Below are 42,037 nucleotides of genomic sequence, written 5' to 3'. Positions count from 1 at the left end.
GCTCGACTTGCATGTGTTAGGCCTGCCGCCAGCGTTCAATCTGAGCCATGATCAAACTCTTCAATTTAAGATTTTGTCGGCTCAATGAATACTGAACATTCCTTTCGCTAATAAATAGCAGAAGTAATGTTTGAATTGACTGTGCTCTTATTGGTTTTTACTTTTGAAAAAGTAAAACAAAACAGCTCAAGGCTGCTTCCCAATTCGAATGGTCACTTCGTTTCATTGAAACCTAATTTGATACCGAGGTATCTAATTGGATTATCATCAACGAGTGCCCACACAGATTGATAGGTCTATATTGTTAAAGAGCTTGCTTTGCGAGAAGTTTTTCTCTCAAAGCGGAGGTGCATTCTAGCGATTTAGTTGTTAGTGTCAAACACTTTTTTAAACTAATTTTTTGTAGAAGCTTTTTACCTCTTCGACCCTGCTAAAGCCTTGTGGCGTCTGCCGTGTCGATGGATGCGCATTATAGGGAGAAGATTTTCTTTGGCAATACTAAAAGTGCATTTTTTCTAAAAAAACATGCCAAATGGATACTTTCCATCCAACCCTAAAATTACCCAGAAATAACACTCAGGATTTATACAATTTACCCACAAAAAGCTGTGGATAACTACTCATCACTATCAAAGAAATAAGAAATACGCGAACGCGGATTTAGATACTCTTTTACTTTATCCGGTAATTTTGACGGATGAATCGCGTTAACTATCTTTATATCTTTTGAGGCAAGATCAATGATTGGCGCTTGCGTCCTTGGTACTGATGGATCGTAAACCAAGACATTCGGGAATAATAGATGCGATGCATTCACTGAGATAACCAGGCCGACCATATTATTAGAAAGCTGAACTACGGTACCCGGAGGAAACACGCCCATAAACTTAATTAGGATGTTCAGGTTCTCTTCTTTATATAGGTGTTTACAGTTCTTATATAAATGAGAGAGTGCGGTATAAGGAATCTTTTGATCTGAGACTATCGGTGTATGACACAAGTTATCAAACGCATTGGCTACAGCAATAATTTGAGCAAACTCGTTGATCTCATCTCCTTTCAAGCCTTTAGGATAACCAGACCCATCTCTTAGCTCATGGTGCTGCGCAATCACAATTCTCGCGACTTCGGGAAAAGCCTCGATTTGACTCGCAAGATCGACGCCATATTTAGTGTGCAACTTTAAGTAGTTGGTTTCTGGCTCTGTTAGAGGTAGTTGCTTTCTTAATATTGCAGTCGGGATTTTTATTTTCCCGATATCATGGAATAGTGCGGAGAAGGAAAGCTCTTTCAACTGTGCTGCTGAGTACCCTTTAGCACGGCCAATCATCATCGAGATAACAGCCACGTTCAATGAGTGGAAATAAATATCTTCAAACTCATTTTTTCCGTTCATCAGGTGTAACGTAACATTATCATCGCACATTAACTTCTCGACGATATCTTCAATAAGAAGCTTTGCTTCATCAACTGCTGCTGTCGGACGGTTACGGATTTTAGTCATGACTGAACGCATACGTGCCAGAGAGCGCTCAAACTCTTTTTCACACTGAATCACGCGTCGACGGTATGCACTTAACTTTTCTATGCGGTTCTGTTTTTCTTGCCACATTTTTTGAGTTTCATGATCTAACGACGCTTCATTTGTTACTCTGTCAGCTTGTCTTTGATCAACAGGGAGTGGAACGGCATCGCTTTGCTCTGGATTAAAGTAAACGAACTTTACGCCGAGGTGGCGGATCATCTCGACTTGCTCTTGGTCTTTAATCTTAAAGCTATTGAGTAGAAAGGGGTGATCGTTCCACTTTAGCGGAAGACGGATATGTAATCCGGGTTGAATACGATCGACCGTTAGTTTAATGGCTGCCACTTATTCACTACTGATTTATATTTCTTAAGAGAGTTAGAATACTAGTAAATTTTGTGAATAAATTCATCAGTAACTATCAAAACATCAAACCGTTATTTCTAAGCGACTCACTTAATTAGATAGAAGTAAGCTACTTTAAGGAGCGATCTGCTTTGCGTATTTTAAGCTTGGCCTCGAACACTGGCTTGTCTATTACTTCTTGATCTTTGACTAGCCCCATTAACGTTTGTACCGCTACACGGGCCATGTCACTGATAGGAAAGTGCACTGCTGATACTGTAGGGTAAAGACTTTCACAAAGATCAACACTGTCAAAGCTAGTTAATGAGATTTGCTCTGGTACAGAAATACTGTGCTCGTGTAAGTACTGCATTGCGCCAACCGTCATTTCTTCACTGCACGAAAAGACAGCCGTCACATCAGGGTGTCGTTGTAAAATTGCAGCCATTGCATCATAACCACTTTGCCGACCATAATTCCCTTCTTCACACCAGCTTTCATCAATATCTATACCAGCATCCTTCATTGCATCAATATACCCAAGCTTTCTCAATACACTGTTATGACGTTGGGATGGACCGGCAATACAAGCAATCTTTCGATGACCACCAGCTAAAAGGTGCTCAACGGCAATACGGCTTGCATGATGATGGTTAAAGGTAACACAACGCTCTTCTATTCCTTCCACGTAGCGATCCAGGAGAACGAAAGGTGTAGGCTGTTTAGCTAGTTCACGTAAGTCATCATCTGACAAATAACGACTATGAAGTACATAGCCGTCACAACGTAAATCATTAAAACGCTGAATTGCCTCTTTTTCACCTTGTGCAGAATGATGGCCTTGAGCTGTAATCAAAAACTTCTTATGAATATCCAGCTCGGTCTGAACCTGCTCCATCATCTCGCCAAAGAAGCCCCCCGTATAGTAAGTCACCAATAACCCAACCATATTACTGGATGAGGTTGCGAGTGAACGAGCAATTGCACTGGGACGATAATTCAATTGCGCCATAGCTTGCTCTACTTTTTTTCGAGTTTCCTCGCGAAATTTCCCCTCTCCATTAATAATTCGAGAAACGGTAGAGCGATTTACACCGGCGAGTTCGGCTACATCTTTAATCCTTGCCATAATGCTATTGGGTCCAACTGCAATTGTTATTAAATATTCGTTTGTGTAGAACGGCTGCCAGCAATTCGTAAGGTGCTATAGGGGGCGAAGCTGGCAGCCTTTAATCATACACCGACCATTTGATTGGTAGAAACAAGCTCAGAGTAATCCGTGACAGTTATACCATGATGAGCTAACTGTTCTTTTAAAATGGGAGAGGTAAGAACTTGTAACTCTAGCTCTCGCTGAAGCGCATAGCCACTCTTTAAGATAAGCGCCTGATCGGCCTCTGCCGGGTGGCACATCACCTCAACCAAGTCATAGTCAGCTTTTAAGCTCAATAGATGTGCCATTAAGCCATCCAAGCTCACTTTTTGATCATAAAACTCATCAGTAAAGATATACCTGATTGTCATCGATTCTTGACACAAGCCAGTGCCCCGCAGTGGCACTCTGTATTCATTCGCTACTTCTTTAATAACGGGCAAAATTTGAGGGTGAGTATGCGCGTGATGATGGCTATCTAAGTGGCTTAGCTCTAACCCAAGCGATAAAAAATGTTCCACCTGAGCTTTTGCTTCATCATAAATGACCTGAGTTTCGAAGTCCTGCTTACTCCAAAGTTCGTCATAGTTGATAAAGTGCGCTCGGCCGTTGGTCAAGTTAGGATGCTTCGTTATAGGCACACCTGCTGTAAACCTAAGATGAACGCCAATTTTCAAGTCTGGATTATGGCGAGCTAGTTCTAAGGCATGTTGCTCAGCATCCATACCCACCATCATGGTGGTTGAATGAACCACACCTTGCTGATGAGCTTTAACGATGCCGCTATTTACACCTCTCGTTAAACCAAAATCATCAGCATTAAAAATGACTTTCATCGGCGCCCTTCCTTAGTCTTACAACGTCGTTAGTTTAAATTGAGGTAAATACGGAGCGTTCACCGCTAGGATATCATCCAGGATTGACTTGGCGCGGCCAATGTCAGGCACCAATGGGTTATTGGTTAATGCCATAAGCGCCTTGTCATAATTACCTTCGACAGCAGCTTCTATTGTTAGCTGCTCATACGCTTTAACTTGATGGAGTAATCCTTTGATATTGTTTGACAACTCGCCAACCGCAAGAGGTTTCGCCCCCCAGCTACCAATCACGGCACTACATTCAATCACAGCATCGTCAGGTAGGCCGTTGATCGCTCCATTATTTAAAACGTTAACAACATGAATACTATTACGATTGTTATAAATTGAATCAACTAGGTTCAGTGATGCATCAGAATAATAAGCACCACCCCGCTCCTCTAACTCTTTCGGCTTATGATCGAGGGTAGGATCTTGATAGAGCTTAAATAGCGCATTTTCTGTTTCCATTACCTGCTCAGCACGAGTGCCTTTTTCATCGGCACTTTGTTTCTCTTCAGCAAGCATGGCATCAGTTTGGTAGAAGTAACGATGATAAGGACATGGTATCGCCCCCAGTGCTTTTAGAAATGCCGGATCCCACGGCTCTTCCCAGATATTCTTCATACTGAAGTTGGCACCATCACCAACTTTCTCTAATACCGTTTGAGTAATATCTTCCCCATTGAGCCATGCTTTGTGTACCCACACGAGATGGTTTAACCCAGCAAACTCAAGTTGTAGCTCTTTTGGCTCGCACTCCATCATTTCTGCAATCATCATTTCCATTGAAACGGGCACATTGCATAAACCAATACTTTTTACTTTGGTGTACTTACTGACCGCTTCGGAAACTAAACCCGCTGGGTTGGTGAAATTGAGCATCCATGCGTTTGGAGCCAACTCTTCAATGTCTTTACAGATATCAAGAATGACCGGAATGGTTCGCAGTGCTTTAGCAAAACCACCAGGGCCCGTTGTTTCTTGGCCGATGACGTCGTACTTGATTGGGATTCGCTCATCATTAGCGCGAGCAGCAAGGCCACCAACACGAAACTGCGTCATCACAAAATCCGCATCTTTTATCGCAGCACGGCGATCGAAACTGGCTTTTATCTCAATTTTTGCTCCGGCTTTATCGACCATTCGCTGAGCCAATCCTTTGATGATCTCAAGCTTCTCAGCTCCTGACTCAATGTCCACAAAATGAATCTTCCTAACGGGTAAATATTCTAAGCGCTTAATAACTCCTTCAACCAATTCCGGGGTATAGCTACTACCACCGCCAATAATGGCAAGTTTGATCGCCTCTCTAGACATTTTCATCCCCCTTTATTTGTTCGAGATTTTTTTGTTCAGTGCGACGATTTCTACAGCCATCTCTTGAGCCAAAATCGTAGTCATTAGGTGATCTTGAGCATGCACCATCACTAACGTCATCGGGACTTTCCCTTCTCCCTGATCTTCTTCAATAAGCTGAGTCTGTATTAAGTGGGCTTTATTAATGCACTCTCTTGCTTGAGAGAGCTTCTCATCAGCCGCTTCAAAATCTTGTTCTCGAGATAAACGCAATGCCTCGTAGCTTAAACTTCTGGCTTCACCAGCATTGCAAATGATCTCCATTACAACCAATTCTTGTTCCATCATTTTCTCTCCGAAAATCGGGCCGCGTAATTGCGGCCCATTAAGTACAGTTAAGCAGTAACGCCTTCGCCTGACGGCTGCGTGTCACCTTTAGTTTCCTTCGTCGTTGGTAGTTCTTGCTCCAACATTTGCTTCTCAAACATTTTGAAGAATGGGAAGTAGATGATTAGATCAAGAATTAATAAACCAATGACGAGCAATACTGGCGCAAAGGTCCAACCGCTACCCCACGAAGCACCTATCAGTGCCGGTGTTGTCCAAGGTGTTGTAGCGACACCCATACCCACAAAGCCGACATGCACAGCAAAATACGCAATCGTAGCGTTGATGACTGGAGCGAAGACGAACGGGATAAACAAGGTCGGGTTCATCACAACTGGGCTACCGAAGATCACAGGTTCGTTGATTTGGAAAAAGCCAGGCACCGCACTCATTCGACCAATGCTCTTAAGGTGAACAGAACGGCTAAACGACATCAGCATAACAAGAGCAAGTGTTGCACCAGAGCCGCCAATAAAGATGTAAAAATCCCAGAACGGTTGAGTAAATACGTTTGGAATCGGTTCACCTGCAACAAAGGCTTCAATGTTGGCACCAATGTTGGTCAAAAAGATTGGAGAAAGCAGTCCAACAACAATTGCAGCACCATGAATACCCGCAAACCAAAGTAGCTGGCAAAGCAATAAAGCGCCAATAATGGCAGGCAATGAGTTAGACGCACTAATTAGCGGTTTAAAGATAGCCATAACAGCATCTGGAATCAGCATGTCGTACTGGGTTTGTACGAAAAGGCTAAGTGGATATAAGGTAATGAATATCGCTAAGACTGGTAGCAATACTTCAAATGATCGCGCAATCGCCGGTGGCACCTGCTCTGGCATGCGAATCGTAATATTGTGCTTTTTCATAAAACGGTAGAGCTCCACCGAGAAAAATGCACACATCACTGCGGTGAAGATCCCGGTTCCGCCCATGTGAGACATAGACAACGCGCCATCTTTAGCTGGGGCCGCAATGAGTAAAAAAGACATTAGTGACAATACAGCACTCGTGATCCCATCCATCTTGTAAGCCTTCGCTAAACTATAAGCAACGCCCAGCGAAACAAAAATGGTCATGATCCCCATCGACATGTTGTAGGGCATCATTATGGTATCAAAATGTGTAGTGGCGAAATCGAGCCAAATTCGACCAAAAGTAAAGGTTGTATCTTCGGCAAATGGGGGGAATGCAAAAATCAAAATGAAACTACCGACAATAATAAACGGCATTGCGACAATAAAACCGTCTCTCATTGCGCGAACATGGGGCTGATTCCCCACTTTAGCTGCTATAGGTGCTATATGCTTTTCGACTGCGCCTATAATTGCGTCATAAAGCTTCATAGAATCCATCCTTATTTTAGGCAAAAGAATCCCGCATCAAATATTTATATTTGATGTACAGTTATCTTTTTAATTTAAAACTATAGTTTAGTTAATTAATTCTAATGCTTGCTCTAGTACTTCTTCTCCCTTCATCATTCCATAATGCTGAGGAGAAATAGCATCAATGTTTTTACCATGCTCTTGCGCCGTTTTTCTTAGCTCTTCTAGCTGAAAACGTACTTGAGGCCCGAGAAGACAAACATCGTACTCTTTAATTACATCTTCAAACGCATTCACTGACATTGCATCAATTTTGCACTCAATTCCTTTATTTTCAGCAGCTTGCTCCATTTTCTTAACAAGCATACTGGTTGACATCCCTGCGCTACAGCATAAAAGGATCTTTTTCATAGCCTTACTCCCGTTGTGTAAATTTCAACCTGTAAAAACTGTAGCAAAAATAACCAAGACAAAAAAGCGCAACCGGTTGCATTATTCGTGAACACAATCCCAATTTAGAAAATACCACCTATTTTTTTGTAATTATTTAGGTCTAGGATAAAAGTCATAAAATAATTTAAGACATCACATTAAGTTTCAAGTTATCAATATTTTACTACTGACAACGTCGTTATTAATTTCTTAAAAGGAATAGAGAATGAAATTTAATAAATTGGCTATTGCAGCGCTTGTAAGTGCCGCACTATCACAGCACTCACTTGCTCAAACCGACTCTAAAGGCACCATTTATCTAACGTTTGATGATGGACCAATCAATGCATCTATTGACGTTATTCAAGTACTTAACCAGGAAGATATCAAAGCGACGTTTTACTTTAATGCTTGGCATTTAGATGGAATTGGTGATGAGAATGAAGACCGTTCGCTAGAAGCCTTAAAGCTCGCATTAGACACTGGTCATATTGTCGCGAACCATAGTTACGATCATATGGTTCATAATTGCGTTGATGAGTTTGGACCGAACAGTGCTGCGGAGTGTAATGCGACCGGGGACCACCAGCTTAACTCGTATCAAGACCCTGTTTACGATGCCTCAATGTTTACGGAAAACTTATCTGTGTTAGCAAAGTATTTGCCGAACATTACAAGCTACCCGAACTACAAGGCAACAGAGTTTGCTAGACTGCCCTACACCAACGGTTGGCGCGTGACGAAAGACTTCAAAGCAGATGGGTTATGCGCCACGTCTGATGACCTGAAACCTTGGGAACCAGGATATGTATGCGATACATCCAACCCATCCAACAGTGTAAAAGCAGCTATCGAGGTTCAAAATATCCTAGCGAATAACGGCTATCAAACTCACGGTTGGGATGTGGACTGGGCACCTGAAAATTGGGGCATTGAAATGCCAGCAAACAGCCTTACAGAAGCAGAAGCATTTCTTGGATATGTGGATTCCGCGTTAAACACTTGTGCACCAACAACGATTAACCCGATCAACTCCAAAGCTCAAGAGTTCCCATGTGGTACACCTTTACACGCCGATAAAGTTATCGTATTAACTCACGAGTTCCTATTTGAAGATGGTAAGCGTGGCATGGGTGCAACGCAAAACCTACCTAAGCTCGCTAAGTTTATACAGTTAGCAAAACAAGCGGGTTATGACTTCGACACAATGGATAACTACACACCGAACTGGCAAGTTGGTCATAACTACGACGCTGGCGATTACGTCTTACACCTAGGTACTGTATACCAGGCTGTAACAAACCATACTGCACAACAAGATTGGGTACCGTCTCCAACCTCTAGCCTCTGGACAAATGCGGACCCAGCCACTAACTGGACTCAGAATGTTTCCTATAAACAAGGTGATGTGGTCACTTATCAAGGTTTGCGTTATCTAGTTGATGTACCGCACGTGTCCCAAGCAGACTGGACTCCGAACACTCAAAATACCTTGTTCACAGCTCTATAGGCTGTTCTTACTATCACCATGTAGTAGTTTGCGCGAGGCATACCCCTCGCGCTTTTTTTGTTTTGAAGATCCAGATACAACAAAGCCCCGACTTCCATCGAGGCTCTGTCTTAAAATATGGTACCGGTGGACGGAGTTGATTGGACTGGCATTCCTGCCGCCACCGCGAAGGCAACGCTAACTTCCTTTTGATATTTACGAGCACCTAAAACGACGAAAGGCCGCTATAAAAGCGACCTTTCTAATATGGTACCGGTGGGCGGACTTGAACCGCCACGCCCGAAGGCAACGGATTTTGAATCCGTCGTGTATACCAATTTCACCACACCGGCATCTTTGGGCTATTGCCCTTTGATGGTTGGCATTATACGTAAGCTTTTGACCTGCGCAAGCAGAAATACCTTAAATAACTATCGTTTGCTGATAATTTCGCCACAAAGTGTGACAAAGCTGTACTCATAAGAAACGTACGCTCCATGTTCTACTACTCTTCCAGATGAAAATGAGTATACGAAACTCTTTTTAAGTTCTATTCACTGTAATATCAGAAACATAACCATTCCCAATGCTCGACAACGCATTATGGAGCATCTCTGCGGCATCTTCTGCTTGCATGAAGTGACTCGTGTCCATCGTATTGCCGCTTGTTTTCCAGAATTCCGTATCCATTCCACCAGGATAAACCGCGATGATTTTCATAGGTTTTCCTTTTAGCTCCAAACGAACCGACTCAATTAATCCTTTGACGGCCCATTTCACTGCACAATACGTAGACTCTTGCGCTTTAGGTTGTTGCGCGGCTGTGGACATGATCATGACCACTTTTATTGGATGATCTTTGTAACGCTTTACTAACTCTCTTAACACATGAATCGCAGAATTCAGGTTGTTATCAATCAACTTTTGAATCTCTTCCGGCTCCTGCTCTTCCAGTAAGCCAAAATAACCACTTCCCGCACTATGAATGACCATTTCAGGGGACTGTTTCACCCCATCAAAGAGCTGTTTCACATTTTGGTGCGATGAGAGGTTGCAAGCTTGATAACCAACGTTATGAGAGAGTTGTTTTGCTAGTGCGAATAGTTTTTCTGTATTTCTTCCTATTACATACGTCTCTTTGCCTTCCGCATCATAACGCTTTGCTAGTTCCGCCCCTAAGCCGCTACTTGCACCTGTAATTACAATCATGCGCTACCTCTTTTCAATCACATACTTTTAATTCATCTATCAATTAAGGTAACAGAATCGTTGTAATTCACACCTCAAGAACACCATTCTTTGAGGCAAGCAGCTTTCTTACTTTCGTGATGCATGAAATATCAAGCAGAACGACGGGCATTTAACCTATGCTTAAGCAAGAATAACTTTCTGAATTTTCTATCGACTTTCTAGTGAGAACTGAATAGGAGCAAAGAATGACTGGGTCAAAATGGCAGTGGTTACTGAAACAGATGACACGAAAACTGTGGGTCCGGACGTCACTCTACGCATTACTAGCTGTTGCTACCGCCTTAATGTCGATTGTTTTAAACCAGTTCATTACTCTGCCCCCTGCCATCAACGTCAGCAAGGATTTGTTGAACAACATATTAAATATCCTCGCAACCTCCATGCTTGCAGTGACTACATTCTCTCTCAATATTATGGTCTCAGCGTACAGTGCCGCTAGTGCAGGGGTAACGCCGCGAGCGACAAAACTGTTGATGGAAGACAGCACAACACAAAATGCCTTAGCAACCTTTCTTGGCTCTTTTCTATTTAGTTTGGTAGGAATTATCGCGCTAGGTATTGGGGCCTATCATCAACAAGCACAAATTTATCTATTCATCGTGACTATCGCCGTAATCGTGATGATCATACTCACTCTGCTACGTTGGATTCAGCACCTTTCCGTACTAGGAAGGGTCAGTGAAACCACTTCATACGTAGAGCAAGCCTTGTTAGATGCGATAAGAAAACGGGGCAAAGAGCGCTGGCTAGGTGCTCACCCATGGAGCCACCCAGAGCATAAGCCCAGAGGAAGTAAACCTATTTTGAGCCAAGAAATTGGCTACTTACAGCATGTTGATATGCATCACCTCGATAGTATTGCTGAAGCAAACCAATGCACCATCTACCTTGAGCGACAACCGGGAAGTTTTGTGTACGTAGGTCAACCATTGGCTTGGGTTTGTGGTGAATTGCCAGACGAAAGCGAAGTAACGGCAGCCTTCACGATTCGAACGGAGCGTTCATATGATCAGGACCCTCGCTTTGGTTTAGTCGTTATGGCGGAAATCGCCTCACGAGCACTATCTCCGGCTGTAAATGATAATGGCACCGCAATTGACGTTCTTGGGCGTTCTGTACGAGCACTTTCATTATGGGGAGACCTACTCAGTGAGCCGCCTACCAAAACTCGATATCCTAGACTATTTGTGCCCGCATTGAGCTGCCAGGATTTGTTTGATGATGTCTTTTTGCCGATAGCACACGATGGTGCAGCGCAACTCCAAATACAGATTCGCCTACAAAAGGCCTTGCTAGCTCTCTCTAGTATGCACCCTAAGTTATTTTTGTCACCAGCAATCAAGCTGTCAGAAAAAGCTTTAGAACTTTCATTAAGCCAACATTATACCGAAGATGAGAAACACCAACTCTCTCAGCTATCTAATCTGGTCACAGACCAAAAAGCCAATGGTTAAGAGAGTCGAATTCAGTTGAAACATATTGCTGCACGGCCTCGTGTATCATGACATGTGCTGATAACGTAGGGCAGAAAAGTCTCTTCGTTTATACACAATTAAAGACTCTGTGCGTTAGGTCTCTTTTCTCTTGGTGAGGGAATCTATATTCTGACGCACAATTTTTAAGGTAAGTGATGGAATAATGACAACGTCTACAACTCTTCCACCTGCAGGTCTCTTTCGTCGACTTGCAGCGTTGATTTACGACACATTGATTATTATCGCAATTGAAATGATGGCCGCTGGTATTGTTATGGCCGTTGTGTTTGCACTAAATGCAGCAGGATTGTTGAGCTATGGCGAGTACGCTGATGCCGCAGATATGCTCGGAAAGCACCCTGTATTGAGCCCTCTATTTACACTTTATCTTGCGGGTGTGTGGATATATTTCTTTGTGTTCTTCTGGACGCGAGCAGGACAAACTCTTGGGATGCGCGCTTGGAAACTTCGAGTTCGCAATGCCAAAGACGGAGCACCAATTACGGTAACTCAAGCTCTGATTCGTATTTCGACATCTGGCTTTGGCTTGGCAAATTTGACTGTACCGATTGATCCGAAGAAACGTGGTTTCCACGACATTTGGGCCAAAACAGAGGTTGTTGTATTACCCAAGGCAAACTAACTTGTCTAGGAACACAAAAAAGGAAGGCGTAATGCCTTCCTTTTACATTTGGTTCGGTAAAACTTGGTTTATTCGATGATGCTTCAGTTATAGCTTTCTTCGTAGTAGTGCAATCGCAATAGCTAAGAACACCAAACTCGGGGCCAAAGCACCAAACACTGGGGATATGCCATACACCAAGCTTAATGGGCCAAAGAACTCACTGGATATGTAAAAAGTAAACCCGGCAACCACGCCCGACAATACCCTTGCCCCCATGGTCACGCTTCTGAGTGGACCGAAAACAAAAGATAGCGCCATTAACATCATCACAGCAATTGAAAGCGGCTGAGTCAACTTACGCCAAAACGCCAACTCATAGCGAGATGCATCTTGTTCCGATGCTTTTAGGTAAGTCACATAATCATACAAACCGCTCAGTGACAGTTCTTCTGGCTTCACGGTCACCACAGCTAGCTTATCCGGTGCCAAAGAGGTGTGCCACTCCATCTGTTCGATGTCTTGCTTTGAAATTACGTTTTCATTTTCCATGTCCGTAATTTGTACGTAGCGCATCAGCCAGTTGTTATCTTGTTGGTAGTCGACTTCTTCGGCGAAAATAACTTTTTGTAGATTCTTATCATCATCAAAACGCCACATATTTAAAGCATAAAGTTTGTCGTCTTCGACTTTACCTATAAAGATAAAGTCGTTTGCGTCACGAGCCCACACACCTGAGCGCACAGACACAATGCTACCACCTGATATCGCAAACGCACGTAAGTCACGGGCCATCTTCTGGGCCTCAGGAGCGCCCCATTGACCTAACGCCATAACGACAATCATGAGCGGGACGGCCGTTTTTAGTACCGATAACCCGATATCCAGCTTAGAGAAACCAGCAGCTTGCATCACCACCAGCTCAGAGCTTGAAGCCAACATACCTAAGCCGATCAGGGCACCGAGTAATGCCGCCATTGGAAAGAACATTTCGATATCACGCGGCACACTGAGTAACACAAAGTACAACGCATGAGTGAGGTCGTACACACCTCGCCCTACTTTACGTAGCTGTTCTACATATTTGATGATGCCCGATAAGCCAACAAACGTCGCTAAAACCAAGGCAGTGGTAGAGATGATGGTTCTACCGATGTAAAGGTCTAAGATTTTGAACACAGCTTACGCGAGCCTCTTCTTGCGGAATTTGTCTTTTATTCGTCTAGCAGCAACGCTGTCCATCATATTCGCCATGATAGCAACAATCAGCAACATCGCATTGATTGGCCACATACCAATAGCAGCCGGGATGTCACCATCTTCTAATGCAGATTTGGTTGCACTGATCGCCAAGAAATACGCTAGATAGATCAGAATCGCAGGCCCCATTTTGGCAAACCGTCCCTGACGCGGATTCACCGCAGACAAAGGAATAACGAGCATTGTTAAGAGTGGAATACACACAAATAACGAAATTCGCCATTGTAGCTCCGCTTGCGCCTCTGGATCTGGGTGACCTATCAAGTCAACCGTTGGGTATGCTTCCCAGTCTCGCCCTTTCTTTTTGACCTCACGTTGGCCGATAACACCTTCGTATTCATCGAATTTCGTGATCATATATTCAACGCGAGTAGGCACACCTTCATAACGCGTACCTTCTTTCATAGTGATGATCTGACGACCGTCCGAAAGCTCTTTTACTTCACCAGAAGATGAGAACATCACACTCGGTAACACTGAATCTCGAGGGCGCATCTGCGCAACAAAAACGTTGCTCAAGGTATTGTCTTTAATGTCATCGATGAACACAACCGATGAACCGTCTGGTGTACCTTGGAACTGACCTTTTTTAAGTAGGTCAACGCTGTTTTCTGACGCTACCTGCTCATAAAGCTGCTCAACGCGGTCTTGAGACCACGGCGATAGCCACAACGCATTGAAAGCCGCCACCGCTGAAGTAATCAACGCTAGGTATAAGGCTGCTTGAACCAAGAATTTATTACCAATACCTGTCGCGTTCATTACGACAATTTCGCTCTCTGCATACAGACGACCAAATGTGATCAATATGCCGATATACAGACTTAAAGGCAGCATTAACAGACCCATTGCTGGCATGTTCAAACCAACAATAGAGAAAATCAATCCAGCAGGAATATCCCCATCAGAAGCATCAGCAAGAACACTTATGAATTTCTGGCTTACAAACACCAAAAAAAGTACGAAAAAAATCGCAAATTGGCTCTTGAGTGTTTCGCGGATCAAATATCTAACAATAATCACGCTGAAATTACCTATACAAAACTTGTTTTTTTGGTCGAATCACTATAGTTTCCCGTTGAACCATTTATTTTTTTAAAAATTATAAACTAGATGTTAGTCGCTTAATCAGCTCTGCATGTAAGCCTGGAGCTAAAATTCAACAAGTAAGCGATCATTATCTAACATTTAGAGCAATTTGTCTTCAGGATGTAGGAGTACGCATGGAGTTCAGTGTAAAAAGTGGCAGTCCAGAGAAACAACGTAGCGCATGTATCGTTGTTGGTGTGTTTGAACCACGTCGCCTTTCTCCAGTAGCCGAACAACTTGATAAAATCAGTGACGGTTACATCAGTTCACTACTTCGCCGTGGTGATCTAGAGGGTAAACCTGGTCAGATGCTGCTACTGCATCAAGTACCAGGTGTTTTGTCAGAGCGCGTTTTACTTGTCGGTTGCGGCAAAGAGCGTGAACTTGGCGAGCGCCAGTACAAGGAAATCATTCAAAAGACGATCAGCACACTTAACGAGACAGGCTCAATGGAAGCGGTATGTTTCCTAACTGAACTGCATGTTAAGGGTCGTGATACATACTGGAAAGTGCGCCAGGCTGTAGAAGCGACTAAAGATGGTCTATACACATTTAATCAATTCAAGAGCGTGAAACCTGAGACTCGCCGCCCACTGCGCAAGCTTGTTTTCAACGTACCAACGCGTCGTGAATTGAACTTGGGTGAAAAAGCAATCACTCATGGTCTTGCTATTGCATCAGGTGTCAAAGCCTCAAAAGACCTTGGCAACATGCCGCCAAACGTAGCTAATCCAGCTTACCTTGCTTCTCAAGCTCGTCGTCTAGCGGACGATTACGAAACCGTAACCACCAAAATCATTGGTGAGCAAGAGATGGAAAAACTGGGTATGACCTCTTACCTAGCAGTAGGCCGTGGTTCTAAAAACGAATCTATGATGTCTATCATCGAGTACAAAGGTAACCCTGACTCAGATGCAAAACCGATTGTGCTCGTAGGTAAAGGTCTAACCTTCGACTCAGGCGGTATCTCTCTAAAGCCGGGCGAAGGTATGGATGAGATGAAGTACGACATGTGTGGTGCGGCATCGGTATTCGGTACAATGAAAGCGCTAGCGAAGCTGAACCTACCAATCAACGTTATTGGTGTTCTAGCTGGCTGTGAAAACATGCCTGGCAGCAACGCGTACCGTCCAGGTGACATCCTAACGACCATGTCTGGTCAAACTGTAGAAGTTCTGAACACGGATGCGGAAGGTCGTCTTGTTCTTTGTGACGCACTGACTTATGTAGAGCGTTTCGAACCAGACTGTGTTGTTGATGTTGCAACGCTAACCGGCGCTTGTGTTATCGCACTAGGTCACCACATCAGTGGCGTTATCTCTAACCACAACCCTCTTTCTCATGAGCTAGTAAATGCTTCTGAGCAAGCGAGTGACCGTGCATGGCGTCTACCAATGGCAGACGAGTACCACGAACAGTTGAAGAGCCCGTTTGCGGATATGGCAAACATTGGTGGTCGCCCTGGTGGCACAATTACTGCGGGTTGCTTCTTATCTAAGTTCGCGAAGAAGTACAACTGGGCACACGTCGATATCGCAGGTACCGCGTGGAAATCAGGCGCAGCGAAAGGCTCAACGGGCCGTCCTGTCTCAATGCTTGTCCAATTCCTTTTGAACCGCAGCGGCCAAGAGACAGAAGAGTAATTTCTGAACAGAATCTAAAAGGGCCGCAAGGCCCTTTTTTATTACCTCGATTTTCTTGATTGAAAATCGGATTTAATATGGTTTCAGGAAGAGACCATCGGCAAGTGAGAGAATGATGCAAACAGCAACCTTCTACATCATTAATGAAGAGAGCCCGCAAGCAACGGTGACTGGCTTTGAAGAATACATCGTGTTTTTGGCTCAGCACTTTGCTCGTCAAGGCGCAAAAGTGTATCTGAACTGCCAAGACAAACCGCATGCCGAGCAGCTCGCTGAAGCCTTTTGGCAAATTGATGCAGACAAGTTCATGGCACATAATCTTGTAGGCGAAGGACCGAAATACGCCACCAATATTGAAATCGGCCATGAAGGTGTAAAACCTAATTGGAACCGCCAGCTGGTAATTAATTTGGCGGAAAATGAGACAACCTTTGCGAACAAGTTTGCTCAAGTGGTAGACTTCGTGCCCTGCGAAGAAAAAGCTAAACAACTCGCAAGAGAAAGATATAAAATTTACCGTCAAGCAGGTTACCAGCTGCAAACGATCGAAATTCAATATCCTTAACGGTCAATCCTTATAGTTAAGGCGATCTTGTTAAGATCCCTCACTTATAAAGATTGACTAAGATTCAACCATCAACGTATCCATTAAAAGAGCGCTATGGAAAAGACATACAACCCAACTTCAATCGAACAAGCTCTGTATCAGACTTGGGAAGAGAAAGGCTACTTTAAGCCACACGGTGACACTACTAAAGAATCATACAGCATCATGATCCCGCCACCGAACGTCACTGGTAGCCTACACATGGGCCACGCGTTCCAAGATACGATCATGGATACGCTTATCCGTTGTGAACGTATGAAGGGTAAAAACACCCTTTGGCAAGTAGGTACTGACCACGCTGGTATCGCAACTCAGATGGTTGTTGAGCGTAAGATCGCTGCAGAAGAAGGCAAAACAAAACACGATTACGGTCGTGAAGCTTTCATCGACAAAATCTGGGAATGGAAAGGCGAATCTGGCGGCACTATCACTAAGCAGCTTCGTCGTCTTGGCGCATCTGTAGACTGGGATCGTGAACGCTTCACGATGGACGATGGTCTATCTAACGCCGTCCAAGAAGTGTTCGTACGTCTGTACGAAGACGATCTAATCTACCGCGGTAAGCGTCTAGTTAACTGGGATCCAAAGCTACACACAGCGATTTCAGATCTAGAAGTAGAGAACAAAGACACTAAAGGCCACATGTGGCACTTCCGCTACCCACTAGCAGATGGCGCTAAAACAGCGGATGGCAAAGACTACATCGTTGTTGCAACGACTCGTCCAGAGACCGTGCTAGGCGATACGGGTGTTGCAGTTAACCCAGAAGATCCACGTTACAAAGATCTTATCGGTAAAGAAATCATCCTTCCTATCGTTGATCGTCGCATCCCAATCGTGGGCGATGAGCACGCAGATATGGAAAAAGGTACTGGCTGTGTGAAAATCACACCTGCGCACGACTTCAACGACTACGAAGTAGGTAAGCGCCACCAGCTACCAATGATCAACATTCTGACTTTCGACGCGAACATCCGCGACTCAGCAGAAGTATTCAACACTAACGGCGAAGCAAGCGACGCTTACAGCACTGAGCTACCAGCTAAATACCACGGTATGGAGCGTTTTGCCGCTCGTAAAGCTATCGTTGCTGAATTCGACGAGCTAGGCCTACTTGAAGAAGTGAAAGATCACGATCTACAAGTTCCTTACGGCGACCGTGGTGGCGTGGTTATCGAACCAATGCTAACTGACCAATGGTACGTACGTACTGCGCCTCTAGCGAAAACCGCAGTTGAAGCAGTAGAAAACGGCGACATCCAATTCGTTCCTAAGCAATACGAAAACATGTACTTCTCTTGGATGCGTGACGTTCAAGACTGGTGTATCTCTCGTCAGCTATGGTGGGGTCACCGCATCCCAGCTTGGTACGACAACCAAGGTAATGTTTACGTAGGTCGCACTGAAGAAGAAGTTCGTAAGAACAACAACCTAGAGTCTGTCATTGAACTTCACCAAGACGAAGACGTACTGGATACGTGGTTCTCTTCTGCACTATGGACGTTCGGTACTCAAGGTTGGCCAGAGCAAACTGACGATCTGAAAGTATTCCACCCTTCAGACGTTCTAGTAACTGGTTTCGACATCATCTTCTTCTGGGTTGCGCGCATGATCATGATGACCATGCACTTCGTGAAAGACGAAAACGGCAAGCCGCAAGTACCATTTAAAACGGTTTACGTTACTGGTCTAATCCGTGACGAAAACGGCGACAAGATGTCTAAGTCGAAAGGTAACGTACTTGACCCAATCGACATGATCGATGGTATCGACCTAGAGTCTCTCGTAGAGAAGCGTTGTGGCAACATGATGCAGCCTCAACTAGCGAAGAAGATCGAGAAGAACACTCGTAAGACGTTTGAAAACGGTATCGAAGCATACGGTACAGACGCACTGCGTTTCACTCTTGCAGCAATGGCATCAACAGGTCGTGATATCAACTGGGATATGAAGCGTCTTGAGGGTTACCGTAACTTCTGTAACAAACTATGGAACGCAAGCCGTTACGTAATGATGAACACAGAAGAGCAAGATTGTGGCTTCAACGGTGGTGAGATTGAATACTCACTAGCAGACAAATGGATCGAGTCTCAGTTTGAACTTGCAGCGAAAGCGTTCAACAACCATATCGACAACTTCCGTCTAGATATGGCTGCGAACACGCTTTACGAATTCATCTGGAACCAATTCTGTGACTGGTACCTAGAGCTAACTAAACCCGTTCTATGGAAAGGTACTGAAGCGCAACAGCGTGGTACTCGCCGTACACTAATCACGGTACTTGAGAAGACTCTACGTCTGGCTCATCCTGTGATTCCTTACATCACTGAAACTATCTGGCAAAGCATCAAGCCACTAGTTGAAGGTGTAGAAGGTGAGACAATCATGCTTCAAGCACTGCCTCAATTCGACGAAGCAAACTTCAACCAAGAAGCGCTAGATGATATCGAATGGGTGAAGGCGTTCATTACCAGCATCCGTAACCTACGTGCTGAATACGACATCAACCCTGGTAAGCCGCTTGACGTTATGCTGAAAGCAGCAAATGCAGAAGATGCCTCTCGTCTAGAAGCAAGCAAGCAAGTACTGATGTCACTAGCAAAGCTAGAAGCAGTACGCGTGCTTGAAGCTGGCGAACAAACTCCAGCGTGTGCAACGGCACTGGTTGGCAAGTCTGAGCTGATGATCCCAATGGCGGGTTTGATCGACAAAGATGCAGAGCTTGCTCGTCTAGATGGCGAAATCAAGAAGACGCACGGCGAAATCAAGCGTATCGAAGGCAAACTTGGCAACGAAGGCTTTGTAGCGAAAGCACCTGAAGCTGTTGTTGCTAAAGAGCGTGAGAAGCTTGAAGGCTACAAAGAGACACTAGCTAAGCTAGAAGAGCAGAAGACAACGATCGCTGCACTTTAAGCCTCAGTGAAAGAGAAGAACTAACACTTCTCACTTTGAATCCAAAGGTTGGCCATCATGGTCAACCTTTTTTGTATATCTTTCACCAAAAACCATCATCAATAGCTTTCCCCTATCGCAACAATACTCATCATCCATTAGCATTAATGAGAATTATTATCGATAATGAACTCATCGAAACAAACACGATTGAGTAATTATCATGAAAAAGACACTAACTTTCGCAGCACTGCATTTTACTATCGCATTTAGTGTCGCTTACGTACTCACAGGCGACATTCTAATTGGTAGTTTAATTGCCATGATTGAGCCTTCAGTGAACACCGTAGCCTTCTACTTTCATGAAAAGGCATGGGCAAAAGTCCCAGCACTTAAAGCTCGTCAGTGGATGACCAAATTAAAAACCGCAAGCTTTGCGACCGTGCACTTCAGCGTCGCTTTTACCGTGGTTTACTTACTAACAGGTGATGCATTTGTCGGCGGCGTAATGGCGATGCTAGAGCCGAGTTTGAACACGGTGGCTTACTACTTCCACGAGAAAGTATGGATGCGTAAATCATCAGAAAAAGCTCCAGCACCGCAGTTTTGTTTACATCACCATGCTTAAACATGGAGGCTCACTACGTCTCCTAACGAGAAAAATGACATTTACCATTGACAAGGTTGCGCACCGCAATTAATTTAATTGCGGTGCGCAACTTTATTTTTAGAGGTAAGTGATAATGAACGCTCGTCAACTTCGACACTACTCCCGTCAAGCCGTCCGATTGCTTGGTATGCTTGATAAACAATGCGGCGATGTCGCTCTCACTCCAGTGCAAGCGCACGCATTGGGTGAAATCCAATTGCAGCCATTGACCATCAATCAGCTGGCACAGCAGCTTAATGTCGACAAGTCCAACGCGAGCCGAACCGTTACTGGTTTGATTAAATTAGGTTTGGTCGAGAGCATCGAAAACCCAAAAGACAAACGTAGTCAACTCGTAGCGATTACAGAGCAAGGCCAACAGGCGTTATCGCAACTGGACCAACAGCAAAACCACTTCTTTGAACAGCTGCTTACCCAACTCGATGACAGCGAGCAAGAGCAACTCAAACTTGGTCTAGAGACTTACCTAAAAGGGCTAACAAAAGTGTGTCAGGCTGAGGAATACGTTCTTCGACCTCTTACTAAAGCAGACAACCCGCAAGTCGCAGATGTGATTCGTAAAGTCTCTGCAGAATACGGCTTAACCGCAGACAAAGGCTATGGTGTGGCCGATCCAACGCTTGATGATATGTATTCGGTTTACAATCAAAACAGGGCCGCCTACTGGGTCATTGAACATCGCGGAGAGATCGTTGGTGGCGGTGGCTTTGCCCCTTTAGCTGGCGAGCCAAATGTGTGTGAACTACAAAAGATGTACTTCTTACCTCAAATACGAGGGCACGGTTTAGCCAAACGCATCGTCGCATTGAGCTTACAATTGGCGAAACAATTTGGGTATCAGCAGTGCTATTTAGAGACAACTGAATGTCTGAGAGAAGCGGTAAGCTTGTATGAAAAGCTAGGCTTTGAGCATCTCGATACCCCGCTTGGACAAACAGGGCATGATGCATGTGAAGTAGTGATGCTTAAAACACTGTAATAAAGAGCATTACTAAGAGTTAAAGCACAACATGGGTAACACAAAGCTCCTGGCTCAAGGCAACAGTGAAGTTTTGGTGCTGCCCATCCAACTCAACAGACAACTGGTAGAGATCACTTGGATCAGGATCAGTAAGATCGGCATACTTTGGCGCTTCGATCTGGAATAAAGCGCTCGCATGCTCCGCTCGGACATCAATAGGAATATGGTAAGTCATACCATTAAACTTAACCGATGCAGAGACCAGACCCGGCGCAAAAGTTTGATAGTACAAGTCTACTTTAAACTCGCAACCACCACCGTGGTGCCAAATCTGCTCGGTTGCCACGCGGTCTAAACGTACATTGCGAATGAACTGCAGATACGGTTCTTGCCATACCCCTAAGCGCTCGTCACTCTTTTGGTATTCATGATCTGCAAGTGAACACAACTCCGGTTTATCCTCATCCAACAGAAGATCTTCTTCTTCCTCAAGGAATAGGATCTCAAAACGGTTGCGCCCCATCTGCATGAACGGGCGAATGTCTTTCTTGTAGACATTTTGAGAACCGTCACAGTCAAACAATGCTACTCCGTTCAAACGCACTTCTGCATGGTAATCCACACCACCCAGCACCATTTCTACCGCTGGGAATGCCATCATGGATTCGTCCACTTCAATGTCATGCATCAGGTGCCACTCTTGCTGACGAATTGCTTCTTCTGTCAGTTCAGCTGGCAATACCTGACTCAAAGGAGCAGGGAAAGTAATGTCATCCTGTGGGATAGAAAGGTCCGTCAGTGGAGAGACTTGCCATAAACCGGCGAGTGAGAGTTGCATATACACCTTGAGCTAGATCAATTTTCACGCATTATAGGGAGAAATACCCTATAAACTCAATGTGAATTATTTATCGCCTCCACATTCGTCAGTTTTTCAAGGTATAAAAAAACCAGCGTTAAACGCTGGTTTTTCCAAAAGTAGTGAGCTTTGATTACTCGTCGTCTTCATCTTCTTCAGGGTAAAGCGCATCTTCGCCTTCGTAGTACGTACCCCAACCGTCATAGATGATGTCGTATTTTTCTGCCAAGTGAATCAATTTTTCAACTTGCGCATCAATCGCTTCTGCGTCTAGTGCGGACTCCATCGTCGCATCACAGCAAAGCAACTTGTTACCATCTTCATCTTCAGTTTCTTCTGCTTCAAGAACTTCAAAGCCCATCTTGAATGCTTCAACTACCGCTTTTTCTAGCGTGTCAAAATCTTCGGCAAACAGGTGGTGCTCAATTTCGTATAGCGAATCTGGATCGCTGCCATCTTCTAGCAATGCTGCAATGATATCGCGAGTCTCTTCCTTTTGAATCTCAATTAATTCTTCTACTGATAGATATTCATCTTCGTGAGACATGTTTTGGCTCCAGATTAGTTACTTGATGGAAACACAATACCCGATACTGAGTATGCTGATCCGGTGAAATATGGCATGGATTGCGATGAAAAGCCACAAACAAACATCATACCACTGCGATTCTTATCGGTTATTTGAATCTAAATATTAAACCGACCACACAAAGAAACAAAAAATTAACAAAGAATGGCGTTTTTTAATATTCAGAACATCCTAATTGACACTTAATGTGGTTATTTTCTCTTTCTATGCGTGTTTATGATGCTTTCTTGAATACACTCACGTATAAAACGAAGATGCATAACGAATAAATTCACTTTAATAATGCATAATTTAGAATAAAAATGCACATTTTATGCACTGTGCATGTATTCTTTCTCAACGGGAAAATTAGAATAAAAACGCACGCACTCTAATTTTAGTAAAATAGCATTTATATCTAATAATGAATTTCATAAGAATAAAAATAAAAATAAAAAACTCACAAAACCATAAACACCAGAATATAAACAAAGCTTGATAACTTGCATCTTTCTAGGAAGCTTGTCATAACTAATGGCTGGAAAATTTGTAAGGATACAAAATGAGCAAGCTGTACGTTGGATCAGAAGTTGGTCAACTTCGACGAGTTCTATTAAATCGCCCTGAACGCGCCCTAACCCACTTAACTCCGTCAAACTGTCATGAGTTGCTATTTGATGACGTTCTTGCTGTAGAAGCGGCAGGTGAAGAGCACGATGCATTCGCACGTACGCTGCGCGAGCAAGACGTTGAAGTGCTTCTCCTCCACGATTTACTGGTCGAAACCCTCGCCGTTCCAGAAGCAAAACAATGGCTGCTGAACACTCAGATTTCTGACTTTCGCTACGGGCCAACATTTGCGCGAGACCTACGCCAATACTTTTCAGAAATGGATGATGAACATCTTGCCTGCATCTTTTTAGGTGGCTTAGCTTACTCAGAGCTACCGATCTCCTCATCTTCTATGCTGCCAAAAATGAAGCGTCCTCTCGACTTTGTTATTGAGCCACTGCCTAATCACCTCTTTACTCGTGATACCTCATGTTGGGTTTATGGTGGTGTATCGCTCAACCCAATGATGATGCCTGCACGCCAACGTGAAACAAACCACTTACGTGCGATTTATCGTTGGCACCCAATTTTTGCTGGCCAAGATTTTATTAAATACTTCGGTGACGATGATCTGCATTATGATAATGCGAATGTCGAAGGCGGTGATGTGTTGGTTATTGGTAAAGGTGCAGTTCTTATCGGTATGTCTGAGCGTACGACTGCACAAGGTGTAGAGAACCTTGCAGCAAGCCTATTTAAAGCAGGCCAAGCGACCGAGGTGATTGCAATTGATCTGCCTAAACACCGCTCATGTATGCATTTAGACACCGTGATGACCCATATGGATGTAGATACTTTCTCTGTCTACCCAGAGATCATGCGCAAAGATCTCGACACATGGCGCTTAACACCAAAAGGCAACGGTGAAATGCATGTTGAAGCCTCACATAACTATCTGCACGCGATTGAGTCCGCCCTTGGCTTAGATCAGTTGAAAATCATCACCACTGGTGGCGACAGCTATGAAGCGGAACGCGAACAATGGAATGACGCCAATAACGTTCTAACTGTAAAACCGGGCGTAGTAATTGGTTACGAACGCAATGTATACACCAACGAAAAATACGATAAAGCTGGCATCAAAGTACTGACAGTACCTGGTAACGAGCTTGGTCGTGGTCGCGGTGGCGCTCGCTGTATGAGCTGTCCAATAGAACGAGACGATATATAACTTACTCGTCCCTTTACATTAGGTGAATCAAAACTAAGGTTGATGTGAATACATCAACCTTTTTTAGCTTTATTTAAAAATAATTATTCACAATAAAAGCATTTATATGTTTTAATAAATTCTATTAATCTAATCACATGTACTAAGGGACGAGCTATGGCTTTCAATTTACGTAACCGCAACTTTTTGAAGCTATTGGACTTCTCAACCAAAGAAATCCAGTTTTTGCTCGAACTGTCTGCAGAGCTGAAAAAAGCTAAATATGCAGGAACAGAGCAGAAGACACTTCAAGGTAAAAACATCGCACTAATCTTTGAGAAATCTTCGACTCGTACCCGATGTGCGTTTGAAGTCGCTGCCTTTGACCAAGGTGCTCAAGTCTCTTACATCGGCCCTTCTGGCTCGCAGATCGGTCATAAGGAATCGATGAAAGACACCGCTCGCGTTCTTGGTCGTATGTACGACGGGATTGAATACCGAGGCTTTGGCCAATCCATTGTTGAAGAGCTTGGTACTTATGCTGGTGTTCCAGTTTGGAATGGTTTAACGGATGAGTTCCACCCGACCCAGATCCTTGCTGACTTCCTGACTATGCAAGAGCACGGCCGTGGTAAACAGCTACATGAAGTAACCTTCGCTTACCTAGGTGATGCGCGCAACAACATGGGTAACTCACTTATGGTGGGCGCAGCGAAAATGGGCATGGATATTCGCCTTGTCGCGCCAAAAGCGTTCTGGCCTGAAGAAGAGCTCGTGGCAACTTGTCAAACTATCGCGCAACAAACCGGTGCAAAAATCACGTTAACAGAAAGCGTTGAGGAAGGTGTGAAAGGTTGTGACTTCCTATACACCGACGTTTGGGTGTCTATGGGTGAGTCTGCCGAGGCATGGGATGAGCGTGTAGCGTTAATGACACCTTATCAAATCAATATGAACGTGATTAAGCAAACGGGCAATCCACATGTGAAATTCATGCACTGCCTTCCAGCTTTCCACAATGATGAAACCACCGTCGGCAAAGAAGTCGCTGAAAAATACGGTATGAAAGGCCTTGAAGTAACAGAAGAGGTATTTGAATCGGAATACTCCATCGTATTCGACGAAGCTGAAAACCGTATGCATACCATCAAAGCCGTGATGGTTGCGACGCTAGGAAGCTAAACCAGCGCGCAAAAACAGCCGATAAAAACCATGATGTAATCGCTTGCGCTCACGAAAGTTAAGCGTATAATGCTCGGCAATTTGTCTGAGGATTAAGAAATGACCACGCTGATTGCTGACGTAAAAACGCGATTTGCTCTCGCTAAGCGACTACGCTTACGTGGTGTTATTTTCGTTAATTCTATTGAATTTTAAAACCTCCCCATTGGGGAGGTTTTTTTATGTCCAAAATTCCTTTCGGTTATTTGGATGTAGTCATCAATGTTATAGGGAAGAAGATCATGGCGAACTCGCTTTACCAGAAGCACATCATCTCTATTCCAGAGCTTTCACGCGAAGAACTGGAACTTATCGTAGAAACAGCAGGTAGCCTTAAAAAAGCACCTCGACCAGAACTGATTAAAAACAAAGTCGTTGCAAGTTGTTTCTTTGAACCATCAACACGTACACGTTTATCGTTTGAAACAGCGATTCAGCGCATTGGTGGTGACGTGATTGGCTTTGATAATGATGGTAATACCTCTCTGGCGAAAAAAGGCGAAACACTCGCAGATTCAGTACAAGTCATCTCTTCTTACGTCGATGCCTTTGTGATGCGTCATCCACAAGAAGGCGCCGCTCGCTTGGCCTCTGAATTTTCAAATGGCGTGCCAGTGATCAACGCGGGCGACGGTGCAAACCAACACCCAACTCAAACGCTACTCGACCTATACACCATCGCGGAAACACAAGGGCGTCTAGACAACCTGAACGTCGCATTCGTAGGTGATCTAAAATATGGCCGCACAGTGCACTCACTGACTCAAGCCTTAGCAAAGTTTAACAACATCCGCTTCTTCTTTGTTGCACCAGATGCGCTGGCAATGCCAGATTACATCTGCGAAGAACTAGATGAAGCTGGCATTCAATATAGCCTACACACAGACATGGAAAGTGTGATTCCTGAACTGGATATTCTGTACATGACACGCGTACAGAAAGAACGTTTTGACGAATCGGAATACGCACATATTAAGTCGGCTTACATCCTAACAGCGGCACTACTAGAAGGCGCGCGTGAGAACTTGAAAGTGCTGCACCCACTACCACGTGTGGATGAAATCACAACTGATGTTGATAAAACGCCTCATGCTTACTTCTTCCAGCAAGCTCAAAATGGCGTGTATGCTCGCCAAGCACTGCTGGCGCTTGTTCTAAACGAAACACTGTAATCGAGGGGAAAAATCATGGCTAAAGAAACTCAATTGCAGGTAGAAGCAATCAAAAATGGTACGGTCATCGACCACATCCCTGCGCAAATCGGCATCAAAGTATTAAGACTGTTCGATATGCACAATTCATCACAACGCGTAACGATTGGACTGAACTTGCCATCATCAGCACTCGGTCATAAAGATCTACTCAAAATCGAAAATGTGTTTATCAATGAAGAGCAAGCTAGCAAGCTAGCGTTGTATGCTCCTCACGCGACCGTGAATCAAATCGAGAATTATGAAGTGGTGAAAAAGCTCGCGTTAGAGCTTCCTGAGCGCATCAATGATGTATTTGAATGCCCGAATTCAAACTGTATTTCTCATAATGAACCAGTAGAAAGCAGCTTTAGCGTGTTCGAGAAAAAACAAGAAATCCGCCTAAAGTGTAAATACTGCGAGAAAGTGTTCTCACGCGAGATCGTAACCGAGCGATAAACACGCCGCACGACTAGGCTGTGATACGTTTAAAATACCCTGCAATGCCAGGGTATTTTGCTCTTTACCTACCGAGGGTTTAGAGGCAAACTGAGAATCTTTATTCCCTACAACTGATGGAAAAAATCAAATGACGAAAGTACTTCACACTGAGTCTGCACCAGCAGCAATCGGTCCTTACGTTCAAGGCGTAGATCTAGGTAACATGGTTCTTACTTCAGGCCAAATCCCAGTAAACCCAGCGACAGGTGAAGTGTCTGCTGATATCGCAGAACAAGCTCGTCAGTCTCTAGAAAACGTAAAGGCTGTAGTTGAATCTTCAGGTCTTAAAGTATCTGATATTGTAAAGCTAACGGTTTTTGTTAAAGACCTAAATGACTTTGGCACAGTGAACGAAGTTTACGGCAAGTTCTTTGATGAGCACGGCGTAGCAAACTACCCTGCACGCTCTTGTGTAGAAGTGGCTCGCCTACCAAAAGATGTTGGCATCGAGATTGAAGCAATCGCTGTTCGCAAATAATTGCACTTGCTGACAAACAATAAAAAACGGGTAGCTCAGGCTACCCGTTTTTTATTGTCTTTTCGTGATGATATCGCAGTAAAACTTAAGCAGCGTTGCGCTGTTTGACTTCTTCATCTAACGATTCAAGCTTCTCTTTCATCTGTTCACGACAGATATTCGCTAACTCGCGAATGCCCTCTTTACCATAGCCTTCAGTGCTGATTGGAGGTAGCATTTCAACAATCACATGACCATTGTTCCAACGGTTCAGCTTAATTTTATTCGTCGAGCTACATACGATAGGAATGATTGGCACACCTGCACCAATTGCCGCATGAAAAGCACCTGTTTTGAATGGCAGCAAACCACGTCCACGAGAACGCGTGCCTTCTGGGAACATCCACACCGAAACATCACTTTCTTTCATGCTGCTCACGACCTGATCGATAGTACCTTTTGCTTTAGAACGATTCGCTCGGTCAATCAGAATGTTACCCGTAAGCCAGTAAAGCTGACCAAACAGTGGCATCCAAGCCAAGCTCTTTTTACCTACTGTCACAACTTTCGGAGTCACAGCCGCAGAAACAGTAAACATGTCCCAGTTGTTCTGGTGGTTAGCAATGTAAACATGTTGGCCGCGTGAATACGCATCTTCAGGGATACGCAACTCTAACTTAATCCCAAACACACGAGACATCTTGGCAAACAAACGGCCAAAAGTGAAAACGTGCTTAGGGTTTCTAGGGCTTAATAGGCAGTAACCACAACCACCAATAAACATAACAATCGCAAAGATAGCGACAGCAAATACACGTAACAGTGCAATCATTCTTGTTCTCCAGGAACCGGCTTTTGCCAGATACAGCTATTAATATCTCTCTTTCCATAAAGGGAAAATATGGTCATGAGAGTGATATAAAAAAGCCGAAACTCAGGTTTCGGCTCTCTTGATATCCAAGTTACCTGCGGTGCAGTTTAACTTGCCTAGCTCACTCGCTCAATATTTGCGCCAAGTGCAGCCAGTTTATTTTCGATTTTGTCGTAACCACGGTCGATATGGTAAATACGATCAACGACGGTTTCGCCTTTAGCAATGCAACCTGCAATAACCAAACTAGCCGAAGCTCGTAGATCGGTTGCCATCACTTGCGCACCGCTAAGTGACTCAACATCACCACAGATAACCGTATTGCCTTCGATCTCAGCTTTAGCGCCCATACGCATGAGTTCTGGTACGTGCATAAAGCGGTTTTCAAAGATAGTCTCAGTGATTACGCCGCCACCTTTCGCCATCATGTTCAGTAGCGTAAATTGAGCTTGCATATCCGTCGGGAAACCAGGATGTGGCGCAGTACGTACACTTACCGCTTTTAGCTCGCGGTCGGTCATATCAACGGAGATCCAATCTTCACCCGTTTCGACAAGCGCGCCAGCTTCTTCCAGCTTGGCGAGAACCGCTTCAAGCAAATGAGCATTAGTGTTGCGACATACCACTTTACCGCCAGATACCGCTGCTGCGACAAGGAATGTTCCCGTCTCAATACGGTCAGCAACCACGTTGTGTTTACAACCGCCTAGGCGCTCAACACCTTCAATCGTAATGGTATCTGTGCCAGCGCCAGAGATTTTTGCGCCAAGCTTATTTAGGAAATCAGCGGTATCGACGATTTCAGGCTCACGCGCAGCGTTATCTAGTGTTGTTGTGCCTTCCGCCAGCGCTGCGGCACACATGATGGTGATCGTCGCGCCTACGCTGACTTTATCCATCACGATGTGCGCGCCTTTTAGACGACCATCCACTTCTGCTTTCACATAACCATCTTCTAATGTAATGGTTGCGCCAAGCTGCTCTAAACCAGAAATATGCAGATCCACAGGACGAGCGCCAATAGCACAACCGCCTGGTAAAGAAACCTGACCTTGACCAAAGCGCGCCACCAAAGGACCCAAAGCCCAAATAGAAGCACGCATGGTTTTCACCAAGTCATAAGGCGCACAGTATTCTGTAATACTGCTTGGATCAACATGAACAGAGCCATTGCGGCTTACTTTCGCGCCTAAACGCTTAAGCAATTCCATGGTTGTATCGATATCACGAAGGTGTGGTACGTTTGCCACTTCTACTGGCTCTTCCGCCAAGATAGACGCAAATAAAATCGGCAGTGCTGCGTTTTTTGCACCTGAAATGGTCACTTCACCAACTAGTGGTTTATCTGACCCAATAACTCGAAACTTTTCCATCAATAAACCTTAAAGCGACATCAATTTCTTATCACGAGCCCACTCTTCTGGTGTGAACGCTTTGATTGATAATGCGTGAATGTCGTTACGCTGGATGTATTCCATCAGAGGAGCATAAATTAGCTGCTGCTTCTTAACGCGGCTCATTCCATCGAAACAAGCATCAACAGCAACCACTTCATAGTGGCTACCTTCACCTTTCACATGCACTTCTTGAAGGTTTAGTGCTTCTTCTAATAACTGTTGTACTTTTGCGCTATCCACAATTTACCCCTGATAATTCTGTATGTGTTTGGCCACTAAAGATTCAACATTGCTCAGTTGAAACAAAGTGCGCAGTTGCGCCGGCACGAAACTGAGCATTATATGACAGTTTTGCTTTTTTGCATGCTCTAATAAGTGGATTAACATCACCATTCCTGCAGAGTCGACGCGCTCTATCTCTTTTAGCGAGCATTCCAGCTCCGATTGAGCAGGTTGCCATTGCTGTGCATACGCCCACAATGAAGGCACTGTATCTCTATCAAGTGCCCCTGTTAGCTTAAGAATGTTTTGATCCAATTGCCACTGAGCGGGAGTCTGGGCCATTATTTCTTAGCCTCGAAGCGGATCGGTTCTGCGGCCAATTTTTCTAGGTCTTTAGCAACAGATAGAATACCTTCTTGACGAATTTTACTGTTCCATTCGGATTGTTTACTAGAAAGCAAACTAATGCCCTCTGCAATCATATCGAATGCTTCCCACTCACCAGACTGGTTGTCTTTACGCAGTTTAAACTCAAGTTTGATGTTTGGACGCGGAGTATCGATGATATCAACTTTAATGCTTGTAATACGCTTAGAGTCATCAATGCTAGGCTCAGGACCAAACTCAATTTTTTGGTCAGAGTATTGCGTCAACACTTGTGCATAAGACGCAATCAGGTACGCACGAAATGCATCGATAAACTCAAGTACATCTTCACGCTTAGCACCTTTTAAGTTTGGACCAAGAAGTTTTAACCCTGCATAGCGGTAGTTGACGTAAGGCATTAGCTCTTCTTCAACGATCACTTTAAGTAAATTTGGATCTTGTTTGATTTTCGGCTGTTCGGCTTTCAATCTTTCGAACGTGACTTCAGCTACCTGCTTCATCATCTTATAAGGTTCAGTTTTATCCACCTCTGCTGCTGTTGCTCCAAATACGCTAAACACAGCACAAACTGAAAGTAGTAATCTCGCTAACATAGTTATTCCTTACTTGAGTCGTCTGAACCACCTACGCTGTATAGTACTTGACCAATTAAGTCTTCAAGCACAAGCGCCGATTTGGTGTCTTCGATGGTATCACCATCCACCAGCATGACTTCATCATCAAAAACGAAGCCAGGTACTAAACCAATGTATTGCTCACCAATCAGGCCAGATGTCAAAATTTGTACGCTCGACGTTTCTGGGAACTGATTGTATTTACTATTGATAGATAGTGTTACAACTGGCAATAAGTTGTCTGGGTTAAGCGAAATACTACTTACTCGACCAATCACAACGCCCCCCACTTTTACGGGCGAACGAACTTTTAAACTGCCAATATTATCGAACTCGGCTTTGAGGGTATAAGTATCACCAGAGCCAATGCTTTTTACGTCAGCAACTTGAAAAATCATCACAAGAATCGCGCAAATTCCCGCTAATACAAAGCTGCCAACCCATAATTCAGTTTTACGTGTTTGTTGCATGATTAATTCCCAAACATCAATGCGGTCAGTACAAAGTCTAATCCTAGTACTGCTAAAGAAGAATGCACAACAGTGCGCGTAGTTGCTCGGCTGATCCCTTCCGATGTTGGAATAGCATCATAACCGTTAAATAGAGCGACCCAAGTAACCGTAATTGCAAACGCAAAACATTTGATCATACTGTTACCAATGTCTTGCCCTAGCTCAACAGAGGACTGCATCGCTGACCAAAAACTGCCGTGATCAACGCCTTTCCAGTCAACACCAACAAGCTGAGCGCCCCAAATTCCCACAGCCATGAAAATCATAGCCAGTAAAGGCATTGAGATAACCCCAGCCCAAAACCGTGGTGCAATCACTCGTTTCAATGGGTCTACCGCCATCATTTCAAGGCTAGACAGTTGTTCCGTTGCTTTCATTAGACCTATCTCTGCGGTTAACGCAGAACCGGCACGACCAGCAAACAAAAGTGCAGTAACAACGGGTCCTAATTCACGGAGTAACGAAAGCGCTACCATTTGCCCCAAACTGCCTTCTGCGCCGTAATCCACCAACACAACATAGCCTTGTAGACTCAAAACCATTCCAATGAACAGACCAGATACGACGATGATCGCCAGCGACTGAACACCAACAGAATAAAGTTGCTTAACAAGCAGAGGAAAGCTTCTGATCGGTTGTGGCTTAGAAAATAGCGCCCCAATCAACATGAAAGTCGCACGACCAAATGCTCCGCAAATAGAAAGCGTGCGTCGACCCAGCGAGGCGACAAAGTGAATGAAGTTATCGACCATCAAATAAGTCCTTTTCGATACTTTGAGAAGGGAAACGAAACGGTACAGGACCGTCGGCATCACCTTGTAAGAACTGCTGGACACGAGGATCAGAGTTTTGAGTCAGCTCTTCTGGCGTACCATAGGCGATGATTTTTCCATCGGCCATCAGGTATACCCAGTCAGCAATACTCATGACTTCAGGTACGTCGTGAGAAACCACAATAGAGGTCAAACCTAACGCTTGGTTTAGATTGCTAATTAGCTCAACCAAAACGCCCATAGTGATTGGGTCTTGCCCCACAAACGGCTCATCGTACATGATCAGGTCAGGATCAAGTGCGATTGCACGAGCCAAAGCAGCGCGTCTTGCCATACCACCTGAAAGCTCACTCGGCATTAATTGCGCCGCGCCGCGCAGACCGACAGCTTCGAGCTTGAGTAACACCATGGTGCGAATCAAATCTTCCGATAAATCGGTATGCTCTCTCAATGGAAAGGCGACATTATCAAAAACATTCAAATCAGTGAATAAAGCCCCTGACTGGAACAACATGCTCATTTTCTTTCGAGCATGGTAGAGTTTTTTACGCGAGAGAGAGGGAATATTGTCGCCATCAAACCAGATCTCTCCTTGCTCGGGATACAACTGACCACCAATCAAACGCAGCAGTGTTGTTTTACCAATTCCCGATGGTCCCATAATGGCCGTCACTTTGCCCTCAGGAACATGCAGATCAATATCATCAAAGATCATGCGTTCTCCCCGTGAAAAAGTGAGGTTGTTCACGGTGACTAAATCGTTGTTCGACATATCATCTCTTCTACTGTAGGAGCGTTGCAACTCACGGAATCATCAAGCAGATACTCATCGGAGTTGAATTCTACGTTTAATAAAGTAACGTCGGTACATTTATTAGGCTGCAATCATAAGCACATTGGCGTTGAATTTAAAGCACTGTTCAATTAAATAAAGTCGACTATATCCCTGCAATTTCTCATGGTTTATGACCTAATTAGCACGAAGTGTTTAAATCCTAGACCAGAATTGCTCATTTAAATGAGTGAGATTTACATACATTTTCGTTACTAACCTTTAATTTATTCTTCGTTTATCTTCCATTTTAGGCCGCAAAAGGTCAAAATTAGCGGTTATTCATTTTACTTATTTAATACTTAGGAATTCTCATGCTCGAAGCCGTTGCGTTGCTTATAGTCGGTCTTGTTTTGCTTGTTTGGAGTGCAGATAAACTTGTTTTTGGCTCTGCAGCGATAGCCCGCAACGTCGGTATTTCCCCGCTTGTCATCGGCATGACAATCCTTGCGATGGGCTCATCTGCCCCTGAGATGATGGTATCTGCAACCGCTGCTTGGGATGGTAAAACAGATACAGCGGTGGGTAACGTATTAGGCTCAAACATAGCGAACATTGCGTTAATCCTAGGTATTACAGCGCTGATCAAGCCTTTGTCGATTAGCTCCGCCGTCATCCGCCGAGAACTTCCACTCATGATAGCCGTAACCGTACTCGCTGGTATTCTGCTTTGGAATAGCCATCTCGGTTTTTATGAGGGTGTCTTATTGTTTGTACTCTTTGGGGCATTTTTATTTGCTATGTTGCAAATCAGCCGCAAAGAGCAAAAATCAGGTGATGTTTTTCTTGATGACCAAGAGTCAGAGATCCCTGAAGGCGTCAGTAACCCTAAAGCAATCATGTGGGTGGTTATTGGCTTGATACTGCTTCCTTTGGCAGCCAGCATGCTGGTTGATAACGCGGTAATTATTGCTAAACACTTTGGTATGAGCGACCTTGTTATCGGTCTAACTATTATCGCCATTGGCACTAGCCTGCCTGAACTGGCCGCATCACTTGCGGGAGTTTTAAAGGGTGAAGACGACATGGCTGTCGGTAACATTATCGGTTCGAATGTGTTTAACATTCTGGCGGTAATGGGGATTCCTGGCATCATTAATCCATCGGTGCTCAGTGAGTACGCGATGGGACGTGACTTCTGGGTCATGTTAGGCGTTTCATTGTTACTTGTCGCGATGTGTTTGGGTAAATCACGCAGTATTAACCGTATTGAAGGTGCCATCTTGTTTGTGTGCTTCTTAGGTTACCAAGTGTACTTATTCGCAAACATGACCGCTTAATTACCACGATCAATAAGTAGAGATCTGATATGTCCAATCAATTTGATTTTCGCGCTGCTGCTAAACAAGTTCTTGATATCGAAGTTGCTGCTCTGCAAGAGCTAGATACCTACTTTGATGATCAATTTGAAAAAGCGTGTGAACTTATCCTTTCCAACAACGGCAAAGTTGTCGTTATGGGTATTGGCAAGTCAGGCCATATTGGTAACAAGATTGCCGCCACTCTGGCAAGCACTGGGACTTCGGCGTTTTTCGTTCATCCAGGCGAAGCCGCACATGGTGACTTGGGTATGATTAGCCCTGGTGACATTGTGCTGGCAATTTCTAACTCTGGTGAATCAAACGAAATTCTGTCTCTATTTCCAGTATTAAAGCGCCTGAATATTAAGATCATCAGCATGACAGGTAAGCCAGAATCAAATATGGCCAAGCTGTCTGACTTACACCTGCAAATTACGGTACCTCAAGAAGCTTGTCCGTTAGGCCTGGCGCCAACTAGCAGTACGACTGCCACATTAGTGATGGGAGATGCATTAGCCGTAGCTCTGCTTCAAGCTCGTGGTTTTTCTGCCGAAGATTTTGCCCTATCTCACCCAGGTGGTGCACTGGGGAGAAAACTGCTACTTAAGTTGTCTGATATTATGCACTTTGGAGAAGCGTTACCTAAAGTTTCTCCTGACGCATTAATTCGCGATGCCCTGCTTGAAATTTCAGAAAAGGGGTTAGGCATGACAGCCATCGTCGATGAGCACGATGCTATGCTTGGTATATTCACCGATGGTGATTTACGTCGTACCTTAGACAAGCGTATCGATATTCATACGACGGCAATTGGCGAGGTCATGACGACAAACCCAACCACAGCACACCCTGATATGCTGGCGGTTGAAGGTTTGAACTTGATGCAGAATAAAAACATTAACGCTCTGATTTTATGTAAAGACGAAAAAATTGTGGGTGCACTGAACATGCACGATTTACTAAAAGCTGGCGTGATGTAATATCAGCACAAACATTTAAATCATTTATTAGACGAATAAAGGCAATGGTCAGGGAAGTACTGAGCTAAACGATAGGCCTTCATTATATGAGTTTTACTCGCCTTATTTATTTGCTCTTGATCTTCGTTGTAGCGTGGTGCGGTTATTACCTACTAACCCCTAAAGGCAACGACGCAATTCAAGTAGCACCAGATTCTGAACTGCCCATGTTCAGTGGTTCTGGATTAGAAAACATCACCTACGGTGAAGATGGTGTCCGCAGTTACATCATTCGCTCCACTAACTTAGACCATTATGCTAAGAGTGGAGATACTATTTTTAATAACCCGACTTTGATGGTTTACCGTGAAGGAAGCGTCATTGAATGGAAGGTGACTGCCACAAGAGCAGTGTTAGATGAAGACCAAGTTTTGACTTTATATGACAAAGTCTTAATGCAAAATCTTCTGCCTGGTGCGAGTTTTGATACCATGGCAACAGACAAATTGGTCATTAATCTAACCAATCGTGATTTTAAAGCTGACCAACAAGTAATGTTGGTTGGACCACAATTTGAAACTACTGGAGGCGCAATGCAAGGTAACCTAAAACAGCATACTGCGACTCTGACAGATGAAGTTCAAGGTCGATATGAAACCGTTACACCTTAGCCTACTGGCACTGGTATTGGCGGCGCCTCAAGCGCTGGCACTCAAGTCGGATACTCAACAGCCGGTTTACATAAACTCTGACACCCAACAGGTTGATATGAAGAGTAACCAGGTTGTTTTTGAAGGCGATGTATCTCTTAAGCAAGGGAGCATCAATATCGATGCTGATAGAATCGTGGTAACTCGCGATCCTAAAACCGAAGCAATTAAACAGATTCAAGCATTTGGTAAACCTGCGAAGTTTTCTCAGCTGATGGACGATGGTAAAACACTTAGTGGTCAAGCTACGGAGTTGGATTACCGTATTTCTACAGACGAACTGACCATGAAAGGTCAAGCGCAGCTGGCACAAGACAACAACACCATCAAAGGTTCTTCGATTCGTTACCAAATTGGTAAACAAAAGCTAGTCGCAGATAGCTCTAAGGAAGAGCGCGTTACGACCATTTTGCAACCCAATCAGATAGAGAACTAATATGGCAGTACTGAGTGCGAAAAACTTGGCGAAAAGCTACAAAAAACGCAAAGTCGTCACTGATGTTAGCTTAGAAGTTGAATCTGGTCAGATTGTTGGGCTACTCGGTCCAAACGGTGCGGGTAAAACCACCTCGTTTTACATGATTGTCGGCTTAGTACCTCGTGATGAGGGCACCATTACCATTGACGACAATGACATCAGTATTTTACCGATGCATAGCCGTTCACGCCTTGGCATTGGCTATCTTCCGCAAGAAGCGTCGATTTTCCGTAAGCTTTCAGTAGAAGATAACATCATGGCCGTACTTGAAACTCGTCAAGAAATGACGAGGGAAGAGCGCCAAGATAAACTGGAAGATTTGTTGGAAGAATTCCACATCCAGCACATCAGAACCAGTGCTGGTATGGCACTATCAGGGGGTGAACGACGCAGGGTGGAAATCGCTCGAGCTTTAGCGGCTAACCCTCAGTTCATTTTATTGGATGAACCTTTCGCTGGTGTTGACCCAATTTCGGTTAATGACATCAAGAAAATCATTGAGCATCTGCGCGATCGTGGTCTCGGAGTGTTAATCACTGACCATAATGTACGTGAAACACTGGACGTATGTGAAAAAGCCTATATCGTGAGCCAAGGGCACCTAATTGCATCGGGAACTCCGGCAGAAGTTCTCAATAATGAACAGGTGAAACAAGTTTATCTCGGCGAACAATTCCGTCTATGATTATATTAGGAACGGTAAGATTCTGAGCATTACAAGGTAAGTAACACTGAATGAAACCTTCATTACAACTCAAGCTAGGTCAGCAGTTAGCCATGACGCCACAGTTGCAGCAAGCGATTCGCTTATTGCAATTGTCGACACTCGATCTTCAACAAGAAATCCAAGAAGCGTTGGACTCAAACCCATTATTGGAAGTTGAAGAAGGCCAAGACGAGCCTCTAGCAAACGGTGAAGATAAGTCAGCGGTCGAGGCTGCTGATAGCAACAGTGCTAGCGAACCAACAGAAATTGACGTTCCAGATAGCTCCGATGTGATAGAGAAATCAGAAATTAGCTCTGAACTTGAAATCGACACGACTTGGGATGACGTCTACAGCGCGAATACTGGTAGCACTGGCTTAGCTCTTGATGATGATATGCCCGTCTACCAGGGCGAAACCACTGAATCATTACATGATTACCTCATGTGGCAGCTTGACCTAACACCATTCAGTGAAACCGACCGCACGATTGCATTAGCGATTATTGACGCTGTTGACGACTACGGCTATTTAACTTTGTCGCCTGAAGAGATTCATGAGAGCTTCGATAATGAAGAGATAGAGTTAGACGAAGTAGAAGCTGTTCGTAAACGCATTCAACAATTCGATCCTCTTGGCGTTGCATCGCGTAACTTACAAGAATGTTTGTTACTGCAACTGACGACCTTCCCAGAAGACACGCCGTGGCTTGCTGAAGCCAAAATGATACTTGCGGATCATATTGATCACCTAGGCAACCGAGACTACAAGCTCGTCATCAAAGAGACTAAGCTGAAAGAAGCCGATCTTCGTGAAGTCTTAAAGCTTATCCAACAGTTAGATCCTCGTCCAGGTAGTCGCATCACTCCTGATGATACCGAGTACGTAATTCCAGACGTATCCGTTTTTAAAGACAATGGCAAATGGACCGTTTCTATAAACCCGGATAGCGTGCCAAAATTAAAAGTAAATCAACAATATGCTCAATTAGGCAAAGGTAATAGCGCGGATAGCCAGTACATCCGCAGCAATTTGCAAGAGGCCAAATGGTTAATTAAGAGCTTAGAGAGTAGAAACGAGACGCTACTCAAAGTTGCAAGATGTATTGTTGAACATCAACAAGATTTCTTCGAGTATGGTGAGGAAGCCATGAAGCCAATGGTGCTCAATGATGTCGCTTTGGCTGTGGACATGCATGAATCCACGATTTCTCGTGTAACAACGCAAAAATTTATGCATACACCACGTGGTATTTTTGAATTGAAGTACTTCTTCTCTAGCCATGTTAGTACTGACAACGGCGGAGAATGTTCGTCAACAGCAATTCGTGCACTCATTAAAAAACTGGTCGCAGCAGAGAATACTGCCAAACCACTGAGTGATAGCAAGATTGCTGCTCTTCTGGCTGACCAAGGGATTCAGGTCGCAAGACGTACGATAGCCAAATATCGCGAATCCTTGGGAATTGCCCCTTCAAGTCAGCGTAAACGCCTATTATAAGGCACTAACTGAAAAGGAAAGTCTATGCAAATCAATATTCAAGGCCATCACGTTGATCTTACCGATTCAATGCAAGACTATGTAAATTCTAAGTTTCAGAAGCTCGAAAGGTTCTTCGACCACATCAATCAAGTGCATGTTGTACTAAAAGTTGAAAAAATTACTCAAATCGCGGAAGCTACGCTTCACATAAATCAAGGCGAAATCCACGCATCAGCCGATGACGAAAATATGTATGCCGCGATCGATTCGCTGGTAGATAAATTGGTTCGCCAACTTAATAAGCACAAAGAAAAACTAAACAGTCATTAATCATGCAACTGAGCGAAATACTGTCATTGGACTGCACCAAAAGTGCGGTCCACTGCACGAGTAAAAAACGCGCCCTTGAAATGATCAGCCGTATCGTGGCTGATCAAACGGGCCAAGATTCTACCGAGCTGTTCGAATGCATGCTCAATAGAGAAAAAATGGGCAGTACCGGTATCGGAAACGGTATTGCGATCCCTCACGCGAGAATGCAATCAAGCGACAAGGCCATTGCTGTCTTACTGCAATGTGATGAAGCAATCGAATTTGATGCGATTGACAATCGACCTGTCGATCTTCTTTTTGCGCTCCTTGTACCAGAAGAACAGTGCAAAGAGCACCTCAAGACTCTATCCTCTATGGCAGAACGTCTGAGCGATAAGCAAGTATTAAAACTACTGCGTAATGCTCAGAGTGATGAAGAACTTTACGACATCATGATTCACCAATAAGCAGGACTAACTCCATGCGACTAATCGTTGTTAGCGGGCACTCAGGTGCCGGTAAAAGTATTGCGCTTCGTGTACTGGAAGACTTAGGTTACTACTGTGTTGATAACCTACCAGTTAACTTGCTGGACGCATTTGTTCATTCTGTTGCTGACAGCAAACAGAATGTTGCAGTCAGCATTGATATTCGCAATATTCCTAAAAAGCTAAAAGAACTGACGAGTACACTAGAACAGTTAAAAACTGAGCTTGATGTGACCGTGCTTTTCTTGGACGCCAATAAAGAAACGCTACTCAAACGCTACAGCGAAACACGCCGAATTCACCCGTTATCTTTAGGTGGCACCTCCCTCTCGCTCGATCAAGCCATCGAGCGTGAGAAACAAATTTTGACGCCACTCAAAGCGCATGCAGATCTGGTCCTAAATAGTAGTGGGCAGTCTTTGCATGAATTGAGTGAAACCGTGCGTATGCGCGTTGAAGGCAGAGATCGCAAAGGGCTCGTTATGGTATTTGAGTCTTTTGGTTTTAAATACGGCCTGCCTTCCGATGCCGATTACGTATTCGACGTTCGCTTCTTACCTAACCCACATTGGGAACCAGCACTACGCCCGCTTACAGGTCTGGATGCTCCTATCGCCGCATTTTTAGAGCAACACCAATCGGTGTTAAGTTTGAAATATCAAATTGAAAGCTTTATAGAGAATTGGTTACCTCTGCTTGAGAAAAACAACCGCAGCTACCTGACCGTTGCAATCGGTTGTACTGGTGGTAAGCACCGCTCGGTGTACTTAACTCAGCAAATCGGTGAATACTTCGCCAACAAAGGACACCAAGTACAAATTCGCCATACCTCACTAGAGAAAAACGCTAAGGAATAGCCGTGGAGTTAAGTCGTAAAGTATTGATTCAAAACCGCCTTGGCTTACATGCTCGTGCAGCAGTCAAACTGGTCGAACTGGCACAGAGCTTTGAAGCGGTCATCACCATCGACAATGAAGAAGACAAAACCGCCACAGCAGACAGCGTAATGGGCCTGTTAATGCTAGAGTCCGCTCAAGGACAATACGTCACGATCCACGCAACGGGTGGGCAAGCGGAAGAAGCACTGGATGCCGTTTGCCACTTGATCGAAGATAAATTTGATGAAGGCGAGTAGTTTACTCGCTTTTTTCTTACCTCCCATTATCTTTCTCTTCCCTGACCTAATAAATAAATTTGCTTAGTATCATAAGTTGTTATTAAAAGGCGCCTAGAATTAAGTTATTATTCAACGCATTGTAAATATCAGGAATTGGGAGGAATGAATGGCAGAGCAAATTGAATTCGACCAAGCTCACCAAGCCCTCCAAGAAGTCACAGAAGCGCTAGAAAATGGCCGCTTCGTCCATGTTCGTCGTCAATTACAGGACATGGAACCTGAGGATATCGCTCACCTTTTAGAAGCCTCCCCACGGAAGAGCCGTGAAGTTCTTTGGCAACTCACCGACCCTGAAGATTATGGTGAAATCCTTGACGAGCTGAACGAAGACGTCAAAGACAGCCTCGTATCCAAAATGGCACCAGAAGCGCTTGCAGAAGCGACAGAAGGCATGGATACCGATGACGTGGCTTACGTACTGCGTAGCTTGCCTGACAACCTGTCACGCGAAGTCCTGTCGCAAATGGACTCCTCTGACCGTCTACGGGTCGAAACCGCCCTATCCTACCCAGAAGACACCGCGGGTGGACTGATGAACACCGACGTCATCACAATTCGTGGTGACGTCGATGTGGACGTAGTTTTGCGTTATCTACGTATGAAAGGCGAGCTTCCAGAAGCTACGGATGCCCTGTATGTGATCGATGAAGAGAGTAAGCTCATCGGTGAACTGCCGATCACGACGCTTATTACCACTCAGCCAGACGTAAAAATCATTGATGTAATGGAAGACGCGGACGAGGCCATCACCGTCGATACTAGCGACTCAGATGTTGCGAGTCTGTTCGAACGCCGTAATTGGGTATCTGCACCTGTTGTTGATGAAAACTTGCATTTGGTCGGCCGTATCACCATCGATGACGTGGTTGACGTTATTCGTGAAGACGCGGAACACTCGATGATGAGTATGGCGGGTATGGACGATGACGAAGATACTTTCGCGCCTGTTGTAAAATCAGCTCGCAAACGCAGTATCT

The 42,037-nt window shown here is 44.4% G+C and carries 45 protein-coding genes, 1 tRNA gene and 1 rRNA gene (1 of these 47 running past the window's edge); 25 read left to right on the top strand and 22 right to left on the bottom strand.

The window, feature by feature from the left end; all coding sequences use genetic code 11:
* The 8 genes from R7Q09_RS20645 to R7Q09_RS20610 all read right to left on the bottom strand — a co-directional run.
* Positions 1 to 67, bottom strand: a 16S ribosomal RNA gene (locus R7Q09_RS20645); the annotation flags it as partial.
* A gap of 549 nt (positions 68 to 616) precedes the next feature.
* The gene (locus R7Q09_RS20640; protein ID WP_005381029.1) at positions 617 to 1,870 is read right to left on the bottom strand and encodes an HD-GYP domain-containing protein; all 1,254 of its coding nucleotides are present in this window, start codon (positions 1,868 to 1,870) and stop codon (positions 617 to 619) included.
* A gap of 130 nt (positions 1,871 to 2,000) precedes the next feature.
* Positions 2,001 to 2,999: a LacI family DNA-binding transcriptional regulator gene (locus R7Q09_RS20635; protein ID WP_005381031.1), complete on the bottom strand. Its 999-nt coding sequence runs from the start codon at positions 2,997 to 2,999 to the stop codon at positions 2,001 to 2,003.
* A gap of 104 nt (positions 3,000 to 3,103) precedes the next feature.
* Positions 3,104 to 3,859 carry a chitin disaccharide deacetylase gene (gene chbG / locus R7Q09_RS20630; protein ID WP_054579416.1) on the bottom strand — a complete coding sequence of 252 codons (756 nt, stop codon included), beginning with the start codon at positions 3,857 to 3,859 and terminating at the stop codon, positions 3,104 to 3,106.
* Between the two features lie 18 nt (positions 3,860 to 3,877).
* Complete coding sequence (locus R7Q09_RS20625) at positions 3,878 to 5,200, bottom strand: 6-phospho-beta-glucosidase (RefSeq protein ID WP_054579417.1); 1,323 nt, start codon at positions 5,198 to 5,200, stop codon at positions 3,878 to 3,880.
* Between the two features lie 12 nt (positions 5,201 to 5,212).
* A complete protein-coding gene (locus R7Q09_RS20620; protein WP_031777269.1) occupies positions 5,213 to 5,524 on the bottom strand; it encodes a PTS lactose/cellobiose transporter subunit IIA in 312 nt (103 codons plus the stop codon).
* Positions 5,525 to 5,574: 50 nt separating this feature from the next.
* Positions 5,575 to 6,909: a PTS sugar transporter subunit IIC gene (locus tag R7Q09_RS20615; protein ID WP_005381064.1), complete on the bottom strand. Its 1,335-nt coding sequence runs from the start codon at positions 6,907 to 6,909 to the stop codon at positions 5,575 to 5,577.
* Positions 6,910 to 6,996: 87 nt separating this feature from the next.
* Complete coding sequence (locus R7Q09_RS20610; RefSeq protein WP_020480920.1) at positions 6,997 to 7,302, bottom strand: PTS sugar transporter subunit IIB; 306 nt, start codon at positions 7,300 to 7,302, stop codon at positions 6,997 to 6,999.
* Between the two features lie 247 nt (positions 7,303 to 7,549).
* Between R7Q09_RS20610 and R7Q09_RS20605 the strand changes: the two genes are divergently transcribed.
* Positions 7,550 to 8,833, top strand: coding sequence for a carbohydrate-binding protein (locus R7Q09_RS20605; RefSeq protein ID WP_318071108.1), 1,284 nt, complete (start codon positions 7,550 to 7,552; stop codon positions 8,831 to 8,833).
* Between the two features lie 247 nt (positions 8,834 to 9,080).
* Here the strand turns inward: R7Q09_RS20605 and R7Q09_RS20600 are convergent.
* Positions 9,081 to 9,165, bottom strand: a tRNA-Leu gene (locus tag R7Q09_RS20600).
* Positions 9,166 to 9,355: 190 nt separating this feature from the next.
* The gene (locus R7Q09_RS20595; RefSeq protein ID WP_170894146.1) at positions 9,356 to 10,021 is read right to left on the bottom strand and encodes an SDR family NAD(P)-dependent oxidoreductase; all 666 of its coding nucleotides are present in this window, start codon (positions 10,019 to 10,021) and stop codon (positions 9,356 to 9,358) included.
* Positions 10,022 to 10,248: 227 nt separating this feature from the next.
* On the opposite strand from R7Q09_RS20595, the gene R7Q09_RS20590 reads away from it, so the two are divergent.
* Positions 10,249 to 11,517 carry a DUF2254 domain-containing protein gene (locus tag R7Q09_RS20590; protein ID WP_005385537.1) on the top strand — a complete coding sequence of 423 codons (1,269 nt, stop codon included), beginning with the start codon at positions 10,249 to 10,251 and terminating at the stop codon, positions 11,515 to 11,517.
* A gap of 184 nt (positions 11,518 to 11,701) precedes the next feature.
* On the top strand, positions 11,702 to 12,181 hold the full coding sequence (locus R7Q09_RS20585) for an RDD family protein (RefSeq protein WP_005381070.1): 480 nt from the start codon (positions 11,702 to 11,704) through the stop codon (positions 12,179 to 12,181).
* A gap of 87 nt (positions 12,182 to 12,268) precedes the next feature.
* On the opposite strand, the gene lptG is transcribed toward R7Q09_RS20585, so the two are convergent.
* The gene (lptG, locus tag R7Q09_RS20580) at positions 12,269 to 13,339 is read right to left on the bottom strand and encodes an LPS export ABC transporter permease LptG (protein WP_005381071.1); all 1,071 of its coding nucleotides are present in this window, start codon (positions 13,337 to 13,339) and stop codon (positions 12,269 to 12,271) included.
* 3 nt (positions 13,340 to 13,342) lie between these two features.
* Positions 13,343 to 14,443, bottom strand: a complete 1,101-nt coding sequence (gene lptF / locus R7Q09_RS20575; RefSeq protein WP_005381072.1) for an LPS export ABC transporter permease LptF — start codon at positions 14,441 to 14,443, stop codon at positions 13,343 to 13,345.
* A gap of 200 nt (positions 14,444 to 14,643) precedes the next feature.
* Between lptF and pepA the strand changes: the two genes are divergently transcribed.
* From pepA to R7Q09_RS20550, 5 genes are all read left to right on the top strand, one after another.
* Positions 14,644 to 16,152 (top strand): leucyl aminopeptidase, encoded by a 1,509-nt coding sequence (pepA, locus tag R7Q09_RS20570; protein ID WP_005381073.1) that lies wholly within the window; start codon positions 14,644 to 14,646, stop codon positions 16,150 to 16,152.
* A 115-nt stretch (positions 16,153 to 16,267) separates the two neighbouring features.
* A complete protein-coding gene (locus R7Q09_RS20565; protein WP_009703970.1) occupies positions 16,268 to 16,717 on the top strand; it encodes a DNA polymerase III subunit chi in 450 nt (149 codons plus the stop codon).
* 96 nt (positions 16,718 to 16,813) lie between these two features.
* Positions 16,814 to 19,672, top strand: a complete 2,859-nt coding sequence (locus R7Q09_RS20560) for a valine--tRNA ligase (protein ID WP_025767623.1) — start codon at positions 16,814 to 16,816, stop codon at positions 19,670 to 19,672.
* Between the two features lie 202 nt (positions 19,673 to 19,874).
* Positions 19,875 to 20,279: a DUF2061 domain-containing protein gene (locus R7Q09_RS20555; RefSeq protein ID WP_005381078.1), complete on the top strand. Its 405-nt coding sequence runs from the start codon at positions 19,875 to 19,877 to the stop codon at positions 20,277 to 20,279.
* Positions 20,280 to 20,394: 115 nt separating this feature from the next.
* Positions 20,395 to 21,300 (top strand): bifunctional helix-turn-helix transcriptional regulator/GNAT family N-acetyltransferase, encoded by a 906-nt coding sequence (locus tag R7Q09_RS20550; RefSeq protein WP_318071109.1) that lies wholly within the window; start codon positions 20,395 to 20,397, stop codon positions 21,298 to 21,300.
* 19 nt (positions 21,301 to 21,319) lie between these two features.
* On the opposite strand, the gene R7Q09_RS20545 is transcribed toward R7Q09_RS20550, so the two are convergent.
* Both R7Q09_RS20545 and rraB read right to left on the bottom strand, forming a co-directional pair.
* Positions 21,320 to 22,120, bottom strand: a complete 801-nt coding sequence (locus R7Q09_RS20545) for a glycosyl hydrolase 2 galactose-binding domain-containing protein (protein ID WP_104975633.1) — start codon at positions 22,118 to 22,120, stop codon at positions 21,320 to 21,322.
* Positions 22,121 to 22,274: 154 nt separating this feature from the next.
* Positions 22,275 to 22,688 carry a ribonuclease E inhibitor RraB gene (rraB, locus tag R7Q09_RS20540; RefSeq protein ID WP_005381081.1) on the bottom strand — a complete coding sequence of 138 codons (414 nt, stop codon included), beginning with the start codon at positions 22,686 to 22,688 and terminating at the stop codon, positions 22,275 to 22,277.
* A gap of 583 nt (positions 22,689 to 23,271) precedes the next feature.
* On the opposite strand from rraB, the gene arcA reads away from it, so the two are divergent.
* From arcA to R7Q09_RS20510, 6 genes are all read left to right on the top strand, one after another.
* Positions 23,272 to 24,492 (top strand): arginine deiminase, encoded by a 1,221-nt coding sequence (arcA, locus tag R7Q09_RS20535; protein ID WP_005381082.1) that lies wholly within the window; start codon positions 23,272 to 23,274, stop codon positions 24,490 to 24,492.
* 156 nt (positions 24,493 to 24,648) lie between these two features.
* Positions 24,649 to 25,653, top strand: coding sequence for an ornithine carbamoyltransferase (locus R7Q09_RS20530; RefSeq protein ID WP_318071110.1), 1,005 nt, complete (start codon positions 24,649 to 24,651; stop codon positions 25,651 to 25,653).
* Positions 25,654 to 25,752: 99 nt separating this feature from the next.
* On the top strand, positions 25,753 to 25,848 hold the full coding sequence (locus tag R7Q09_RS20525; protein WP_005381084.1) for a hypothetical protein: 96 nt from the start codon (positions 25,753 to 25,755) through the stop codon (positions 25,846 to 25,848).
* Between the two features lie 86 nt (positions 25,849 to 25,934).
* Positions 25,935 to 26,864 carry an aspartate carbamoyltransferase gene (pyrB, locus tag R7Q09_RS20520; RefSeq protein WP_005381085.1) on the top strand — a complete coding sequence of 310 codons (930 nt, stop codon included), beginning with the start codon at positions 25,935 to 25,937 and terminating at the stop codon, positions 26,862 to 26,864.
* Between the two features lie 15 nt (positions 26,865 to 26,879).
* On the top strand, positions 26,880 to 27,341 hold the full coding sequence (gene pyrI / locus R7Q09_RS20515) for an aspartate carbamoyltransferase regulatory subunit (RefSeq protein WP_005381086.1): 462 nt from the start codon (positions 26,880 to 26,882) through the stop codon (positions 27,339 to 27,341).
* A gap of 130 nt (positions 27,342 to 27,471) precedes the next feature.
* Positions 27,472 to 27,861 (top strand): RidA family protein, encoded by a 390-nt coding sequence (locus tag R7Q09_RS20510; protein ID WP_005381087.1) that lies wholly within the window; start codon positions 27,472 to 27,474, stop codon positions 27,859 to 27,861.
* 85 nt (positions 27,862 to 27,946) lie between these two features.
* Here the strand turns inward: R7Q09_RS20510 and R7Q09_RS20505 are convergent, their stop codons facing one another.
* The 8 genes from R7Q09_RS20505 to mlaF all read right to left on the bottom strand — a co-directional run bounded on the left by R7Q09_RS20505 (position 27,947) and on the right by mlaF (position 33,388).
* On the bottom strand, positions 27,947 to 28,672 hold the full coding sequence (locus R7Q09_RS20505; protein ID WP_005381088.1) for a 1-acylglycerol-3-phosphate O-acyltransferase: 726 nt from the start codon (positions 28,670 to 28,672) through the stop codon (positions 27,947 to 27,949).
* A 155-nt stretch (positions 28,673 to 28,827) separates the two neighbouring features.
* A complete protein-coding gene (gene murA, locus R7Q09_RS20500) occupies positions 28,828 to 30,084 on the bottom strand; it encodes a UDP-N-acetylglucosamine 1-carboxyvinyltransferase (protein WP_005388419.1) in 1,257 nt (418 codons plus the stop codon).
* 9 nt (positions 30,085 to 30,093) lie between these two features.
* Complete coding sequence (gene ibaG / locus R7Q09_RS20495) at positions 30,094 to 30,348, bottom strand: BolA family iron metabolism protein IbaG (protein ID WP_005381092.1); 255 nt, start codon at positions 30,346 to 30,348, stop codon at positions 30,094 to 30,096.
* A 3-nt stretch (positions 30,349 to 30,351) separates the two neighbouring features.
* Positions 30,352 to 30,672 carry a lipid asymmetry maintenance protein MlaB gene (locus R7Q09_RS20490; protein ID WP_005381093.1) on the bottom strand — a complete coding sequence of 107 codons (321 nt, stop codon included), beginning with the start codon at positions 30,670 to 30,672 and terminating at the stop codon, positions 30,352 to 30,354.
* Positions 30,672 to 31,310 (bottom strand): phospholipid-binding protein MlaC, encoded by a 639-nt coding sequence (mlaC, locus tag R7Q09_RS20485; protein WP_005381098.1) that lies wholly within the window; start codon positions 31,308 to 31,310, stop codon positions 30,672 to 30,674. The genes R7Q09_RS20490 and mlaC overlap by 1 nt, the downstream gene beginning before the upstream one ends.
* Before the next feature lie 2 nt (positions 31,311 to 31,312).
* Positions 31,313 to 31,801: an outer membrane lipid asymmetry maintenance protein MlaD gene (gene mlaD / locus R7Q09_RS20480; RefSeq protein ID WP_005381099.1), complete on the bottom strand. Its 489-nt coding sequence runs from the start codon at positions 31,799 to 31,801 to the stop codon at positions 31,313 to 31,315.
* 2 nt (positions 31,802 to 31,803) lie between these two features.
* Positions 31,804 to 32,595 (bottom strand): lipid asymmetry maintenance ABC transporter permease subunit MlaE, encoded by a 792-nt coding sequence (gene mlaE / locus R7Q09_RS20475; RefSeq protein ID WP_005381100.1) that lies wholly within the window; start codon positions 32,593 to 32,595, stop codon positions 31,804 to 31,806.
* The gene (mlaF, locus tag R7Q09_RS20470; RefSeq protein ID WP_005388422.1) at positions 32,585 to 33,388 is read right to left on the bottom strand and encodes a phospholipid ABC transporter ATP-binding protein MlaF; all 804 of its coding nucleotides are present in this window, start codon (positions 33,386 to 33,388) and stop codon (positions 32,585 to 32,587) included. Before mlaF ends, mlaE begins: the two co-directional genes overlap by 11 nt.
* A 374-nt stretch (positions 33,389 to 33,762) precedes the next feature.
* Here mlaF and R7Q09_RS20465 point away from each other — a divergent pair, with 374 nt between their 5' ends.
* The 11 genes from R7Q09_RS20465 to mgtE all read left to right on the top strand — a co-directional run.
* On the top strand, positions 33,763 to 34,728 hold the full coding sequence (locus R7Q09_RS20465) for a calcium/sodium antiporter (protein WP_005381102.1): 966 nt from the start codon (positions 33,763 to 33,765) through the stop codon (positions 34,726 to 34,728).
* Between the two features lie 29 nt (positions 34,729 to 34,757).
* Positions 34,758 to 35,729, top strand: coding sequence for an arabinose-5-phosphate isomerase KdsD (gene kdsD, locus R7Q09_RS20460; RefSeq protein WP_005381104.1), 972 nt, complete (start codon positions 34,758 to 34,760; stop codon positions 35,727 to 35,729).
* A gap of 86 nt (positions 35,730 to 35,815) precedes the next feature.
* Complete coding sequence (gene lptC / locus R7Q09_RS20455; RefSeq protein ID WP_005381106.1) at positions 35,816 to 36,379, top strand: LPS export ABC transporter periplasmic protein LptC; 564 nt, start codon at positions 35,816 to 35,818, stop codon at positions 36,377 to 36,379.
* Positions 36,360 to 36,854, top strand: a complete 495-nt coding sequence (gene lptA, locus R7Q09_RS20450; protein ID WP_005381109.1) for a lipopolysaccharide transport periplasmic protein LptA — start codon at positions 36,360 to 36,362, stop codon at positions 36,852 to 36,854. The genes lptC and lptA overlap by 20 nt, the downstream gene beginning before the upstream one ends.
* 1 nt (position 36,855) lies before the next feature.
* Positions 36,856 to 37,581, top strand: a complete 726-nt coding sequence (gene lptB / locus R7Q09_RS20445; protein WP_005381111.1) for an LPS export ABC transporter ATP-binding protein — start codon at positions 36,856 to 36,858, stop codon at positions 37,579 to 37,581.
* Positions 37,582 to 37,631: 50 nt separating this feature from the next.
* Complete coding sequence (locus tag R7Q09_RS20440) at positions 37,632 to 39,101, top strand: RNA polymerase factor sigma-54 (protein WP_005381112.1); 1,470 nt, start codon at positions 37,632 to 37,634, stop codon at positions 39,099 to 39,101.
* Between the two features lie 24 nt (positions 39,102 to 39,125).
* On the top strand, positions 39,126 to 39,413 hold the full coding sequence (gene hpf / locus R7Q09_RS20435; RefSeq protein ID WP_005381114.1) for a ribosome hibernation promoting factor: 288 nt from the start codon (positions 39,126 to 39,128) through the stop codon (positions 39,411 to 39,413).
* 2 nt (positions 39,414 to 39,415) lie between these two features.
* Positions 39,416 to 39,862 (top strand): PTS IIA-like nitrogen regulatory protein PtsN, encoded by a 447-nt coding sequence (gene ptsN / locus R7Q09_RS20430; protein WP_005381116.1) that lies wholly within the window; start codon positions 39,416 to 39,418, stop codon positions 39,860 to 39,862.
* 14 nt (positions 39,863 to 39,876) lie between these two features.
* Positions 39,877 to 40,740 carry an RNase adapter RapZ gene (rapZ, locus tag R7Q09_RS20425; protein WP_005381118.1) on the top strand — a complete coding sequence of 288 codons (864 nt, stop codon included), beginning with the start codon at positions 39,877 to 39,879 and terminating at the stop codon, positions 40,738 to 40,740.
* Between the two features lie 2 nt (positions 40,741 to 40,742).
* Complete coding sequence (locus tag R7Q09_RS20420) at positions 40,743 to 41,018, top strand: HPr family phosphocarrier protein (RefSeq protein WP_005381120.1); 276 nt, start codon at positions 40,743 to 40,745, stop codon at positions 41,016 to 41,018.
* Between the two features lie 148 nt (positions 41,019 to 41,166).
* A protein-coding gene (gene mgtE, locus R7Q09_RS20415; protein ID WP_005381121.1) for a magnesium transporter crosses the window boundary here: on the top strand, positions 41,167 to 42,037 show its 5' portion. 488 nt of this gene lie beyond the right edge of the window; only the first 871 of its 1,359 coding nucleotides appear in the window; its start codon is at positions 41,167 to 41,169; its stop codon lies beyond the right edge, outside the window.

The sequence above is a fragment of the Vibrio sp. 2130-1 genome, assembly GCF_033339515.1.
The sequence above is the reverse complement of the archived record's forward strand: the minus strand, read 5'-3'. Positions and strand labels throughout refer to the sequence as shown.

Bases quoted from the DNA above. Each gene is read 5' to 3' on its own strand.
- R7Q09_RS20635 (WP_005381031.1), bottom strand. From the start codon at position 2,999: ATGGCAAGGATTAAAGATGTAGCCGAACTCGCCGGTGTAAATCGCTCT.
- chbG (WP_054579416.1), bottom strand. From the start codon at position 3,859: ATGAAAGTCATTTTTAATGCTGATGATTTTGGTTTAACGAGAGGTGTA.
- R7Q09_RS20625 (WP_054579417.1), bottom strand. From the start codon at position 5,200: ATGTCTAGAGAGGCGATCAAACTTGCCATTATTGGCGGTGGTAGTAGC.
- R7Q09_RS20620 (WP_031777269.1), bottom strand. From the start codon at position 5,524: ATGGAACAAGAATTGGTTGTAATGGAGATCATTTGCAATGCTGGTGAA.
- R7Q09_RS20615 (WP_005381064.1), bottom strand. From the start codon at position 6,909: ATGAAGCTTTATGACGCAATTATAGGCGCAGTCGAAAAGCATATAGCA.
- R7Q09_RS20610 (WP_020480920.1), bottom strand. From the start codon at position 7,302: ATGAAAAAGATCCTTTTATGCTGTAGCGCAGGGATGTCAACCAGTATG.
- R7Q09_RS20605 (WP_318071108.1), top strand. From the start codon at position 7,550: ATGAAATTTAATAAATTGGCTATTGCAGCGCTTGTAAGTGCCGCACTA.
- R7Q09_RS20595 (WP_170894146.1), bottom strand. From the start codon at position 10,021: ATGATTGTAATTACAGGTGCAAGTAGCGGCTTAGGGGCGGAACTAGCA.
- R7Q09_RS20590 (WP_005385537.1), top strand. From the start codon at position 10,249: ATGACTGGGTCAAAATGGCAGTGGTTACTGAAACAGATGACACGAAAA.
- R7Q09_RS20585 (WP_005381070.1), top strand. From the start codon at position 11,702: ATGACAACGTCTACAACTCTTCCACCTGCAGGTCTCTTTCGTCGACTT.
- pepA (WP_005381073.1), top strand. From the start codon at position 14,644: ATGGAGTTCAGTGTAAAAAGTGGCAGTCCAGAGAAACAACGTAGCGCA.
- R7Q09_RS20565 (WP_009703970.1), top strand. From the start codon at position 16,268: ATGCAAACAGCAACCTTCTACATCATTAATGAAGAGAGCCCGCAAGCA.
- R7Q09_RS20560 (WP_025767623.1), top strand. From the start codon at position 16,814: ATGGAAAAGACATACAACCCAACTTCAATCGAACAAGCTCTGTATCAG.
- R7Q09_RS20555 (WP_005381078.1), top strand. From the start codon at position 19,875: ATGAAAAAGACACTAACTTTCGCAGCACTGCATTTTACTATCGCATTT.
- R7Q09_RS20550 (WP_318071109.1), top strand. From the start codon at position 20,395: ATGAACGCTCGTCAACTTCGACACTACTCCCGTCAAGCCGTCCGATTG.
- R7Q09_RS20545 (WP_104975633.1), bottom strand. From the start codon at position 22,120: ATGCAACTCTCACTCGCCGGTTTATGGCAAGTCTCTCCACTGACGGAC.
- rraB (WP_005381081.1), bottom strand. From the start codon at position 22,688: ATGTCTCACGAAGATGAATATCTATCAGTAGAAGAATTAATTGAGATT.
- arcA (WP_005381082.1), top strand. From the start codon at position 23,272: ATGAGCAAGCTGTACGTTGGATCAGAAGTTGGTCAACTTCGACGAGTT.
- R7Q09_RS20530 (WP_318071110.1), top strand. From the start codon at position 24,649: ATGGCTTTCAATTTACGTAACCGCAACTTTTTGAAGCTATTGGACTTC.
- R7Q09_RS20525 (WP_005381084.1), top strand. From the start codon at position 25,753: ATGACCACGCTGATTGCTGACGTAAAAACGCGATTTGCTCTCGCTAAG.
- pyrB (WP_005381085.1), top strand. From the start codon at position 25,935: ATGGCGAACTCGCTTTACCAGAAGCACATCATCTCTATTCCAGAGCTT.
- pyrI (WP_005381086.1), top strand. From the start codon at position 26,880: ATGGCTAAAGAAACTCAATTGCAGGTAGAAGCAATCAAAAATGGTACG.
- R7Q09_RS20510 (WP_005381087.1), top strand. From the start codon at position 27,472: ATGACGAAAGTACTTCACACTGAGTCTGCACCAGCAGCAATCGGTCCT.
- R7Q09_RS20505 (WP_005381088.1), bottom strand. From the start codon at position 28,672: ATGATTGCACTGTTACGTGTATTTGCTGTCGCTATCTTTGCGATTGTT.
- murA (WP_005388419.1), bottom strand. From the start codon at position 30,084: ATGGAAAAGTTTCGAGTTATTGGGTCAGATAAACCACTAGTTGGTGAA.
- R7Q09_RS20490 (WP_005381093.1), bottom strand. From the start codon at position 30,672: ATGGCCCAGACTCCCGCTCAGTGGCAATTGGATCAAAACATTCTTAAG.
- mlaC (WP_005381098.1), bottom strand. From the start codon at position 31,310: ATGTTAGCGAGATTACTACTTTCAGTTTGTGCTGTGTTTAGCGTATTT.
- mlaD (WP_005381099.1), bottom strand. From the start codon at position 31,801: ATGCAACAAACACGTAAAACTGAATTATGGGTTGGCAGCTTTGTATTA.
- mlaE (WP_005381100.1), bottom strand. From the start codon at position 32,595: ATGGTCGATAACTTCATTCACTTTGTCGCCTCGCTGGGTCGACGCACG.
- mlaF (WP_005388422.1), bottom strand. From the start codon at position 33,388: ATGTCGAACAACGATTTAGTCACCGTGAACAACCTCACTTTTTCACGG.
- R7Q09_RS20465 (WP_005381102.1), top strand. From the start codon at position 33,763: ATGCTCGAAGCCGTTGCGTTGCTTATAGTCGGTCTTGTTTTGCTTGTT.
- kdsD (WP_005381104.1), top strand. From the start codon at position 34,758: ATGTCCAATCAATTTGATTTTCGCGCTGCTGCTAAACAAGTTCTTGAT.
- lptC (WP_005381106.1), top strand. From the start codon at position 35,816: ATGAGTTTTACTCGCCTTATTTATTTGCTCTTGATCTTCGTTGTAGCG.
- lptA (WP_005381109.1), top strand. From the start codon at position 36,360: ATGAAACCGTTACACCTTAGCCTACTGGCACTGGTATTGGCGGCGCCT.
- lptB (WP_005381111.1), top strand. From the start codon at position 36,856: ATGGCAGTACTGAGTGCGAAAAACTTGGCGAAAAGCTACAAAAAACGC.
- R7Q09_RS20440 (WP_005381112.1), top strand. From the start codon at position 37,632: ATGAAACCTTCATTACAACTCAAGCTAGGTCAGCAGTTAGCCATGACG.
- hpf (WP_005381114.1), top strand. From the start codon at position 39,126: ATGCAAATCAATATTCAAGGCCATCACGTTGATCTTACCGATTCAATG.
- ptsN (WP_005381116.1), top strand. From the start codon at position 39,416: ATGCAACTGAGCGAAATACTGTCATTGGACTGCACCAAAAGTGCGGTC.
- rapZ (WP_005381118.1), top strand. From the start codon at position 39,877: ATGCGACTAATCGTTGTTAGCGGGCACTCAGGTGCCGGTAAAAGTATT.